Source organism: Carboxylicivirga longa, assembly GCF_050589825.1.
Taxonomy (GTDB): Bacteria; Bacteroidota; Bacteroidia; order Bacteroidales; family Marinilabiliaceae; genus Carboxylicivirga; species Carboxylicivirga longa.
Genome location: NZ_JBNGOZ010000021.1, coordinates 205 through 57,875, shown reverse-complemented (window position 1 = coordinate 57,875; position 57,671 = coordinate 205). Strand labels below are relative to the sequence as shown.

General features: G+C 45.6%; 33 protein-coding genes (1 of these 33 running past the window's edge). 14 read left to right on the top strand and 19 right to left on the bottom strand.

Going from position 1 to position 57,671, the window contains the following annotated elements; genetic code table 11:
• Positions 1 to 202, top strand: the 3' portion of a protein-coding gene (locus tag ACRD7A_RS15660) for a tetratricopeptide repeat protein (RefSeq protein WP_430812077.1). Its footprint begins 1,706 nt before the window's first position; 202 of the gene's 1,908 nt are visible here — the last part of the coding sequence; its start codon lies beyond the left edge, outside the window; it ends in the stop codon at positions 200 to 202.
• Positions 202 to 714, top strand: a complete 513-nt coding sequence (locus tag ACRD7A_RS15655; RefSeq protein ID WP_430812076.1) for a GNAT family N-acetyltransferase — start codon at positions 202 to 204, stop codon at positions 712 to 714. Before ACRD7A_RS15660 ends, ACRD7A_RS15655 begins: the two co-directional genes overlap by 1 nt.
• Here ACRD7A_RS15655 and ACRD7A_RS15650 read toward each other — a convergent pair.
• Entirely contained in the window at positions 680 to 1,171 is a 492-nt protein-coding gene (locus tag ACRD7A_RS15650) for a type I restriction enzyme HsdR N-terminal domain-containing protein (RefSeq protein ID WP_430812075.1), read from the bottom strand. The genes ACRD7A_RS15655 and ACRD7A_RS15650 overlap by 35 nt on opposite strands.
• Positions 1,172 to 1,308: 137 nt before the next feature.
• Here ACRD7A_RS15650 and ACRD7A_RS15645 point away from each other — a divergent pair, with 137 nt between their 5' ends.
• From ACRD7A_RS15645 to ACRD7A_RS15625, 5 genes are all read left to right on the top strand, one after another.
• Positions 1,309 to 2,085: an AMP nucleosidase gene (locus ACRD7A_RS15645; RefSeq protein ID WP_430812074.1), complete on the top strand. Its 777-nt coding sequence runs from the start codon at positions 1,309 to 1,311 to the stop codon at positions 2,083 to 2,085.
• A gap of 106 nt (positions 2,086 to 2,191) precedes the next feature.
• Positions 2,192 to 3,193 carry a DNA polymerase III subunit delta gene (holA, locus tag ACRD7A_RS15640; protein WP_430812073.1) on the top strand — a complete coding sequence of 334 codons (1,002 nt, stop codon included), beginning with the start codon at positions 2,192 to 2,194 and terminating at the stop codon, positions 3,191 to 3,193.
• A gap of 121 nt (positions 3,194 to 3,314) precedes the next feature.
• Complete coding sequence (locus ACRD7A_RS15635) at positions 3,315 to 3,926, top strand: rhomboid family intramembrane serine protease (RefSeq protein ID WP_430812072.1); 612 nt, start codon at positions 3,315 to 3,317, stop codon at positions 3,924 to 3,926.
• 1 nt (position 3,927) lies between these two features.
• On the top strand, positions 3,928 to 4,428 hold the full coding sequence (locus ACRD7A_RS15630) for a D-glycero-alpha-D-manno-heptose-1,7-bisphosphate 7-phosphatase (protein ID WP_430812071.1): 501 nt from the start codon (positions 3,928 to 3,930) through the stop codon (positions 4,426 to 4,428).
• On the top strand, positions 4,421 to 5,314 hold the full coding sequence (locus ACRD7A_RS15625; RefSeq protein WP_430812070.1) for an aminotransferase class IV: 894 nt from the start codon (positions 4,421 to 4,423) through the stop codon (positions 5,312 to 5,314). The genes ACRD7A_RS15630 and ACRD7A_RS15625 overlap by 8 nt, the downstream gene beginning before the upstream one ends.
• Here ACRD7A_RS15625 and ACRD7A_RS15620 read toward each other — a convergent pair.
• A complete protein-coding gene (locus ACRD7A_RS15620) occupies positions 5,271 to 5,855 on the bottom strand; it encodes a YqgE/AlgH family protein (RefSeq protein WP_430812069.1) in 585 nt (194 codons plus the stop codon). The genes ACRD7A_RS15625 and ACRD7A_RS15620 overlap by 44 nt on opposite strands.
• Before the next feature lie 304 nt (positions 5,856 to 6,159).
• Between ACRD7A_RS15620 and ACRD7A_RS15615 the strand changes: the two genes are divergently transcribed.
• On the top strand, positions 6,160 to 8,085 hold the full coding sequence (locus ACRD7A_RS15615; RefSeq protein ID WP_430812068.1) for a Na+/H+ antiporter NhaC family protein: 1,926 nt from the start codon (positions 6,160 to 6,162) through the stop codon (positions 8,083 to 8,085).
• 186 nt (positions 8,086 to 8,271) lie between these two features.
• Here the strand turns inward: ACRD7A_RS15615 and ACRD7A_RS15610 are convergent, their stop codons facing one another.
• Positions 8,272 to 10,695: an alpha-ketoacid dehydrogenase subunit alpha/beta gene (locus ACRD7A_RS15610; RefSeq protein ID WP_430812067.1), complete on the bottom strand. Its 2,424-nt coding sequence runs from the start codon at positions 10,693 to 10,695 to the stop codon at positions 8,272 to 8,274.
• 185 nt (positions 10,696 to 10,880) lie between these two features.
• On the opposite strand from ACRD7A_RS15610, the gene ACRD7A_RS15605 reads away from it, so the two are divergent.
• On the top strand, positions 10,881 to 11,090 hold the full coding sequence (locus ACRD7A_RS15605) for a hypothetical protein (protein WP_430817953.1): 210 nt from the start codon (positions 10,881 to 10,883) through the stop codon (positions 11,088 to 11,090).
• 119 nt (positions 11,091 to 11,209) lie between these two features.
• On the opposite strand, the gene ACRD7A_RS15600 is transcribed toward ACRD7A_RS15605, so the two are convergent.
• The 10 genes from ACRD7A_RS15600 to ACRD7A_RS15555 all read right to left on the bottom strand — a co-directional run bounded on the left by ACRD7A_RS15600 (position 11,210) and on the right by ACRD7A_RS15555 (position 24,413).
• Positions 11,210 to 12,217: an FAD:protein FMN transferase gene (locus ACRD7A_RS15600; protein ID WP_430812065.1), complete on the bottom strand. Its 1,008-nt coding sequence runs from the start codon at positions 12,215 to 12,217 to the stop codon at positions 11,210 to 11,212.
• A gap of 76 nt (positions 12,218 to 12,293) precedes the next feature.
• Positions 12,294 to 13,424, bottom strand: coding sequence for an efflux RND transporter periplasmic adaptor subunit (locus tag ACRD7A_RS15595; protein ID WP_430812064.1), 1,131 nt, complete (start codon positions 13,422 to 13,424; stop codon positions 12,294 to 12,296).
• Between the two features lie 30 nt (positions 13,425 to 13,454).
• Entirely contained in the window at positions 13,455 to 17,804 is a 4,350-nt protein-coding gene (locus ACRD7A_RS15590; RefSeq protein WP_430812063.1) for a CusA/CzcA family heavy metal efflux RND transporter, read from the bottom strand.
• Between the two features lie 120 nt (positions 17,805 to 17,924).
• Positions 17,925 to 18,293, bottom strand: coding sequence for a hypothetical protein (locus tag ACRD7A_RS15585; RefSeq protein ID WP_430812062.1), 369 nt, complete (start codon positions 18,291 to 18,293; stop codon positions 17,925 to 17,927).
• A 200-nt stretch (positions 18,294 to 18,493) separates the two neighbouring features.
• Positions 18,494 to 19,756, bottom strand: coding sequence for an NADH:ubiquinone reductase (Na(+)-transporting) subunit F (gene nqrF / locus ACRD7A_RS15580; protein ID WP_430812061.1), 1,263 nt, complete (start codon positions 19,754 to 19,756; stop codon positions 18,494 to 18,496).
• A gap of 19 nt (positions 19,757 to 19,775) precedes the next feature.
• The gene (gene nqrE / locus ACRD7A_RS15575) at positions 19,776 to 20,411 is read right to left on the bottom strand and encodes an NADH:ubiquinone reductase (Na(+)-transporting) subunit E (RefSeq protein ID WP_430812060.1); all 636 of its coding nucleotides are present in this window, start codon (positions 20,409 to 20,411) and stop codon (positions 19,776 to 19,778) included.
• Positions 20,412 to 20,429: 18 nt separating this feature from the next.
• Positions 20,430 to 21,089: an NADH:ubiquinone reductase (Na(+)-transporting) subunit D gene (locus ACRD7A_RS15570; protein ID WP_430812059.1), complete on the bottom strand. Its 660-nt coding sequence runs from the start codon at positions 21,087 to 21,089 to the stop codon at positions 20,430 to 20,432.
• A gap of 12 nt (positions 21,090 to 21,101) precedes the next feature.
• Positions 21,102 to 21,794: an NADH:ubiquinone reductase (Na(+)-transporting) subunit C gene (gene nqrC / locus ACRD7A_RS15565; RefSeq protein WP_430812058.1), complete on the bottom strand. Its 693-nt coding sequence runs from the start codon at positions 21,792 to 21,794 to the stop codon at positions 21,102 to 21,104.
• A gap of 12 nt (positions 21,795 to 21,806) precedes the next feature.
• On the bottom strand, positions 21,807 to 22,982 hold the full coding sequence (locus ACRD7A_RS15560; protein WP_430812057.1) for an NADH:ubiquinone reductase (Na(+)-transporting) subunit B: 1,176 nt from the start codon (positions 22,980 to 22,982) through the stop codon (positions 21,807 to 21,809).
• Between the two features lie 81 nt (positions 22,983 to 23,063).
• Complete coding sequence (locus ACRD7A_RS15555) at positions 23,064 to 24,413, bottom strand: Na(+)-translocating NADH-quinone reductase subunit A (RefSeq protein WP_430812056.1); 1,350 nt, start codon at positions 24,411 to 24,413, stop codon at positions 23,064 to 23,066.
• Between ACRD7A_RS15555 and ACRD7A_RS15550 the strand changes: the two genes are divergently transcribed.
• The 3 genes from ACRD7A_RS15550 to pruA all read left to right on the top strand — a co-directional run bounded on the left by ACRD7A_RS15550 (position 24,412) and on the right by pruA (position 29,860).
• On the top strand, positions 24,412 to 25,845 hold the full coding sequence (locus ACRD7A_RS15550; protein ID WP_430812055.1) for a type IX secretion system plug protein: 1,434 nt from the start codon (positions 24,412 to 24,414) through the stop codon (positions 25,843 to 25,845). The genes ACRD7A_RS15555 and ACRD7A_RS15550 overlap by 2 nt on opposite strands.
• Positions 25,846 to 26,335: 490 nt before the next feature.
• Positions 26,336 to 27,499, top strand: coding sequence for a DUF4925 domain-containing protein (locus ACRD7A_RS15545; protein WP_430812054.1), 1,164 nt, complete (start codon positions 26,336 to 26,338; stop codon positions 27,497 to 27,499).
• A 732-nt stretch (positions 27,500 to 28,231) separates the two neighbouring features.
• Positions 28,232 to 29,860 (top strand): L-glutamate gamma-semialdehyde dehydrogenase, encoded by a 1,629-nt coding sequence (gene pruA, locus ACRD7A_RS15540; protein WP_430812053.1) that lies wholly within the window; start codon positions 28,232 to 28,234, stop codon positions 29,858 to 29,860.
• Positions 29,861 to 29,940: 80 nt separating this feature from the next.
• On the opposite strand, the gene ACRD7A_RS15535 is transcribed toward pruA, so the two are convergent.
• Complete coding sequence (locus ACRD7A_RS15535) at positions 29,941 to 30,717, bottom strand: lipopolysaccharide kinase InaA family protein (protein ID WP_430812052.1); 777 nt, start codon at positions 30,715 to 30,717, stop codon at positions 29,941 to 29,943.
• A 186-nt stretch (positions 30,718 to 30,903) separates the two neighbouring features.
• On the opposite strand from ACRD7A_RS15535, the gene ACRD7A_RS15530 reads away from it, so the two are divergent.
• Both ACRD7A_RS15530 and ACRD7A_RS15525 read left to right on the top strand, forming a co-directional pair.
• Positions 30,904 to 31,212: an FtsB family cell division protein gene (locus ACRD7A_RS15530; RefSeq protein WP_430812051.1), complete on the top strand. Its 309-nt coding sequence runs from the start codon at positions 30,904 to 30,906 to the stop codon at positions 31,210 to 31,212.
• 47 nt (positions 31,213 to 31,259) lie between these two features.
• Positions 31,260 to 31,583, top strand: a complete 324-nt coding sequence (locus tag ACRD7A_RS15525; RefSeq protein ID WP_430812050.1) for a hypothetical protein — start codon at positions 31,260 to 31,262, stop codon at positions 31,581 to 31,583.
• A gap of 5 nt (positions 31,584 to 31,588) precedes the next feature.
• Here the strand turns inward: ACRD7A_RS15525 and ACRD7A_RS15520 are convergent, their stop codons facing one another.
• The 5 genes from ACRD7A_RS15520 to ACRD7A_RS15500 form a co-directional block, all read right to left on the bottom strand.
• Complete coding sequence (locus ACRD7A_RS15520; RefSeq protein ID WP_430812049.1) at positions 31,589 to 32,842, bottom strand: glycosyltransferase family 2 protein; 1,254 nt, start codon at positions 32,840 to 32,842, stop codon at positions 31,589 to 31,591.
• Positions 32,843 to 32,900: 58 nt separating this feature from the next.
• Positions 32,901 to 33,503, bottom strand: coding sequence for an OmpH/Skp family outer membrane protein (locus ACRD7A_RS15515; RefSeq protein WP_430812048.1), 603 nt, complete (start codon positions 33,501 to 33,503; stop codon positions 32,901 to 32,903).
• Positions 33,504 to 33,920: 417 nt separating this feature from the next.
• The gene (locus tag ACRD7A_RS15510) at positions 33,921 to 35,000 is read right to left on the bottom strand and encodes a PorP/SprF family type IX secretion system membrane protein (protein ID WP_430812047.1); all 1,080 of its coding nucleotides are present in this window, start codon (positions 34,998 to 35,000) and stop codon (positions 33,921 to 33,923) included.
• Positions 35,001 to 35,007: 7 nt separating this feature from the next.
• A complete protein-coding gene (locus ACRD7A_RS15505) occupies positions 35,008 to 55,821 on the bottom strand; it encodes a PKD domain-containing protein (RefSeq protein WP_430812046.1) in 20,814 nt (6,937 codons plus the stop codon).
• Between the two features lie 199 nt (positions 55,822 to 56,020).
• Complete coding sequence (locus ACRD7A_RS15500; protein WP_430812045.1) at positions 56,021 to 57,178, bottom strand: DNA-processing protein DprA; 1,158 nt, start codon at positions 57,176 to 57,178, stop codon at positions 56,021 to 56,023.
• Positions 57,179 to 57,671 lie beyond the last annotated feature (493 nt).

Genomic DNA, 57,671 nt, shown 5'->3' with positions numbered 1-57,671 from the left:
TTCTTATGCGGTATTTAAAAACCTGGAGCAGGACCTCATCAAAGCCTATCAATGCAAAGACGGCTTCTACCGCTATGCCTATGGAACTTTTAAAGGCTACAAAGCAGCCCTCAAGGCTAAAGAGAAGGTGTTAAAAACAGGACTATGGCACGATAGCTTTGTGCGCGACATCAAACAATACGATTCATTGATTAAACAATAATGCAACAAGAGGAAATACTACTAAGAGCCCTTGAGCCGGAGGATATCGACCTCCTTTATCAATGGGAAAATAATATGGAAATATGGGAGGTGAGCAATACGCTCACCCCTTTTTCTAGGCACCAGCTAAAAACCTATATTGAGCAGGCACAACTGGATGTTTTTCAAACCAAACAACTGCGACTTATTATTGAGCTTGAGACATCTCACACAGCGGTTGGCATGATCGATCTCTTTGACTTTGATGCCTTTCATCAGCGGGGTGGCCTGGGCATTATTATACACCGCAACTACCGACAAAAGGGCTATGCACGTCAGGCACTGGAACTATTTACTACCTACTGCTTTAACAACCTGGCGCTTCGTCAGCTTTATGCCAACATTAGCATTAACAACACAGCCAGTCTTGCCCTTTTTGAACAAGCGGGCTTTGAGCGCGTGGGCATTAAGAAACAATGGCGAAAAACCAAGGATGGCTTCATCGATGAGTGTCTATACCAGCGTCTCCGTTAGGGAGGCCATAGACCTCGGCCGCATTAGGTATAGCCTTTAACAACTCATAATTACCCTGCGCATCCAACAGGCGGGCACAATAGTGCTGCAAGCCATTGGTCACCACTAGATAATCTACATCTAAGCGGGTATTATAGCGTGCCGCCTGGTTAAAAACAGCACGTGTAAGGGTCACGCCGGGTGCTTTACATTCAACAATAAGCGCCGGCTTTCCTTTCTTGTTATACAAAACAATATCGGCACGCTGACGCAGACCATTGACCTTCACCAACATTTCAACCGCTACTAAGCCCGGTGAGAACCCCAGGTGATTAACCAGATAATGGATAAAATGCTGACGCACCCATTCCTCGGGTGTGAGAGCCACATATTTCTTGCGCACCTCATCAAACACCTGAAGGCGTGAACCCGATTGTTTCGTTTTAAAAGCTACTGCCGGTAGATTAAGTTGCTGCATCGACCATTTTTTTCAACAAAATAAATCAAATTAAACAGAAAAAGTTACCTTAGCGTAAGAAATAAAACGCTGCACAGCGCGCTTTATGTGCGCATGCCGGACGTATTCATGACCGGGTTAACCTTAATAGTTTTTTCATGAAGACCAAAAAAGAAATTGTTGACAACTGGCTTCCCCGATACACAGGCCGGAAGCTTGAGGATTTCACACCCTACATACTGCTCACCAACTTCAACCATTATGTGGAGTTATTTTCAGAGTGGTACAATGCTCCCATTGTAGGCCGCAACGGCAATATGCCCAACTGTAGCGCCAATGGCATCACCATTATTAATTTTGGCATGGGAAGCCCCAATGCCGCCACCATGATGGATTTATTAAGTGCCATTGCCCCCAAGGCCGTGCTATTTTTAGGCAAATGTGGCGGACTAAAAAAGAAAAATGAACTGGGCGACTTTGTTTTACCCATCGCGGCCATACGCAGCGATGGTACATCGGATGATTACCTGCCACCCGAAATACCGGCACTACCCGCCTTTAGCCTTCAGCGCGCCGTATCCAGCGCCATCCGCGATAGTGAAATGGACTACTGGACCGGAACCGTTTTTACCACCAACAAACGCGTGTGGGAGTACGACGAGCGCTTTAAGAAATACCTGGAGAAAACACGTGCTATGGCCATTGACATGGAGACAGCCACCATTTTTACGGTCGGTTTTTACAACCACATACCCACCGGTGCACTATTACTCGTATCGGACCAACCCATGATATCAGCGGGTGTAAAAACATCGGCAAGTGATAAAATAGTGACCGAAAACTATGTTCATAAACACATTCAATTGGGTGTTAAGGCACTTACAACCATCAAAAACGGTGGCAAATCCGTAAAACATCTTCGCTTCGACAGCTAGTGAAAGAATAAAAAGGACAAAACCTACCGGATGACACCGCCTATTGATATCGTATGTTGTCATCCGGTAAGTTTTATGAAAGATAACAGACCTTTGAGGAAGTAAAATGACTTTTGAGCAGATAATACAGGAACTAAAGCAAAAGACGTATCGTCCCATCTATTTTTTAATGGGTGACGAAGGTTATTTTATCGATAAGATAACCAATTACATTGCCAATAATGTGCTAAGTGAAGAAGAGAAAGGTTTTAATCAAACCATTCTGTATGGGAAAGATGTGGACACCACAGATATTATACACGCAGCACGCCGGTATCCTATGATGTCGCAATATCAGGTAATTATTGTTAAGGAAGCTCAAAATATTCAGAAGATAGAGGATCTGGAAGTTTATGCCAACAATCCGCTGAAATCGACCATACTAGTCATTAATTACCGATATAAGACCCTGGATAAGCGTAAGAAGTTTTACAAGAGTGTTGCCAAAAACGGTCTACTATTCGAAGCCAAGAAGCTATATGATAATAAGGTGCCGGAATGGATCAACTCCTATCTGCGCAGCAAAGGCAAAAGTATTGAACCCAAAGCATCGGCACTGCTCACAGAATGCTTGGGTAATGACTTATCGAAGATTACCCATGAGCTGGATAAACTGGAGATTGCCATTGGTGCCTCGGTGAAGCAGATTACAGCCGACCATATTGAAAAAAACATTGGCGTAAGCAAAGACTACAATAATTTTGAGTTACAAAAGGCCGTGTTAAACAAAGACATTGCTAAGGCCAATAAAATCATCCTGGCCTTTGGCAAAAACCCGAAAGCCTACCCCATTCAAATGACCACCGTAACGCTTTTTGGCTACTTCCAAAAGTTATTGGCCTATTATTACCTGCCCGACAAATCGAAAAATGCCATCGCCTCAGCCCTTAAGATCAATCCTTTTTTTGTAGGGGATTATACTCAGGGAGCCCGCAATTATCCTGCACGAAAAGTGGTTGAAATCATCAGCCTCATCCGAGAGTACGACATGAAATCAAAAGGGTTTGGCAGCGCCACCACCGAATCGGGTGAACTATTGAAAGAACTGGTCTTTAAAATAATGCACTAAATAATTATTAATTGTGAAGGGTAATTGGTGGATGATTAATTATAATTAATCAATTAACCATTAACAACGAATCATTGAGAATTAACCATTAACAACTGACAATTAACCATTAAAACACAACATGGATATTTCAATTATCATCATCATAGCCATCAGCGCCATCAGCATTGCAGGCTTTAGTCAGCCCGAGCTGATTTACAAATATCAGTTTAACGCCTGGCAAATTAAGGAGCGTAAGGAATATATACGTTGGATCAGTCATGGCTTCTTTCATGGAGGATGGATGCACCTGTTGATTAATATGTTTGTGCTATGGTCCTTTGGCCGCTCGGTACAGATCTATTTCATGCAAAGCTTGCCCGGCAACAGCAAGCTCATTTTTCTATTGTTCTTTTTATCTGCCATTGTAGTATCAAGCATCTATTCTTTTCTAAAAGAGAAAAACAACTATAATTACAACGCCATTGGCGCATCCGGTGCGGTATCAGCAGTTGTATTTGCGAGCATCTTATACGACCCCTTCCGCATCATCTACTTGTACTTCATACCTGTTCCGGGCATTGTCCTGGGCATTGGCTACCTCGTCTATTCGCGGGTGATGTCCCAGCGCAATGTTGATAACATTGGACATGATGCACATTTTTGGGGTGCTGTTTATGGCTTTGTATTTCCAATACTACTTAACCCGGCTTTACTACTTCACTTTTTCAACGAACTAATAAGAATATTCTAATATGGGCAACAAAGCCGTTTTTATCGATCGCGATGGCGTTATCAACAATGATGAAGGCCACTATTACATCTACAAATTCAAAGATTTTAAACTGAATAAGGGCATTATAGAAGGTCTGAAACAACTTCAGGATGCCGGATATAAATTAATTGTCATCACCAATCAGGGGGGCATTGCCAAGGGCGAGTACAGCGAAGATGATGTGGAAATTTTACACGGGCACTTCCTGCAACTGATGTTCGATAACGATATTCGCATCACCGATATTTATTACTGTCCTCACCACGACAGCGTGGAGGATTGTGATTGCCGCAAGCCCAAGCCTGGCATGATTGTACAAGCACTTGAAGAGCACGGTATTGACAAGAGTCGTTCTTACCTGATAGGCGATGCCGACAGAGATGTGGAAGCCGGCCAAAAAGCAGGATTAAAGCAGTGCTTTAAGATAGAGAAGAACAGTTCCATACTACCCGTTTGCGCAGCCATTTTAAACGATGAATAATAGCGAAAGAAGCGTTCTACTCAACGGCATTATCAAATCTGCTGACGAGGCTATTCTAAGCAGTTCAAACCGGGCTTTCCGCTATGGGGATGCCCTGTTTGAAACTATGCGATGCGTGCAGTTGAAAGCACTGTGGTTTAACGATCATTATCAGCGTTTGCTTAACGGTATGGCGCTGTTAAAAATGGACATTAAATCACTACCAACTGCATATCTTCTTCAGAGAGAAATCAGTAAGCTGGTACGCCTAAATAAGATATATGGCGATGCACGTATTCGGCTAAGCGTATTTCGCGAGGACGGCGGGCTTTACACCCCACAAAGCAATCGTGTAAACTGGCTGATTGAAGCATCTCCGCTGGCAACGAGCGGCTACACCCTGAATACAAAAGGGCTGTTAACAACCATCTATCAAGATGAAACAAAAGCCATCAAACATTTGGGGCAATTCAAATCAGCCAACGCCTTATTTTTTGTACTGGCCGGTTTATATAAAGCAGAACAAGGGTTGGATGATGTGTTGATTATGAACGAGCATCACCAAATTATCGAAGGCTTGGCCTCCAACCTGTTTTGGGTGCATAACGATCAGATTTATACGCCACTGCGTTCATCGGGCTGTGTTGACGGTATTATGCGCAAACAAGTTATCCGGCTGCTGAGAGCCGATGGGTATACACTACATGAAGTGGCGGGAACCGATGAAGCTACTTTGATGAATGCCGATGAGATTTTTCTGAGCAATGCGATACAGGGTATTCAGTGGGTGGTGGGTCTAAATGAGAAACGTTACTTCTGTCGGGTAAGCAAAACGATCAGCCGCCTGCTCAACAAGGCCATGATTAATTATACGTTGGATTCTCCGGAAAATTCGTCCAGGCCTTAAATACGTCACCCAAATCTTCCATGGCCTGCTTCCATATGTGATCAATGTTATCGTCCATTACCATGGCATCCTTTGCTTCAGCAACAATCCATGAGTTTTCCTTGATCTCACCTTCCAGCTGTCCGGGCGACCAACCTGAATAACCGGCAAAAAACTTAACCTGAGTATAATCGGCCACGCCGGTATTTATCATGTCCTTAACCACATCAAAATCGCCACCCCAGTAGAGGGTATCGGTTATTTTAACGGCTCCCTGGATTTGATCGCCCAGGGTATGAATAAAATAGAGCGTATTGGAGGATACGGGTCCGCCCACATAAAGCTCCCCCTTGAAGTTAAACAAGTCCTCTATGACCTCATCAGGATAAAGCTCTGATGATTTATTAAGCACAAAACCCACCGCACCCTCTTCGCTATATTCGGTTAAGAATACGATGGAACGATTAAAATAAGGTCCCTGTAAAAAAGGCTCGGCAATGAGTATGCGCCCTTTGGCAGGCTTTAATCCGGGCTTTTGTACTTTGAATATGTCAAAATTCATGCTTTTCATCGACTCTATTAACTTCTACTTTATTTTAAATGTAACATTTTTAGACGAAGTTTGGACGTATCAGCCTGCTTTTTTTCTCTATCGATAACTTTAAATGACGGTTAATTCCTCTCCCTCATCTAAGATTTATGGCAAGGACTTCAGTAGCTAGTATTGTTAAATAAATTTAACACATCTTCAAATGCATTTCAAGCATTTAAGTGATTTTTAACACTTTCCGCACTCTATTACCTGGCCTTACACTTGACCTGATTGTTCAGATTCACTTATCTTCGCAGCAAAAAAATTAACTTCGATGATGCGCAGGCAATCCACTTTACGTTTTTCCTTTTTCATTACCTTTTTCCTACTCGTAAGTTTTGGCATTAGGGCCAATGATGCTGATGACTCCAATATTATCTTACCACCGGCCGTGATGAAAGATGTTGTAAGCACCTTACGCATACAGCAAACTACACCGGGCGAATTTGTAAGCCCCACCCTACTGATTGATGGGGTTAAGAGAAGCCTAAAGCAAGATGATGAAGGCTTTTACCTGGATTATACCTTCACCCAAGAAACAGAAATACAGCTAATACAGCAGAGCCGTATCGAAAGCAAAACCATCAAGCCTATTCCGCTCTGGTTGTCACTCCTACCCCCGCTTATTGCCATTATTATGGCATTAATCACCAAAGAGGTGTTTTCCTCCCTTTTTCTAGGCTTACTGATCGGCACCACCGTGATCTATAAATATGCCGGAGCCGGCGTTATCATGGCATTTTTTAAGGGTGCCTTTGCCATTATCGACACCTACCTGATGCAGGCCCTCTTAAGCCAGGAACACCTTTCTATCATCATCTTCAGCATGTTAATTGGCGGCATGGTCACCCTCATATCGCTCAACGGCGGAATGCGTGGGGTGGTCAATATTCTGTCGCGCTATGCCAATAATCGCCGCTCAGGACAATTCATCACCTACCTGATGGGCTTACTCATCTTTTTTGATGATTATGCCAATACCCTTGTGGTGGGTAACACCATGCGTCCGGTAACCGATAAACTGAAGATATCGCGCGAGAAACTAGCCTATCTGGTCGATTCCACCTCGGCACCCATTGCTGCCATTGCCTTTATTACCACCTGGATTGGTGCTGAGCTCAGCTACATACAACAGGGCGTGGCCGAAATTGGCCTTGAAACTTCGGCGTACGCTGTGTTTCTGCAATCCCTGAAATACTCCTTCTATCCTTTACTCACCCTACTGTTCATTGGACTACTAATATGGCAGAACCGTGACTTCGGCCCCATGCTGAAGGCAGAAAGACAAAGCGTGAACACCCCGCGTGAGGAAGCCAAAAAGAAAGGACGATCACCCCAGATTATGAAGGAGCTGGAGATGGCAGACGATGTAACACCCCGCTGGTTCAATGCGGTGATACCGGTACTGATTGTGGTGCTGGGCACCCTGGCCGGCTTAATATATACAGGGTGGGACGTAACAGTATGGGGCGATGCTTCGCTTAATTTTACCACCAAACTATCGAAAACAATCGGTGATGCCGACGTATTCAATGCCCTTATATGGTCTTCGCTAGCCGGTGTGTTTGCCGCTCTATTGCTCACCACAGCCCAGCGTATTCTTAGCCTAAAGGAAAGCATTGACGGCCTTATCAATGGTTTTAAAACAATGTTTCATGCCATCCTGATTCTCTCATTGGCCTGGTCGCTGGCGCTGCTTACCGAGCACCTTCACACGGCTGAATTTATCACCGGCATACTGAGTGCCATTAATATCAGTCCGGAATTTATCCCGGCGCTTACCTTTGTTTTCTCGGCCATCATTGCCTTTAGCACAGGCTCCAGCTGGGGTACCATGGCCATCATCTACCCGCTTATTCTGCCGGCTATCTGGAAGATTGGATTGGAAGCAGGGATGGATACAGACGCTATTCTGCCTCTTTTCTACAATGCCGTATCGTGTGTGTTGGCCGGTGCCGTACTGGGCGACCATTGCTCACCCATCTCAGACACCACTATACTTAGCTCACTGGCCTGTTCGTGCGATCACATACACCATGTGCGCACACAAATGCCCTATGCGCTACTGGTTGGATCCGTGGCCTTGCTCGCAGGCACACTGCCTGCCGCCTTTGGCATACCGGTTATCTACTCCTACCTATTGGCTATTGCCCTGTTGTTTGCCTTCATCCGGCTAAAAGGGAAGACCGTAGCGGGTTGATAGTGAGGTTTGAGTAACGAGAGGTGAGCAGGGAGTGCAAAGAAGAAAGTAATGAGTGGCAAGTACAGAGTAATGAGACTGGCTTACAAAGCACTAACAAACAAAAGACCTTAGCATCAAGCTAATATATTGCATTTTACTTGATGCTAAGGTCTATATTTTATCTTCCAGATTATCCCCTATCGTTTAATAGATGGATGGGAAACGTTTGGGATCAAACTCAGCCATGAGTGCATAGATGGTCTCATACACGTCTTCGGCACTGGGATTACTAAAATAATCACCATCGGTGCCATAGGCAGGCCGGTGATCCTTGGCCGTCACCGTTTTGGGCGATGCGTCGAGGTGATAGAAAGCGCCTTGCTCCTCCACAACCTTATGCATCATATAGGCGGTGGCACCGCCCGGCACATCCTCGTCGAAGAATACTACCCGATTGGTTTTCTTCACCGATTCCAGTATCACACCCTGCACATCGAAGGGCAACAAGGTTTGAACATCAATCAACTCCACCGAGATGCCGATATCAGCCAGCTGACTAACAGCATCCTGCGCAATTCTTACGCAAGAGCCATAGGTTACGAGCGTCACATCTTTACCTTCCTGCATAATTTCGGGCACGCCCAGCGGAATTTTAAACTCCCCAAGGTTATTAGGCAGTTTTTCGCGCAGGCGATAGCCATTGAGTGGCTCAATCACCAGGGCCGGATCATCGGCGGACAGCAGGGTGTTATAAAAGCCGGCGGCACGGGTCATATCGCGAGGCACACATACATACACGCCCCGTATGGAATTGATGACCATACTCAGGGGTGAACCACTGTGCCAGATACCTTCCAGACGGTGCCCCCGAGTACGCACAATCACCGGTGCCTTCTGTCCATTCTTGGTGCGGTAGCGTGTAGTGGCTAAGTCATCGCTCATGGTCTGCAAAGCATAGAGCAGATAGTCGAAATACTGTATCTCGGCAATGGGTCGTAACCCTCGTAACGCCAGACCAATGCCTTTGCCCAATATAGTGGTCTCACGAATACCTGTATCCCGCACACGCATATCACCATATTTCTCTTGCATACCCTCCATGGTTTGATTTACGCCCCCTAAAAAGCCGGTATCTTCACCAAAGGTGACCACTCTGGGATCGGCAGCGAAGAGTCGATCAAAGTTATCTCGTAGTATTTCACGGCCGGTCACAGACTTTGCCTCGTTATCGTAGGCAGGCGGTACCGACTTCACTGCAAGTGCTGCATGCTCATCCTCACAGTAGAGCCAGCGCGTGTAATTTTCACGTCCTTCTTCGTTGTATTTCTTCACCCAGTCTTTCAGACGCGATTTCATACTACCAGGTTTTTCACAGCCGGCACAATAATGGCGCAATACCTTACGGGCAGCACTCAGTATCTCCTTGCGATTGAGTGCCAGTGATGACTTAAGCTCCGTTACAATACCATCAATCTTATCCTGCTTAATATCACTACAGGCACACTCCTTCTGCGTGATAATGGCCAGCAAAGCATCCCGTTCGGCTTTAAACGCATCCATAAATTCCTTATAGGCGGCCTTCTGCGCCAACCTAACTTCTTCGAGCGCTGTTTCTTCAATGGCCGTCAAATCATCTTCGGTAGCCAGCTTGCTGTCCAGCATCCACAGGCGCATTTTGTGCAAGCCATCGTGTTCCTTTTCCCACTGCAGGCGCTCGGCTGATTTATAGCGTTCGTGCGAGCCACTGGTAGAGTGTCCCACAGGCTGGGTCAGCTCCTCCACATGAAACAAAACGGGTACATGTTCTTCACGGCAGCGTTTAATACCTTTTTCATACATCTGACACAGGCCGGCATAGTCCCAACCCTTGGCGGTATAAATAAGCATTCCATTTTTATCCTTGGAGCCTTTTTCAAACCCCCGCATGACTTTGCTGATACTCTCTTTTGTAGTCTGCACTTTTTTAGGCACCGATATACCGTAGCCATCATCCCAAACCGATACGGCCATGGGTATTTGCAATACACTGGCGGCATTAAGCGTCTCAAAGAAGTGCCCCTCTGAAGTACTGGCATCGCCAATGGTACCAAAGGCCACTTCGTTACCGTTGTTACTAAACTGATCGAAGGGCTTTAACGCCGGGTTATTGCGGTAGAGCTTTGACGCCATAGCCAGCCCCACGAGGCGAGGCATCTGGCCTGCCGTGGGAGAGATATCCGAAGAGCTACACTTCATTTCGCTCAAACGCTTCCAGTTGCCTGCATCGTCAATCAGGCGGGTGCCAAAATGATTATTAAAGGAACGTCCTCCGTTGTCTGGGTTCAGATCCGTTCGTGTTTCGCCATACAGCTGAGCAAAAAACTGCTTGGGTGTCATCATGCCGGCCGCCAGGATAAAAGTCTGATCGCGATAATATCCCGATCGCCAGTCACCCTTTTTAAACTGCTTGGCCATGGCAATCTGCGGTAATTCTTTCCCATCGCCAAAGATGCCGAACTTAGCCTTCCCCCCAAGCACTTCCTTGCGGGCCAAAAGACTCATATTACGGCTCATACAGGCTATTTTGTAGTCGTTATGCACTTCTTTTTTAAATTCAGCAAAGCTGAGCTCGCTTACTTCTACCGACATATTTATGATTTTTACTGTTTTTAGTTGCTAGGACACAAAATTACTAAGAATGTGTCATTATTTACGGGCAACTATCAAACATCTGAAGCACATCGTTTGTTTGCCTAACAGTAAATTTTAGTATTTTTGTGCCGAAATTAAAAGGAGAGATTATGTGGCCGGTTTTATTAGTAACAATTTTGTTGATGGGGATTGTCTTTATTCTGATGGCAATTCGTATTATACTTCAAAAAAACGGGAAGTTTCCCAATTCACACATTGGTGGCAATAAGGCGCTTAACGATAAGGGTATTTACTGTGCCACCACACAGGATAAGTTGGCTCGGAAAGAGGCCTTCAAGATTAAACCATTGAAACTGGATGGTGACTTTGAGAGTCAGACCACCAGCTGTTAATAAAAAAGTGCTGAGCTGAAATTAATATTTTCAGGCTAACGCTGCTAAGTAAAATACAAAGGCCGCAGGTGTTGCTATAACAATACCTGCGGCCTTTTTGGTTATTGATTATTAAACAGTTAGTTTGTATCAATGATGAATTTTGAAAAACCCTCGGTCATGGCCACTTCATAGGCCTCATCTTCCACGCCATCCAATATAAAGTAGGCCTCCAGACTGCTGTCTGCCTTCACTAAAGCCATGCTCTTTTCAAAGCCCAGCACCATAAAAGCAGTGGCGTAGGCATCGGCTGTCATACAATCGGGTGCCAGTACCGACACGCCCAGCAGACGATGATCAACGGGATAGCCGGTATAAGGGCTGATGGTATGGGCGTATTTTTTACCGCCTTTAATATAAAAGTTACGATAGTTACCGGAAGTAGCCAGCGCCACATCACTGATACCAATTATTTCCTGCAGCTGACGATTTAGCACCGCCGGATCATCAATGGGCTTGTCGATACCCACGCGCCAGCTTTTGCCCTCCGGGTTATGTCCTTTCACCCGCATTTCGCCGCCTATCTCCACCATATAGTTGCTAACGCCATAATCCTCCAGTAATTTGGCAATCACATCCACCGAAAAACCTTTGGCAATGGCACTGCCATCCAACATTATTTCAGGACGGTCTTTTACAAGGCGCGTTCCCTTCAAGTGCACCTTGTCCATGCCCACGAAATTCCGGATGGAATCGATGGCGGCCTCTGTGACACTGTCTTTTTTTGAGAAACCAAAGCCCCACAGATTAACCAATGGAGCAATCGTCATATCAAAAGCCCCATTGGTAGCCGCTGTTATTTCTTTAGCCGTGTTAAACACCGCCCGAAAATAAGCATCGGTCTCATCCGACTCATTCCGGTTGATCTTGCTGATCACCGACTCTTCTTTATAAGTGGACATGGACCAGTCAAAGGCATTTAAGGTGCTCTGAATGGTGTCGGATAAATCTTCTGAAGCCTCATAGCTCAGGTGATAAATTGTGCCAAAAATAAGACCCTCGTTGCGGATATATTCCTTTTTCGGCTGGCAGGCAAACAAGCCAAGCACGATCATGATTGTCAGCAATACATTAAGCGTTTCTCGCATCGTCATTTGTTTTAGCGAACAAATTTGGTAAAATACCTTCTTAAATCCCAAACCGGCCCACTCTTTTTCACACCTGTTAATCCACCTGCAGATTATATACTCCGCTGGTAATAACCTGTTCGTTAGGCAAGGCATTTTGTACTTCCACAAAGCCATTATAGCTATCGCCAACAATTGCCTTTTTCTTTTCAAGGAAATACAACTGACTCTCCTGTTTCTTTACAACAAAATAATAGCTGTCGTCTTCTTGCTTAACAAGCGCTTCTTCAGGCAGCCCCAAGGCTTCTTTCTGACGAGTGATGATTTGAGCCTTAACATAGGATTTATAAACAAACTCCTGCATATCTTCGGGTTTAATCGAAGCCCGGCACTCTATCGCTTTAGAATGCTCCTGCACACGCCTGGCAACAGCAGTGAGTTGTCCTGTAAACATCTCATTGTCCCTATTCACCACCTGAAATACAACCGGACTGCCGGTTTTAACAAGCGGCATATCCCTTTCATATACTGACAGACTCAGTTGCAGAGACTTCGCATCCACCACCTCGGCGATATTCTCCTGAACTTCAATACCGTCACCTATCATCAAATTCAACTGTGTTAATTCACCTTCGATGGGAGATGTAAGGAAGTAACTATCAACAATATTGCCTGCTCCAATGGACTCCAAATCGAGATTCAGGCGTTGGAGTTGCAGGCTAAGTGCATTATAATCGGCTACTACTAAACGGTACTCGCTCTCAACCATGAGAAACTCCTTTTCGCTGCCAATATTATAACCATAGAGCGCTTTACTACGATTATAATCGGCCGTAAGCTTCTTCTTTAATGCAATAGCTCTCAGATATTGTTGCTGCCAATCAATCAACTGAGCGGAAGATATTAACGCTAGTTTTTCGCCCTTCCTCACTTTTTGCCCAAGCGTTACATAGACGGCTTCCACCCGCCCCGGCAAAATCGTATTTATTTGTGCCACTCCATTGGGCTGCGCACAGATATACCCATTGGCACTTATGCCCGACTTAAAGAGCATCTGCGTAGGAGCAGCAATTTCCATCTTTTCCATTGCATACTGCTGCTTGGTGAGTTGAATAAACTCCGATTGATTCCCAGCTTCTTCATTGCTTTGTCCACCTGGGGAAGAGCATGCAAGAACAGTTAAGGTAAGGCTGGTGAATAAGGCTGATTTTATTATAATTCGTTTCATGTTGTATCGTCTGATTAAATAAAATTTATTTTACTGAAGGTAGTTAAGCTCCAGCACCAGGTTGTTATACTTATAAATATTCTCATAATAATCCTGCATTAATTGCAGGGCATTCTCCACAGTCATAATGAATTCCAGAACACTCATATCACCCAGCTCATAACTCATGTTGGCAGATTTTAGCAGTTCTTGACTCAAAGTCAGTCCAGTCTCTTCGAAGTAGCTTATCGCCCCTTGATATTTAAGCAGTTCGGACTGCAGGTTACGGTAGGTGCTGGTTAAGGAACGTCGGTAATGAGCCTGCATTTTCTGACTAATTTCAACACCTAGCTTACCCGCTTTAATTCGAGCGCGTTGTTCCCCAAAAAACAAAGGAATGGATACACCTGCGTAAACCCCGGAATAATTGTCGGCTCCTGCATGTGAGTTGGTACCGTTGTAATAGCCCAAGGAAATATCGGGCAGCAACTTGTGTTTCTCAACACGCAATAGCGCATTCTGGTGCTGCTCCTGCTGCATCAGCTTAGCCAGCTCAATGCTCTGCTCGGGTTGAAAAGCCTGAAGCGCTAACAAGCGAAGGGGCTGAGCCGGCACGGTTAACACACTATCGGTCTGCAACAATGTATTAAATTGCTCGCCGGCGATCTCGAGATCATAATTCAATTTTGTTACTACGGTTCGTATGCGCTGATGCTTGGCGAGTGCATTTAATTTCTCAACCTGACTGATGGCACCCATCGCAAAACGCTCTTCTGCATTTACAGAGAAATCGGCATACACGCTGTCCACCTGCGATAAAAGCTCTTTTCTGTTTTGCAGATAGACGATGGCATGGTAAACCTGCGACACCTCTTTCACCACTTGAAGCTTCTGTTTTTCGTAGTCCTTTTCCACCAACTGGGTGCGAATATTGTTCGCTTTTTTTTGTGTACCATAAACGGTTGGAAAGCTAAAACTTTGCTCTACTCCCAACACATTTAAAGGATGACCATTGGCAGCGATATTATTCGCATCCCGCTCATAGTAGAGCTGGGTTTTATCAATTGCATAAGCGGTAGCTGCCAGGTGCTCACTTTCTTCAATGCGCAACTGATAGGCGGCCAGCTCTTGATTATTTTCGAGGGCAATGGCCACCGCCTGCTCCAGACTAAGCTCGCCAGTTCGATTACTTTGGGCACAAACAACACTACCTGCCATAAAAAGCAGCGCTAACGATACGGCTTCTTTTCTGATAATGCGGAAAGGAAACAGACTAATGCGCTTCACGTTGTAGAATATTTCGAACAACAGTGGTAAAGCCACCATGGTTAGAATTGTGGACGTGAACAATCCGCCAATGACAACCGTTGCCAGTGGACGCTGCACTTCGGCTCCGGCCCCTGTTGAAATGGCCATTGGCAAGAAACCCATAGCGGCTGCGGAGGCCGTGAGCATAACGGGGCGCAACCTGTTTTTTGTTCCCAAAATAATTAAGGTACGTGTATCTTTAGTATTGCCATTGAGTTTTAACTCTTTGAGATGCTCTATTAATACAATACCGTTGAGCACCGCTATACCAAACAGGGCAATAAACCCAATACCTGCTGAAACACTAAAAGGCATATCTCTGAGCCATAGGGCCACCACCCCACCAACGGTGGACAAGGGAACAGCTGTGAAAATCAGGAAGGCATCGCGCAGGGAATTAAAAGCAAAGTGAAGAAAAATGAAGATCAGCGCCAAGGCTAAAGGCACGGCAAAAAGTAGCCTTCTAGTCGCATTTTTAAGGTTTTCGAACTGTCCGCCAATTTGAATATAATAGCCTGGAGGTAAGCTCACCTGTTCCTCAATCAATTGATCAATGTCAGCCACTACTGATTTCAAATCACGGTTGCGCACATTCACACTCACCACGACACGCCGGCTGGTATTCTCTCTGGATATTTTCGCCGGTCCCTGACCAATGGTAATGGTGGCCAACTCTTTCAATGGCACCTGATGGCCGCTATTCAATGGCACCAAAAGATCTTCAATATCACCCAGCTCTTTTCGGTTATGCTCAGGCAGGCGCACCACCATATCGAAACGTTTCTCCCCTTCGAATACAAGGCCCGTTGTTTCACCACCAAAAGCCATGGTGAGGTAACGGTTAAGGGTAGCAATGTCGGCTCCGTAATAGGCGATTTTACTGCGATTATAGGCCACACTCATTTGCGGTAAGCCCACTGTTTTTTCGAGAATAATATCAGCGGCTCCCGGCACACCCTCAATAAGCTGCTTTATTTCATTGGCTTTGGCATCCAAATAATTCAGATCTTCTCCAAATATTTTAATCGCTATATCTGCGCGCACGCCGGTTATCAACTCATTAAATCGCATTTCAATAGGTTGTGTAAACTCGTATTCAACGCCGGGAATAACAGAAAGGGCTTCCTTAAATAGCTCAGCCAGCTCTTCCTTGGAATCAGCCGAAGTCCATTCGCTTTTTGGGTGGAGCTTAATAATCATATCAATCTCCTCCATCGACATGGGGTCGGTGGGTACTTCTGCCGCACCAATGCGACAGACAATTTGATTCACTTCGGGAAACTTATTCTTTAAAATCTGTTCCATGCGGGTGGTCATCTCGATGGTTTTAGATAAAGACGTTCCCGTTTTTAAGACCGGCTGAATAACAAAATCTCCTTCATCCAGGGTTGGAACAAACTCGCCCCCCATGCGGGCAAACAGAATGCCTGTGCCAAGCAAGGCCACCAGTGAGAAACCCAGCACGGCTTTTTTGTGGCAACAAGCCCACCTGATGACCGGTTCGTAAGAACGATAGGCGGCCGACATTAGCAAACGGGTGAGTTTATTTTTTTTAGTGGTTTCTGGTTTAAGAAACAAAGAAGCAGCAACGGGTAACCAGGTCAAACCTAAAATCATGGCTCCTATAATGGCAAAGCTGAAAGACAGCGCCATGGGACGAAACATTTTCCCTTCCACACCGGTGAGTACCAAAATAGGAATAAACACAATAAGAATAATGACCTGACCAAAGATGGCGGAATTCATCATTTTAGAAGCCCCTGTAAAAGTCAAATCATCCATTAACGATTGCTTCTCATCAGGTGATCCTTTGGCCACTGCTCCTCTTTTTTGAGAGAGCTGAATAACAATAAACTCAACAATAATAACAGCTCCATCGATAATAATACCAAAATCGAGCGCCCCTAAACTCATCAGGTTGGCATCCACCCCAAACACATACATCATGGACAAGGTAAACAGTAAGGATAGCGGAATCATGGAACCAATTACTAAAGCCGAACGAAGATTCCCCAATATTAGAAAAACGATGAATATAACGATGATACACCCAAACACCAGGTTCTCAATCACGGTAAACGTTGTTTTTCCGATGAGCTCGCTCCGCTCCAGCACAGGATTGATGAAAACACCCTCGGGCAAACTCGCCTGCACTTCGTCAACACGCTGCTTAACCGCCTTAATCACCTCTTTAGAGTTAGCATCTTTCAGCATCATGATTTGGCCCAGCACTTTTTCTCCACTTCCATTGGCTGTGATGGCGCCATAGCGGTTGGCATGCCCCAGCTTGACATCTGCCACATGACTGATAAGCACCGGTACACCATTGCGGTTTTTAATCACAATTTGTCGAATGTCTTCAATGGATTTCACCAGGCCATCACCTCTGATAAAATAGCTCTGGTTGCTTTTCTCGATGTACGAAGCCCCCGATATACTATTATTGGCTTCAAGGGCGGTAAACACGTCCATCAAGCTAATATCCAGACTGGCTAACTGCTCCGGATTAACTGCAATTTCAAACTGTTTGAGATAGCCTCCCCAGCTATTGACTTCAACCACCCCATCGATGCCCGATAGTTGTCGTGCAACAATCCAGTCCTGGATGGTACGCAAATCCATTACCGAGTAGCGATCTTCATACCCGGGCTTTACATCCAATACATATTGGTAGATCTCCCCCAGTCCGGTAGTAATAGGACCCATCTCGGGCTCGCCAAAGCCAGCAGGAATATTGGCGGTTGCAGATTTAATTTTCTCTGCAATCAGCTGACGTGGTAAAAATGTGCCAATCTGATCGTTAAACACAACAGTCACCACCGACAATCCAAATTTTGAGACCGATCGTATTTCTTCAACACCCGGAAGGTTGGCCATCTCCAACTCTACCGGAGCCGTTATGAACTGCTCAATTTCCTGCGTGGAAAGGTTGGATGAAGTAGTGATGACCTGTACCTGGTTATTGGTAATATCGGGCACGGCACCAATGGGAATATTCACTATTGAATAGATCCCTGCCCCCACAATTGTTAAGGTAAATAATATAACGATCAGCTTATGCCGAACGCTATATCCAATAATTTTACTTAGCATATTTTTCGATTTACACCTTGCTACTTTGCAATTTACAACAAGGTTTGTATAGTAAACAAGATTTTAAACACTTATATAAATCTTCAACCTACAAAAGGTATAAAAGTTAATTATAAGCATTTAACAAGGCGAACCTCTTAAGCTGTAAACCGAATAAAAATGAAAGTCTGGACTAAAAGGAAATAGATAAAACGGATAAAAGACAGACTCCTCTATTAGCGGTGGCTCTTTGCGCACCGCATTGATAGCGAGTGCAGTTTCCAGCGCCGATGATGCTTTTAAAACAAAACGTTTTTGTCGATAGTCCTCTAAATGATAGTTGCCTGTATTGCTGTTAACAACTACATCTAAAAAATATAGAAATCCCGTTTTTTCAGGCAATTCAATCTGCTGCAGACTTTCACATTGCTCATGAGAATGTGCCAGTGAAGAATGCCCCAAAATAATTAGGAGCACCAAAGTGAACAATATTTGTCTTAACAGCTTCATCAAAAATGTATAACAGTAGCTATTTATTTTAAAAAAAGAAAACGAAGATAAATAATTTTAACTAATACGCATCTAAACGTATATTACTCTATTGCAATATGCGAGCTAAAAATCATATTTCCTATTAAAACAAAGCATTGGAACGTTTCACTCACTTAACTGCATAAAAAAGCCCCAATCAAGGGGCTTTTAAATATTATCTACGATCCGAAATCATCAAAGGCAACCATCTCATCGGGCACACCCAGATCGTACAGCATTTTGGTTACTGCGTCGTTCATCATCGGCGGTCCACATAAGTAGTATTCCACATCTTCGGGCTCTTCATGCTTGCTCAAGTACTCGTCATGAATCACCTGGTGGATAAAGCCTGTTGAACCTTCCCAGTTATCTTCCGGAAGCGGCTCAGACAGTGCAATGGTAAACTTAAAGTTCGGGAACTCTTTCTCGATGGCGCGGAAATGATCTTCATAGAATATCTCTTTCTTCGAGCGGGCACCATACCAGAATGTCACCTTACGACCGGTTTTCACGGTGTGGAAAAGGTGGAAGATATGCGAACGCATAGGTGCCATACCGGCACCACCACCAATAAACATCATCTCATTATCGGTCTCCTTAATAAAGAACTCACCATAAGGCCCTGAAACGGTCACTTTATCACCCGGCTTGCGCGAGAAGATAAAAGACGAACAAACCCCTGGATTCACCTTTTGGAAACCACCGGCCACACGGTCGAACGGAGGCGTTGCAATACGGATGTTCAGCATTACAATATTACCCTCGGCTGGGTGGTTGGCCATTGAGTAGGCACGGTAAGTAGGCTCCGGATTCTTCATCTTAAGGTCGAACAGGCCGAATTTCTCCCATTCGCCACGGTATTCATCCTCAATAATCATATCCTTGAAGTCCACATCAATCTTAGGCACGTCAATCTGGATGTAACCACCCGATTTAAAGTCCAAGGTTTCACCCTCGGGCAACTTCACTACAAACTCCTTAATAAAAGTAGCCTGCCCGTTGTTAGAAACCACTTCACACTCCCATTTTTTGATGCCCATCACTTCTTGTGGGATCTGCATGGTCATATCTTCTTTTACCTTCACCTGACAGGCCAAACGCCAGTTATTCGCTTGCTCCTTACGGGTGAAATAGCCTGTTTCGGTAGGCAGGATTGAACCGGCACCGCTATCCACCTGACAGCGACACATGGCACAAGTACCACCACCACCACAAGCCGATGGCAAGAAGATTTTATTACTACCCAAAGCCGAAAGCAAGGTTTGACCGGGCTCTACCACCAATTCTTTTTCGCCATCGTTGATATTGATGGTTACTTCGCCCGATGGCATTAGTTTTTTCTTAGCGTACAACAGGATGGATACCAGTGCCAATATCACCAAGAGGAATATTGCCACACTGGTTAGAATCACCATCGTACTATCAACTGCTAATAATGTCATTTTCTCTACGTTTTTCTTATTACAACTGAATTCCCATGAAACTCATAAATGCCACACCCATCAGTCCGGTTACAATAAACGTGATGCCCAGGCCACGTAAAGGAGCCGGAATATCCGAGTACTGAATCTTTTCGCGGATGGCAGCAATACCAACAATCGCCAGTAACCAACCAATACCCGAGCCTACGCCAAATACAGTGGCTTCGCCAAGGTTAGCATATTCGCGCTCTTGCATAAATAATGAACCACCCAGGATGGCACAGTTTACAGCAATCAACGGCAAGAAGATACCCAGTTGTGAGTATAGTGTAGGGGCGAATTTCTCAACCACCATCTCTACCAGCTGCACCATAGAGGCAATCACAGCAATAAACATGATGAAGCTTAAGAAGCTAAGGTCGAACTCAGCAAAAAGCGGTTCTTTCACACCCAGTAAATTATCTAACCATACCAAAGCGCCTTCGCTCAACACATAGTCGTTAAGCAAATAGTTAACAGGCACCGTGATACTTAGTACAAAGGTTACAGCCAATCCAAGACCGAAAGAGGTATTCACGGTTTTTGATACCGCCAGGTAGGAACACATACCAAAGAAGTAGGCGAATACCATGTTATCAATAAAGATTGACCGGATAAATATATTTATATAATCCATTTTTCTGCTTTTTTACAATTACGATTCTATCAAATCTTTATTACGTGAACGTTGTACCCAGATGATGATACCCACCACGATCAAAGCCATAGGAGGCAAAATCATGAAACCATTATTGGCATATCCCCACTGATAAAATACATCGGGAATCACCTGCATGGCTCCCAGTCCGGGCAATGTCAGGAAACCGGTTCCTAACAACTCACGGAAGAAAGCTACCACAATCAGGATAAAACCGTAACCGGCACCGTTACCAATACCGTCCAGCACGGCCGGCCAGGGCTTATTACCCAGGGCAAAGGCTTCTAGACGTCCCATGATGATACAGTTGGTAATAATCAGCCCTACGAATACCGAGAGCTGCAAGCTCACTTCATAGGCGAAGGCTTTCAGTACCTGGTCTACAATAATTACCAATGAGGCTACTACCACCAGCTGCACGATAATACGAATACGTGAAGGGATGGTGTTACGCAGCAATGATATAATCAGGTTAGAGAAAACCGTTACAAACATAACAGAGATGGACAATACAATTGCCGGCTCTAATTTAACTGTTACTGCCAGGGCAGAACAGATACCCAGCACCTGAATGGTAATGGGGTTTTGTGCTCCCAGAGGAGTTGTAATCAGCTTCAGATTCTTGGCTGAGAACAAAGGTTCTTTTTCACTACTCATCGTCACAATAATTTAGTTCTTTAAAAACTTTTCATAACCACTCAGGCAGTCTTCTAACATGGTACCCACACCCACACTGGTGATGGTACCACCCGAGATACCGTCCACTTTGTGCGGATCGCCCTGCGACTGACCCTTCTTAACCACTTCAATGGAGGCAAAATCACCGCCCTGATCAAACAGCTTCTTGCCGGTGAAAGGCTTTTGGAACATATCGGTGGTAATTTCAGCACCCAGTCCCGGTGTTTCACCTTTATGACCAAAGGTAGCACCGTAAACTGTGTTCTTATCCTCATCCAGCGACACATAGCCCCAGATGGGTCCCCACAGTCCCTTACCACGTAAAGGAATAATATATTTGGTCTGTCCGTTGTCGAGCTTACACTCGTAAATAGGGTAAGCACGCTCTGCATCACCCTTCTTTACTTCTTTGGCCATGTCCACGGTAAAAGCATCACCTTCCACCTTTTCGCCATTGGCATTAAGCACAAAAGCATTTTCGATGTACTTATTATATTTCTCCACAGCATTAGCGGCTGTGCTCTCGATCTGTACCGACTTCAGGATGTCCATCTTCTTGGCCACGGCCTCATTTTTATCCTGCATAGGCTTCAACGATTGTGCTAAAAAGGCCAGGATGGCCGCTACCACAATCACCATAACAGATGCGTACAGAAAGGTATATGTATTTCCTTGTCTATCCATTTTTCTAATTATTTAGGCAGCTACCTTAGCTCTTTTTAAACGTCGTTTGATATTTCCCTGTACCACATAGTGGTCGATTAAGGGTGCAAATGTGTTCATCAATAAGATGGCCAGCATCACTCCTTCGGGGTAAGCCGGGTTAAACACACGCACCATCACGGCCAGGAAGCCAATCAGGAAGCCGTAAATCCACTTACCTTTTTCAGTGCGGGTAGCCGATACCGGATCGGTAGCCATAAACACGGCACCAAAGGCAAAACCACCTAATAACAGGTGATGAAGCGCATCTACCTGCATCAACTCATTGGCACCCCACAGGTTAAACAACAGACCCATCACATAACCACCGGCAAATACCGAAGCCATAATCTTCCAGCTTCCAATACCTGTATAAATAAGAATGATGGCACCGATTAAGATGGCTAGAGTAGATGTTTCACCAATAGAGCCGGGGATCATACCCACAAAGCTATGCCATAAATCAAAGGCACCGCCTTCGGCAAATTTGGCCATGTTACCGCTTGCTGCATCACCAAGGGCAGTCGCTCCGGAGAAACCGTCAACAACGCCTTCGCCTTTCGCTAATCCTGATACCCAAACCTTATCGCCCGACATCATTGATGGGTAGGCAAAAAACAGGAAGGCACGTGCTACCAGCGCCGGGTTCCAGATATTCATACCGGTACCACCAAACACCTCTTTACCGATTACAACAGCAAAGGCAGTAGCTACTGCGACCATCCACAAGGGAATATCAACGGGCAACACCAAAGGAATTAGCATACCCGATACCAGGAATCCCTCCTGTACTTCGTGTCCGCGAATTTGGGCAAACATAAATTCAATACCCAGACCAACACCATAAGAAACGATGACGATGGGCAATACTTTCAGTGCTCCGTGGCCGATCATCTCCCAAAAAGAGGCATCCTGCCCCAAGGCCAGGAAATGCTGATAGCCTGTGTTCCAAATACCAAACAGCAATGCCGGCACTAATGCCATAACCACAATTGCCATGGTACGTTTCAAATCAACCGCGTCGCGCAGATGAACCCCGTTTTTGTTCGTTGTATTGGGAACAAAGAATAAGGTCTCCAGCGCATCGTAGGTCGAATGAAGCTTCTCAAACTTCGCGCCCTTTTGAACGTGAGGTTTGATGTTATCAAATAAATTTCTTAACGCTTTCAATGTTATATTTTTTAATTTGTATTGAGTACAAAGTAATGAGTATGGAGTACTAACATCTCACTACTGACTACTGACTACTTTTTAACTCAACTCTTTAATCATCAAATCAATACCTTTGCGTAGCGTGGCCTGAAGCGGCTGCTTCGAGGTACATACAAACTCACACAGGGCAACATCCTCTTCAGCCAGCTCATAAATACCCAGCTGCTCCATCTTATCAATGTCTTCAACCAGGATGGCACGGAAAAGGAACTCAGGCAGGATGTCCATTGGCAACACCTGATCGTACTGACCCGACACCACGAAAGAACGCAGCCCCCCATGCATATTGGCATCCAAACGGTATTCTTTCTTTTTACACATCCAGCTAAAGAACGAACGCGAGGCACTGAACTTACCCAATCCGGGCATAGCCCATCCCATAAATTCATAATAGTCGCCTTCAGGAATAACGGTTACCTGCGAATGGTAAGCACCCAGATAACCATCGGCATCTACCTGCGTACCTGTTAGCACATTACCACTTACATATCGAAGTTTATCGTCAGTTTTAACATTATCCTTCACCAGGGGAGCAATACTGGCACCCACCTTGGTGCGGTAATAACCTTTTTTCTCTACCTCGCTGCCGGCTAATACTACAATACGGTTGGCATCATACACGCCCTCGGAAAATAACTTACCAATGGCAATTAGCTCTTGCGGCTGTGTTACCCATACTACCTCACCTTTGTTAATGGGCAGGGTATGGTGTATTTGAACACCTACATTACCGGCAGGATGCGGCCCCTCGAAGGAATGCACGGTAACCCCCTGCAAGTTCCTAAACGCTTTTGAAGCAGCGCTATTCGGCACACCCACATGCACGTTATCACACAACCTTTTGATTACTTCAATACCGGCTTGCAATGCACTTTCCTGACCGGATAGGACAAAGTCCATATCGGGCGCAAGGGGAGCACTGTCGAAACCAGAGATGAAAAAGGCTTTAGGTGTTTCATTAGCATTGGCGATCACATCGTAAGGACGCTTGCGGATAAAAGGCCAAAGACCGGCGGCCTGAAGCTTTTCAACGATTTGTTCCTTTGACAGATCAGCAGGATTAGCAGCACCGAACTGCTCCTTATCATCTGAACCATCAGCTTTTACGACCACTTCAAGGATTTTGCGGCGTTCGCCCCGGTTAACCATGGCCAACTCTCCACTCACTGGTGACACAAATTTTATTTCCGGACGGTATTTGTCGAAAAATAAAACTGTACCCGCCTTCACCTTGTCCCCAACTTTTGCTGCCATCTTAGGCACCAAACCGTGAAAATCGGTTGGCTTAACAGCATAAAGATCGGGTAATTCGGCCTGTCCAAAAACGTTGTCGGCTTTACCGGCAAGCTGGATATCGAGACCTCTCTTGATTTTTATTACCTCTGACATGTTTGAAAAACGGTTTTTTTATTTTTACGCGCAAAAATACATAAATTTATCACTAATCCGCATATATTGCATTTGTAAAAACATTATTAGCATGGTTTATTTCAATCGATTTGATCTTCCTCATCCCTTATATAAGAGTTTTAAATCTTTTTTTTTAAATAAAAAAGGACTATTACTTGCAATACTAGTCTCCTTAAATATTACAACACAAGCCTCTACAAGTCAAATACCCACTCAAACCGCTAGTCATATACACACCGTACAGGTATATAAAAAAGGATGGAATATGTCCTACCCCATCATTAATCTTTACCCCCAGGAACAGCTTACCCTGGAATTCGATGACTTTGCCTACGACTCAAAAAACTATCAATACAGCATTGTGCATTGCACCTCCGATTGGGAACCCTCGGGGCTGATGCAAACCGAATACATAGACGGTTTTATGCCCAACGCCGTAGAGGACTATGCCTATTCGTTTAACACAACATTTGATTACATCCATTACACACTGGATTTTCCCAACGACGATATTAAGCTTAAAGTATCGGGCAACTACCTTATTAAAATCTTTGAACTGGGCTACGAAGACGAACCTATTCTGGTGCGTCCTTTTTATGTAAGCGAACAAGCTGTTAGCATTATTCCGCGCATCAAGTACACCGGCAATGCCAATTACCGTGCTTCCATGCAAGAGCTAAACTTCAGCATTCAACATCCTAACTTCCGCATCGACAACCCGCGCGATGAAGTAAAAGTGGTATTGCAGCAAAACGGCCGCTGGGATAATCGCATTGATGACTTAAAACCGCTGTTCATCCGCCATCAGGAGCTGGATTACTCGTATAACCATGAGAATCTATTCGACGGCGGCAACGAATACCGCTGGCTCGATATACGCAGCACGCGCTTTGCTCCGGAGCATGTTGCCAATATTGAATTTTTTGATCCCCACTATCATTTCACCCTCTTCCCCGACAACCTAAGGGGCAAGAAACCCTATTTCTACCGCGAGGACTTCAACGGTAAATATTACATTGAGGTGAAGGAATATCCGGATGCGACTATTGAAGCCGACTATGCTTACGTTCATTTTAAACTGCCGCTACAAGCTCCTCTTGTGGATGGAGATCTGTATGTTGTTGGCGGCCTCAGCAATTGGCTGCTTAATGATAATAACCGCATGCGCTACAACCTCAATACCCACACCTACGAGACAACACTGCTACTCAAGCAGGGGTTTTACAATTACCAGTACCTGTTTTTAGAAAACAATACTACTCGCGCTGAAGTAGAACGCTTTGAAGGTAACTATGGACAGACTGAAAATGACTATATCATCTATGTGTACTATAAAAGCTTCAGCGACAACTATGAGCGGCTGATCGGTGTTAATATTTCCAACTCACTAAAGCACAGTATCAAACAATAAATAATTACTGCAATATCTTGCAGCCAGCACTCAACCTTCTCCGTTTACTTTGAACTATGGCGCATCTGTTAATCTGAACTTGATTTCAAAGTTGAAATCAGCATTTCGTCTGCTCCCTTTTTTAATCATTTGTTGTTTACAAAGCCAACAAACATAAAACTCCGACGATCAGCGCTTTAACTTTAAAATTTTTTGTTAATTTTAACTAACCCAAACAACAACAATATGAACGCGCCAAAACTTTCTTCCTTTCTTCCGCTGCCAAATAATGTAATTACCCCGACCAATCTTATTTCTGAGGAAAAACATCTTTTGCAAACGTGGAATATATTTCCCTTTAGTTTTAAATACTACATGCCTTTAGAGAAGTTCTCACCTTAACCTTTGAATAATCGTTTCAAACAGCCAAAACGCCCTTTCATCCATTAAAAATAATTGCAGGAAGGAGAAGAATTTACTTTTGTACCTCAAATATAAATTTACAATTAAGATGAAAAAGAATTATTTATTGTATGCCTTGAGCTTTATGCTCACAGCCAGTGTTTTTACGGCTTGTAGCGATGATGATGATCCGGTTGTTAGTCCTGTTGAAGAGACGGTTTATACCGATGCCACAGGCTTACAGCTGACATACAACGATGCTGCCATGTTGGGTAAACAAATCACTTATACACCCAATGTAGCGGATGTAACTAAAGCCACCATTACATTAGCCGGTGAGCCCTTAAACCTGACTGCACAGACCAAAAGCACTGAAGGAATCGCCTCTCCGGGCATTATTCCTGGCGAAGCAAGCACAACACTTAATGTTGAAAACGTTGTGATTACCGGCGACAAAGTAACATTTACCGGCACTGATGAGGCCAACGGCCGAACAATCACCTACACAGGTGAGGCAAGTGCTGATGCCTTAACCTTAAACCTAAGCGTTGAATTACCCGCCACGCCTTTGGATGGCACTACATGGAATGTAATTACAGGAGAGAATAATGCTCCTATTCATATTCTTTGGGACGCTGATCCTTTCATGTTTATGGGAAATCCTGAAGGATGGGATATGCAAAGTGCTTTAAACTTGATCATGATGATGACCAAAATAGAAGAGCAAACAATACCGCAAATGTTATGCGGTGTACTTAAGTCTGTTTCCTTCTTACCCAACGGCAATATTCAGGCCGAATACAAAGACAGCCTGAAAGCAGCTGAATGGTTAACATCACCCCTGAACATTGCTATGTACACTGCCAATGAAAGTGATATTCGTTTGTACCTGAACCCCGGGCAAATCATTGCCAGTGCCACTAAAAGCACAAAAAGTACTGATCCTAATGCGGCAATTGCTGCCTTAATTCAGCAAATTGCACCCATGTTGGGCGAAGGCATTCCTTTGACTTACAAAACGGACGAACAAGGTGCTATGATCGCCTACCTGGACGAAACTACCTTGCTACCCTTGCTACAAACTGTAGCTCCTATGTTTGAGGACGAAGCATTTGTGAACATGATCGTTGAGTTACTTAAGGCTCAGGCACCTGCTGACATGGCAGGAACAATTGATTTATTTCTAAAACCTGTCCTTGTCGCCATACCTGAAGTCGTAGCTTCTACTCGCTCAATGGAAATTGGCTTAAAATTAACGCCAAACGCCAACTAACATTACACATAGTTTATACGTTCAAAAGGCTGTCTTGTAAGAGATGGCCTTTTTTTGTCTGCATATTTCGCCGATGAACACAGATGACTTTTAAGCAAAAAGTAAGTGTTATAGAGTTGATTACATAAGCTTTGACCAGATGAAAAATATTATCCCCCTTGGAAAAGGGGGATTAATTTATCAACAGCCCACAACCTAAACGCCTCAGGGGGATTGAATTTCTGTCCGCAGATTTCGCCGATGAACACAGATTACTTTCCTACGGAAAGTAGGTGTTATAACAGTAATAATGTGCCTTTTGACTGACTAAATAAAGTTTATCACCCTTGGAAATAGGGGATGGAATCATCAACAGCCCACAACTCAAACGCCTCAGGGGGATTGAATTTATCTCCACAGATTTCGCCGATGAACACAGATGACTTCCCTGTGGAAGTCAGTGTTATGATGTTGATTATATGTCATGCAACTAGCTGAATTGGATTATCCCCCTTGGAAAAGGGGGGATTAATTTATACGCATTTGCCAAGTTAAAAAGTACAGGGGGATTGAGTTCCATCTGACCCTTAAAAAAATAAAATTGAACAAATGAAAAACCAACCAAACCCTGACATAATTCATGTACATCGATTTTAGAATTTCATAGATTTGTTATCATCCTGATACATTGGGATATTAAGCCTGGTTCATCCGTTATTGTATTAACTAGTTACTAACAGAAAAAATAAATCTATGCCAAAAGGAATTTTTCAAGTACCGCCGGCCGTTAATGAGCCAATTAAAAGCTATGCTCCCGGAACACCCGAGAGAGCCGAGCTGAAAGAAATGCTGCAAAAACTTCGTTCCGAAGAACTGGACATCCCCATGTTCATAGGCGGCGAAGAGGTGCGAACAGGTAATAAAAAGCGCATTCACCCACCCCATGAGATCGCCCACACCCTTGGTTATTATCATCAGGGCGATGAAACGCACGTGCACAAGGCCATTGATGCTGCTTTAAAGGCTCGACAAAAATGGGCCAACCTGAGCTGGGAGCATCGCGCCTCTATCTTCCTGAAGGCCGCTGACCTGCTGGCAGGCCCCTACCGCCAGCTGATTAATGCCGCTACCATGCTGGGGCAGTCCAAAAACGCCTTTCAGGCCGAGATAGACTCAGCCTGTGAGCTGGCCGACTTTTTCCGCTTCAACGTGCAATACATGACAGAGATTTACGCCGGTCAGCCCGAGTCGGCACCCGGCATATGGGATCGCGTTGAATACCGACCGCTGGAAGGTTTTGTTTTCGCCCTCACCCCATTTAACTTTACATCCATAGCAGGTAACCTGCAAAGCGCACCGGCCATGATGGGTAATGTTACCGTGTGGAAACCATCAAAAACTGCTGTTTACTCGGCCTATTTCCTCATGAAGCTATTCCGCGAAGCCGGTGTTCCCGACGGCGTTATTAACCTGGTATATGCCTCGGGTCCGGTAGCTGCTAAAGAGATATTTTCACACCCTGACTTTGCCGGTTTCCATTTCACAGGCTCAACAGGTGTATTCCAAAGCACCTGGAAGGCCATAGGTGATAACATTGCAAAATACAAGACCTACCCACGCATCGTTGGTGAAACGGGTGGTAAAGACTACATACTGGCGCATAAATCGTGTGATGCCAAAGGGGTAGCTACAGCCATTGTGCGGGGCGCCTTTGAGTATCAGGGACAGAAATGCTCGGCCGCCTCACGTGCCTATATGCCGGCCAGCCGCTGGAAAGAGATTTTAGGCCTGGTGAAAGAGCAGATGAAAGAGGTGAAGATGGGGCCTCCCGAGGACTTCAGTAATTTTGTGAATGCAGTGATTGATGAGACCTCGTTCGACCTACTGGCCAGTGCCATTGATGAAGCCAAAGCCAGCCCCGAGGCTGAAGTAGTAATTGGTGGTGGCCACGATAAGTCGGTGGGTTATTTTATTGAGCCAACCATTATTGTAACCAGCAATCCTCGCTACAGAACCATGCAAGAAGAGCTTTTTGGGCCGGTGTTAACCATCTATGTATATGAGGATAATCAATTTGAGGAAACCATGGACATATTGGATACCACCTCTATCTATGCCTTAACGGGATGTATCTTTGCTCAAGATCGATATGTGATTGAGAAAGCCACTAAACGCCTGGTAGATACAGCCGGTAACTTCTACATCAATGATAAGCCCACGGGTGCCGTTGTGGGACAGCAGCCCTTTGGCGGGTCACGCGGATCGGGCACTAATGACAAAGCCGGATCGGCCATTAACCTGATGCGCTGGGTAAGCCCCCGCACCATCAAAGAGAATTTTGTTCCGCCTCACGACTTTAAATATCCTTTTCTTGCAGAATAAGCATTGTTATTGATTTTGATAAGGTATAAAGGCTCCACATTTGGAGCCTTTATTGTTGGGAATCATAGAAACCCACCCACTTAATGTGCCAGCTGCACCACTGACTTGAGAGCGTGCAAAAATCGTTTCGTATAACGTCTTTTAAGGCGAAGGTAGGACTTCAGAAACATCACCTCGTAGATGGTATCATCTTCGTCGATCTTTTTAATATGCGCGTAATATTTTGCCAGCACGGTTAAATACTCGGGATTGGAGCTTATCTGCTGCAGATTACGCAGGCCTTCGTGGTAATTAATTCGCCTTTTAAAACGTACCCTATTCAAATCAATCAGCAGATACTGATAGCGATTATGACCCATGTTTTTAACCAATACATTGGTGCCGTTAAAATCCTTATGAAACACTCCGGCGGCATGCAATCCATTAATCATATAATTAACAAACCCACTAACAATCGGATGCTTATCAGGGGAGTTACTATCTAAAACTTCGGCAAAGCTGAATTCCACCTCTTCGAAGCGGCAGATAAAATAGGAATGCGTAAGATAATGGCACGCATTATATACTTCTACATAAGCTATGGGCTCCGGCGTATCAATACCTAAAACTGCCATACGACGCGCGTAATTATAGGAACGTTGAGCTTTGGACTTTCGAATATAGGAATACATGACCCGATTAAATAGTGTGGGCTTACCATAAGCTTTGACACATAAATCTGTGTCTTGAATCTTTATTCGCTTAATTTTATTGCGCTCATCCCAAATCAATTCTCCATCCTGCTCAAAGCAAGTATGAATATTCTCAATATAAGAACGGAGATGTGAATACGCTTTTGCTATTACTATTTTCCTCATAACAAAAATCAACAGCTAATTATATAACAAACTTAAAGCACTCACCTTGATTATTTTAAAATTAGTGCATGAAGCTGCCCTATCCTGGATTAAACGGACGGAAAGCGCATAGTGCGCACGTGTATTTTAGGCATAGCTATGCTTTATTAGCACATAAAAGATTACCTTTGTATAAACCTTTAGCCAATGCAACGATCAAAATTTAAAACATACATCAGGCCACTCATCAGTAATAAATTTTTTCTGGCTGCTGTGGCATTTATTGTTTACATAGGCTTGTTTGATCAGAACAGCCTCATTGATCGTTATCAACTATCGCGGCGTATCAAACAGCTGGAGAAGGAAAAGCAACATTACATTGATGAAATTACTCAAAACAACCGTAAGATGGAGGAGTTGCAAAGTAGCCGTGATAACCTGGAGAAATTTGCCCGTGAAGAGTACCTGATGAAGAAAAAAGGCGAGGTGATTTTTGTAGTCGAAGAGACTGACTAAAAGAAGTTGTACCTCTTCATCTCCTAATTGAATAACAAACCATTACAATGAATATTTATAAATTTTTCAGTGTCGTCTATTACCTGGGGATGGCACTTGTTTTTTTAGGTGTGCTAATGCACATAAGCGACATTTATTACGGCGCCTGGGTTTTTGCCGGAGGCTCACTGATTATGCTGGGCATAAGAGCATACAACAGAGCAGTATGTCACGACATCAATAAACGTGTTAATACCATTTTACTATACAGCGCCGCCATGCTGCTGCCCGCAAGCTGGGCCATGCTAACTGGGCGCCGCTATTGGATACTTTTCATCCTCCTTACGGCCGTGCTGGACAGTTATGCCAGTTTTCGGCGCATTAAAAAGTAAAGGGCTTAACACTCCTTTTTTTCCAGTTGCCGGTATGCCTGCAAAAGGGCACCGGCATCAAACACATCCAGCATTATGCCACGCTGCTGTTCATAGAGGCTTAGCGCAGCATCAAACACCGGCATTTTATCAACAAAATGCCGGTGTACATAATTGAGGTAGCGAACCACCCGAAAAGCGTTAAAAACCTCATAAAAACGCTTCTTAAAGACCGCTAATGAAGCACAGTTCTCCTTCACTGGCTTTAAAGCCCTAAAAAAATCGGAATTCAGTAGGTAACTGCGAATACGACCGCTCAGTTGGTAAGTGAAAGCCTCGTACTGATCTTCATCAAGGGTGTAAAGCTCATCTTTAATCTGTAAGAAATCCTTTAAATCCAAAAAAGCCTGTAGATTATAAGTAGCATATTCCTCCCCTGACCTTACAATGCCTTTGACCGAGGGTCCTGTGCCAAAGGGAACACGGTCCGATGGGCGTGATGAAGGATATACCGTAGTGGTATTTAAATCACAGAAACCACCTTGCTGAATCACTTTTTGCAAAAAATAAAAATCTTCACCGGCTTGTTTACGAGGCATCCCTCCTGCCCTTACATAAGCATTGCTACGTACGGCAAAACATGAGCCTACAGTGTGATAAGCCAAGGGAAAACCGGCATTGCGCAATGCCTGCACATAATAACGCAGATGCAACTCATACTCGGCGATGGCGGCATACACAGCAGCACCGCAACTTCCCTCCAACGGATGCTCAAAGTAAATACTACAGGCATTCATACTTGTGTCCTGAAAAGCTGATGTGAGCGCGCTAAAATAATTCGGTTCCACATGGCAATCGGCATCCAGTGATGCAATAATTCCTTTGCCCTTACCCTGCTGGTAGAAAGACCAGGCAGCATAATCCATTCCCACTTTACGGGCGTATCCCACACCTGCATGCTTTTTAGGTATGTCAAAGGCGGTAAGGCAACGGATATTCAGATGACCACTCGCTGGTGAAAAATACCCCTGCACTTCGGCCATCAGGCGATGCTGCCGTTCCTTAACAAGGGCATCGGCCAGGGTGGCATAATTAAAAACAAGGATGAGTTCAACCGGCTGAGCGTAATGCTTGGCCGCCGCCTGCAGACTTTGCAAAAGATCGGGTAAGGCATCCTCTTCGAGGTAAACCGGCACCACCACTTTTAGCTCTCCTTCAACAGGGGCATCTGCGAAGTTAAGTCCGTGCTTATTAAAGTATTTTGTAAACAGTTTATCCATCAATAAAAAAAGGGCAGAAGTCCACCGACCTCTGCCCCCTTATAGTTTTTATACTGTATTATTTTGTTGCTGCTTTGTGGCGTGCATTTAAAGCGTCCACAATCTCACCTGTGATATCAACACCATCAGCGCCATAAAGCACATTATCACCCAGTGTATTACTTAAAATCACCTTATAGGGCTTGGTTTGCGTGTAAATCTCCAGGTAGTTAATAAGGGTATCGCGTAACTGGCGATTCAACTTATCCTGCTCTTGCATCAGCTCATTGGTAAGTTGTTGATTCAACTGCGCCAAATCCTGCTCGGCTTTGGCCAAGCGCTGTTGTTCTTTTTGTGCGCGTTCCATGCTTAAAAAACCGTTATTCTGAAGTTTACGCTGAAACTCAACTGCATCCTGACGAAAAACCTTGGCTTTGCCATTGAAATCCGCACGAGAGGCTTCTTCCTTACTCATCAATTGTTCATTCACCTCTTTAGCATAGCTATAGTTAAGCAGCAATGAGTCAGTATTTATATAAGCTACCGAATACGCATCTCCGCCCGTTTCATTACCTGCGACTACCTGGGGCTGCTTTGATCCAGAACCGGTAAAATGTAATACAAATAATATAATAACCGCAATTAGCAATACGCCGTTCAACACTGTTGATAATTGTTTCATACTTTACTTGTGATATATTTAACTAAGATTTTACGGACAACAAATATAGGTGATTACCCTACATATAAAAATATTTGCAACTTTTTTTTACTTAAGCCATCACGCCTGCATCAGGCTTTATCAAAACTTGTCTAAGGTTAATCAAATCGGCATGCTCTAACAAAAAACAGACAGTATTTATTAGTCAGCGATATAGCCGAAGAAATGAGCGTGGTTTAGTTTCCGATAGTCAAAAATATGTGTCCTAACAATAATCAAGCACGGTATTAACAAATATTTTTTATAGCATCCTTCGAACAGCGCGTTAAGCCTTCACTTCAATCCTAATGTGAACCAGCCTGAAATGAGCTAAACATGATGACTACAGGCTGCCCTTACAACATTTTCTGCCAAAAAACACGAGCATTAGTTAAGACACTAAAAGAAAGAACGCGTACGTCGTCGATACTTCGATCCTGAACCACCAATGCCAGGCGCACTGCAAGGAATTGCTCCTCTTGAGCTACGCTTTTTAAAACCTTTATTGAAACGAAAGATTAATGAAAGCTCATTGGCCCCATTGCTGTAACCACTTAATTCGGATAATGTCCAGTCGTAACTATAGGCAATTCGGGCAGGCCCCACATTGATACCCATAATAAAGATCAAGCCATCGTGATTAACGAGGCCACCACTGGAGGCGAAAGGAAGTCCCCGATACCACAGTCCTAATTCAATGGGATTGATGTACCAGTATGTACCAATATCGAGCTGATTGAAATTTTGCTGCATACGGTAATTAAAGGCCAGGGTAAGACTCTGATCGTTATTACGTCGAGATCGTTGATTATAGTGAAATTTATATCCCCCGTACAATGATGTTTTAATGGGGTGATGCGTTTCCAGGTCAGTAGTGCTAATATCGCTCTTCACCAGGTTATGCACGGCTGCGCCCAACCAGAAATTGCTACTGTAGATCATGGCGGATGCGGCGGCATCAAATTGTTTGTGATTATACTCTCCATTGCCAGAGCTCCCGCCCGGTGTGCTGCCGCCATTAGCATCCTGATCGGAAGGAAAAATGGCATTGATAAGATCCAGATTACGCTCCCGATAGGCAAACTCAATTCCCGGACGCACAAAAATATCACGTGCTACCTCAATTTCATAGGCGTATAAAGCACTGATACTTTGCTGCACAATGGCACCCTGTCCGCTGTCGTCGCGCAGCAACATGATGCCCACTCCACTGTTGTAATCGTCAAAAAAATGATCGGCCGATATGGCATAAGAGCGGAAGGCACGTGAAAGACCGGGCCACTGATCGCGATAGGTCATACTGGCACGGGTTCCGTCACTCAGCCCCGTGAACGAAGGACTAAGATACAGGGGAGTAGCATACATCTGTGAGAAGGATACATCCTGTGCCGCAGCTTTGCCTGCAAGCAAGCAAGCCACGACTACAAGGCATCCCTTAATAAACTTATATATCCGATTGGTATTAACGCTCTTTATCATACTGGATTTATCTCACTAATAATATACTTCCTGCTTTGTTAAACTCACGACCGTTGGTGAAAGTACCCGCTGCCTTATAAACATATACAGCTTGTGGTGCCAACTTACCCTTGAAGTTACCGTTCCATCCCTCATCAATGTTGTGAGACTCAAAAATCATCTGTCCCCAACGGTTAAATACCTGAATATGGAAGGTAGCTACATCGCGGTGCTGTGGTTTGAATATAGCATCGCTACGATCGCCCAAATTACCCGTATTGCCACTGCCACCGGGTCGAGGTCGGAAGGCTGTTGGAAAGGCTACAAAACCGCTTAATTCTGCCGTCACCGCCTCTTCTTTTGTCAGGCTACTCTCACAGCCCAAGGCATTCTCCACTCTAAGCGTAATGTCATAAACGCCACCATCGCTATAAGTATGCGAAGGATTGCGCTCCTCGGAGCTATTACCGTCGCCAAAGTCCCAGAACCAGCGGATGGCATCGATGGACATATCATGACAGCGAATTTCATCCTCAGGGATATAGACAACTTCAGGCCCCACCGTGAAATCGGCTACCGGATGGTCATGCACAATGATACGCTGCGTAAACACGGCATCCTGCCCATCAGGGCCGGCGACGGTTAATGCCGCGGTGTAAATACCGGCCTGCTCATAAGTATGACTTGGGCTGCGAACGGTAGATGAAACACCATCACCAAAGTCCCAGGTAAAATCATCACCTCCTACGGAATAATTGGTAAACTTGACCTTATGCGGGAAACACCCTTCTTCTTTATCCACTATAAATCCGGCGTCAGGTACTTCTTTATAATCAATGGTTACTTCGTCGTATACCTCACAGTCACCTGTGGTAATGCTCCATCGGAAGGTATTTTTACCGGGTGCCAAATCGCGTACAGTAGTATTAAAGAAGGTAGCATCGTCGAAGGTACCACTACCGGCTATTACAGTCCATAGCGCATCTTGCGAGCCCGCATTGGCAGCTTGAAGCAAATACTCAGGCTCATAAGTAACATCATCTTCGCCGGCATAGGCTGTAGCTTTGGCACTGCTGATCGTCACCATATCCTCGGTGGTACAATCGCCATAAGCAATGGTCCATTTATACACATTCTCACCCAGTCCCATACCGGTCACCATGGTATTATGCTTGTGCTCATCTTCAAAGACACCCTTACCACTCACCACTGACCAGGTACCGCTACCATCCACCGGATCGTTGGCATTCAGCACTATATAATCCTCACAGGTGGCTCTATTATCGCCTGCCTCAGCCTGATCCGGTACTTTGTTAAACACGATAAGCTGATCGGAAGTGAAGCAGTTACCTTTAATAATGCTCCACATGAGAATATTTTCGCCAAAGCCCAGGTTACGTATTACCGACTTAGGATCAGCGGCATTATCAAAATCTCCCTTACCCGATACCAGCGACCATTGTCCTTCTCCCAAACCATCCTTAGGAATATTGGCATCCAGCTCGGCCCAATCCTTACAATCGGTAATATCCGGACCAGCCTGCGCCTGATCGGCAGCATTGTTGGTAATGGTTACGCTATGGCTTAAATCACATTGTCCTTTTGTTAAAGTCCACTTGAAGATGTTCACGCCAGGACTCATATTACGAATGCTTGCAGTGGGACTTGTTGGATCGGTAAAATTACCACCGCCCTGCTCAATAGTCCATAAGCCCTGTCCGTGGAGAGGTTGCTCGGCTTTTAACTGATAATCGTTGTAACACGACTCATCATCGGCACCGGCATAGGGCACTGATGGTGCATTATTCACAACACGCACTTCATCCACCGATTCGCAGATGCCATTGCTCACTACCCAACGGAATACGTTCTCCCCTTTCGACAAGCCAGAAACCGCTGTTTTGGCATTGGTCTCATCCTGCAAGGTACCCGATCCCATCAATACTTCCCATCGTCCGGTACCCGGCGATGGAACGGTAGCATCCAGCAATGTATGGTCTTCGCACCCCTCCTGCAAATTACCGGCATAGGACTCGCTGGGTGCATTATTGGTAATACGCACCTCCGAGGTGGTCTCACAACCTCTGTAATCGATATGCCACTTGAGTACATTCACTCCTTTGGCCAGGTTAGATACCCTGGTGGTTGGACTGTTGATATCTTCGAAGATTGCCTGTCCGCTGCCACCAGCTACACTCCAGGTACCCACACCCGGATGTGCCGTATTGGCCGACAACTGATAGTAATCTTCACAGATCGGTTCATCGCTTCCGGCATTGGCTTCGATGCGGTTATAGCTGACCCGAACATCCGATACCGACTCACATTCATTATTGGTGATGGTCCATCGGAAGTAATTATCGCCAAAGGCCAGGTCTGAGATTTGTGACATCGGATCTGTATCATTGCTAATCACTGCCGAACCATTAAGTACTGACCACACACCCTTACCCACTGAGGGATGATTACCTCTTAGGGTTGTGCTGTTTTTCTCACACAAATTCTGGTTATCACCAGCAAAGGCTACGGTGGGCTTGTCATTGGTGATCACCACCTCACTAACAGCTGAACACCCGCCATAATTAATGGTCCAGATCAGTACATTATCGCCAAGCTCCAGGTTACGCACCTTGGTAAAAGGATTGTTCAAATCATCGAAGGTGGCGGTTCCGGCACCGGCCTTCACACTCCAGCTTCCTTTTCCGGGGAAGGTGGAAGTAGCTTTCAAAGTAGCAGTATCAGCACATAGTATCTGATCCACACCGGCATCCGTCTCCAGGTAATTATTGGCAATATTCACTTCATCCATCGACTTACAACCGCCATTATCAACGGTCCAACGGAAACGGTTAACTCCAACCCCAAGATTAATAACCTCCGACTTGGGATCATAAGGATCAACCACATCGCCCGAACCGGAGATGCGTTCCCACGATCCAATACCACGGCCTGATAGGGGTGCTGATGCATTTAAAAGGGTATGGTCAACGCATAAGCCATTTAGGATGTCCTCACCCGCATAAGCCACAGCCGGCTCATTATTGATGATACTTACCGAGTCAGTCAGCTCACAACCATTGTTATTGATGGTCCATACCAACACGTTTTCGCCCGGTGCGAGCTTCTTAGCCCAGTCCTTCTCCAGTGATGCCGGGTCGGCATGACCGCTCAGCACACTCCACTCTCCCTCACCAAAGGCCGGTGTATTGGGCAGTAAAAGAACTGAATCAGTACAAATTGTCAGATCATCACCGGCATCAGGTGCCGTTGGCGTATTATTGGTGATGGACACGTAGGCCTCGCTGTAACACTTATCGAGCGATATACGATATTTAAGCTCATTCACGCCCTGGCTCAAGCCCCGAACATAAGTCGAGGGCGAGTCAGCCTTATCGAATACTCCACTACCACTCACCACACTCCATTCAACGGTTCCACGACCCACTTCGGGCGCCACCGCACTAAGCTCAAACTCATCGGTATTACAGATGGTCTTATCCTGACCTGCCTTGGCCTGAGCCACCTCGTTATTGGTAATCACCACAATATCTTTCGATTGTGCACTACCGTTGTAAAGGGTCCACATAAATTTGTTTTCCCCTTTATCCAGGTCAATTACCATTGTGTTAAACTTGGTTTTGTCCTCGAATTTTCCTGCACCTTCAATCACGCTCCATTCTCCAAGAGCTGTAATCGGCTCGTTGGCTGCCAACTTAACAGTGCCATCACAAGTGAAATTATCACGTCCGGCATTGGCTTGCTCAATAGCACCATTGGTAATGGTTACGTCCGATGAGTAGGCACAAATACTGTTACTTACTGTCCAGCGGAAAACACTAACACCACTGCGCAGGTCGGTAATACGTGTACCTCCTTTATCGGGCGACTCAATAATACCACCACCCGATACCAGGGACCAAACACCGGATCCTACAGCCGGCTGATCGGCCACCATAACCACTTCGGTTCCTGTGATAAAGATAGGATCTCCGGCAGAAATCTCACGCTTATCGCCGTTGGCATCCACATAATACGGGTTGTTGTTATAAACATATACTTCATCAGAGGATTTACACCCATCGTGATCGATTGTCCACACAAAACCGTTCTTACCATAATCAAGACCGCCCATGAGTATTTGCGGATTGTTTATATCCTCGGGCTTAAAGGTACCCCCTCCAACACCTGACATCAGCGACCACTCACCCACATCTCCTTCTTGCGGAGGTGTAGCATTCAAACTCACGGTTTTGCGACAAATAATGGTGTCTTTACCGGCAAATACATCTACGTGCTTATTCAGTACAATAAGATCGGCTGAAGAGCTACAATTACCCCGGTTAATCGTCCAACGGAAGATATTTTCACCATGAGCAAGACCGCTTACACGGCTATCATGCGCTGTTACATCATCAAAAGTACCGGCTCCCTTAATCACCGACCAGAAGGCGGTCTCTCCTTCGTCTATTGCAGGACGATTTCCTGTGAGCACTGTTTCGTAGGCACACAACTCCTGATGTGCGCCAACAGTTGCTGTTGTAGCGGCATTATTGGTAATTACAACACGATCGCGACTTACACAACCCCTTTTGGTAACGGACCACTCAAGGGTGTTATCCCCTTTAGCCAGTCCACTAACGATAGCCTCGGGGCTGGTAGCATCATCAAAAACACCAGTTCCCATACCCAATGGGATGGACCACTGTCCGCTGGCATCGGCAGGTACCTCACTTGCTTTCAATGTGTAGGTGTCGCCACATTGTGTGAAGGCATCCCCGGCATCCACATCCAGCTGATTATTATATACGGTGATGGTTGCTGACTTGGAACAACCATTATTTTCCACTGTGTACTTAAATTGATTGGCGCCTTTCTGCAACTTGCTTATTTGTGTTACCGGCTGATCAGGCGAAGCAATCACACCCGAACCACTCACCAGGCTCCAGCGTCCCTTACCCACAAGCGGCTCAACAGCACTTAGCTCCACTTCGCTGTCGCATACATCAAGGCTCAGGCCATTGTTGATAATGGCATCAGATCCCTCGTTGTTGATCACTTCCACTTCGGCAAAACTCTCGCATCCGTTCTGCATCAATGTCCAGCGGAAACGATTCAATCCGGCAGGTAAGTTAGTTACCGTGGTATTGGCCTGTGTAGCATCGCTAAACACGGCGGATGAACCCACTGGATGAACCGCTACCCAGCCACCGGTAACCGAGGGATTGCTCAGGCTTGTACCGCTCAAACGAAGGGTACCATCACAAACATTGTTGGCCTCAGGATTTATCGATACCGACAAGGTATTGTTACGGATGGTTACTTCATCAGCTGCGCTACAGTTATTCAAACCACCGGCCACATTATTGGTCACGGTCCAGCGTAGCACCACATCGCCACGGCTCATATTGCTTAGTGTGGCATTGTGGGCAGTAGCATCACTGATCGTCGCCTGTCCGGCAATTACCTCCCAGCGCCCCGACCAGTTGCCGTTGATGGTTGCCGGATCGGTAGCCTTCAAGATGTAGCTATTGCCACAAATATGATCGTCCATACCGGCGTTGGCCGATGGCAGCGGATAAACCTCTACCCCCAGAACGGCAGCATTGGGTCCTTCGCCACAGGCATTGATGGGCGTTACTTTAACATCAGCACTTATACGATCCAGCATTGGATCCAAATCCACAATAATAGAGGCTGCATCGGCAGTACCCCGTATAATGAATCCGGCGGGCAGCTCCCAGCGATAAGAAGTGGCGTCGGCCACGGGGCTCACGCTAAAGGTAATCCCTGCTGTTCCCTGACAGAATTCTGTGGCAGAGGCCGTGATAGGTCCAACAGCATCGGGCAGATGCTTGGCAGGAATCCAGCGCTGTGTTATATCGCCATTGCCACAGGCATTGGTGGCATATACTTCCAGGTATCCGCCGGCAAAGTCAGGATCAAAATCGAGCACCACAGAAGTGGTTCCATTACCCGATACGATTGAACTACCGGCCGGTGCTGTCCATACATAACCGCCATTGGCATCACTTACAGCATCAATTGTATAAACAACGCCTGTTTGCGACTGACAAACTCCATCGGAATCATCCGTGCTGTTGATGACATTTATAGTACCCGGCAAATTATTAACCGTAACCACCGCCGAAATGGTAGAACCCATATTCATTGTACAACCATTGACATCTGTTACGCCTGTGATCTTATATGTTGTTGTTTCGCGTGGTGAAACCATCCAATTATATGTTGTGCCGACACTTGGCGAAACCACCATTGTATTTGGGTTACCGTTAGCCTCGTAACTTATTGTGTAAGGATAGGCCGTATTGGTAAATTCTATATCTAAGGTAGCTGAACCACCCTTACAAATATCCGTACTTCCGGTTAAAGTTACACCTGGCTTAGCATTCACAGTCACTTCAACCACACCATCGCCACCATTTGAACAAGTGTTGGCATCGGCTACCGAAAGCACACGGTAACGAGCATCAACTACAGGCATATCAGTTATGATCATTGGCGAAATATCCACCGTATCGGTATCTGAAGTACCATTATTTTCATCGATCCAGGTAACGATCCATGGTGCCACACCAGTCAGACTTACGCTCAACTGAACGGTACCCTCCTCACAAACTTCAGAAGGCCCGGATATGTTGGCTGTTGGCAAGGGGTTAACCACCAGTTGCACCTGTCCGTTTCCGGTTCCTTTCAAACAATTCGCATCGGCCGGATCGACCACTTTGGTAATCCGGTAGGTACGGCTCATCGAAGGTGTAACCGTTACCGGATATGGTGTTTTATTAACCGTTTCTACCCAATAGGTAGTACCATCATAAAGAGTAACGCCCAGGCTTCCGTCAACAGCGAAATCCCAATTACTGGTGGTCAACACCATATTGAAATCTTCACCCATACAGATCTTTGACGATCCGTCGGCAGAACTAAATACCACTTCTGCTTCAGGTTGTATAATGACTTGCTGATCCAAAGCATTACAATTACCACGTGTAGGTGATTGCGTATCAAAATTACCGGCATAATCATATGCTGTTATGGTATAATTGCCAGCCGGCAGATTGTTAAAGGTAAAGGTACCCGGCGTCTGAGCCACGTTCTGGGAATCAAAGTAGCCTTTTTCATTAATTATTTCAACTCGGTAGTTACCTGCATCATTAACCTTTCCTCCGCTTACTGTTCCTTCAATCACACCCGTTGAAGTACCGTAGCAGTCAACCTGACTGGCAACAGTAGTTGAAATCGTTAAGCCGGGATATTGTGTAATTTCGATGTCTTCCTGCACCGTAGTACCAACATCATCGGTGATGATAACGCGGTAATTACCGGCGGCCAGATTTGTCAGGTGCAGCGAAGTAGCATTTACATCCTGTGCCACACCCGGGCCTGTTACCTGTATGCGATAATGACTACCGGCAATTGGGAATCCGCCATACACACGATTGATGTGTAACTCACCATTATCGGCCCCATTACATGGACTAACCTGATGCACCGTCTTTTCGAATCCAAGATGCTCACCCGGCTCAACCACCTTAATACCTGTATATTCAAAGCTACAGTTATTATCGTCGGTTACTACCACCCGGTAGGTTCCTGAACTAAGCCCGGCAGCCGGATTCGTTGTACTAACCTGTGTATCGGCTGCATCGTACCATGCAAATTCGTAAGGTGCCACACCACCCGTCACATCCATCTGTACCTGGCCGTTGTTGCCACCCGTTACCGAGACATCGGTAATCTGCGGATTAGAAACGCTTACGTGCGATGCCGGTTGTTCAATCACAATATTACCCGAAGGCAATGTACAGCCTTTGGCATCTTGTATGGTTACCGAATAAGTACCCGCTGCTAATCCGGAAGGATTATTGCCCGAAGGATTACCCGGACCTGTCCATATATAATTATATGGAGCTGTGCCGCCGGAAACCTGTATATCTATTTCTCCCGTTAGCTCTCCATGACACAGTACATCTGTAATATTAACAGCATCAATTCTAATTTCCTGTAGAGGCTCTTTTATAGTATAAGAACCTACATAAGTACAACCTAGTATATTATCATTTACCACCAAGGTGTAAACCCCGGCCGACAAAGCTGATATTTCATTTGTGGTATAAGCACCTTCATTCCAGCTGAAGCTATAATCGCCACTTCCCCCTGTTACCACAGCAGTTAAAGCACCTGCTTCTTCTCCATGGCAATCAATATCCACAATAGCAACATTAACATTAAGTCCGGTTGATGCCTCAATAACAAAATCACGTGTGATAGCACAATTCACACCACCGGCTGTTCTGCCATCGGTAATGGTAACGGTGTAAGTACCCGGCGATAGGCCTTTCTGGTTGCGGGCACCCGGCGTAAGAGCCGTTGCATTGCCGTCGGCTGTTGACCACTGGTAAGTATAAGTACCATCGCCACCATTCACATCAAAAGATATGCTGCCATCGTCATTGCCACGGCACGAAACAGGCTGCACATCGATATTACTCATGGTAATGGCCTTGGTTAAAGTAGCAGACAGAGTAGTCTGACAACTTGACTTGGCCGGGTCGGCATCGGTAATCACCACATTGTAAGTACCCCCGGTAAGGTCGTTCTGATCTTTCTGACCCTTAACAATATTGGCCGGATTACCATCCACAGAACTCCAGCTATAGAGGTAGTTACCTGATCCACCGGAAGGTGTTAAGGCAAGGGCTCCGTTGCTTCCATCGCAATTTGTATCTGTAAGCTTGATAACACCATCCAATGGTGCATCTTCATTGATGATAATATCTTTTTGAGCCGTACAGCCATTGGCACCCACCACTGTAATAGTGTAAGTACCCCCTACAAGGCCACTCTGATTCTTCTGCCCTTGCACGATACCGCCGGAAACAGGCGACCAGCTATAGGTATATGGCGCAACGCCTCCCTGGATATCCAGGTTGATATAGCCATCGGCATCGCCATTACAAGTCACATGCCCCTTATCATCATCGCTGATCATTATTGGCAGTGGCTCCTTCACCTGGAAAGTATAAGTGCGGATGCAATTGGTTCCACCTTCATTCTCATCCAAATCAGTTACCTCAAGAACATACTCACCGGCAAACAGATTACTGATAGTCGGTGTTGAAGCGGTAAATGCTCCATCATCCGTCTTCGTCCAGCTATAAGCAAACTTACTACTTCCACCTGTCAGGTTAACCGAGATACCTCCCGTTTGACCGCCATTACATTTTACATCGGTAATAACCGGATTAATCGCAATTTCTTCAGGAATTGTTATGGTATGACTGGTTTCGCAATTGTTCTTATCAACAATTTTTACGGTATAAAGGCCACCCTTGGTCACCTTAAAGCGACGATAGTCAGTCACATCCTGGATGGCATTACCCGGTCCGGCCACATGATAGGTGAAATCGCCGAAGGCAGGATCAGGATTGCCGCTACCCCCTTTTATATTGCTCAACACCAGTGTGCGGATGTAAGGATCGCAAGCCGTAATCTCGTAATTAACATTAAAGCTAAGCGGAGCAGCAGGCTCTTTCACCGTGAAGGTGCGCGAGGCCGTACATGCCATACCGGTCGATGCGTCGGATACTAATACGGTATAGTCACCGGCTACCAGTCCTGCCTGATCTTTATTATTTTCATTGGCTGCTGTGATGCCGGGACCCGTCCAATAATAAACAGGATTGGCACCTACTCCGGCAACATCCAGTGTGATAGCACCGGAAGCATCACCATAGCACTCAACATCGTAGGTAGTACCCTCAATTACCAGCACTTTGTCATAGCCCACCACATAAGTCTCGGTTACGGAACATGCATTACGATTAGGATCCGCTATAGTAAGCTCATAAGTACCTACTGATAAGCCATCCTGATTAAGCGTGCTATTATCCAGTCCGAGGCCGCCATCGGGTGATGACCAATTATAAGTGTAGTCTTTGCTTGCACCACTAATAGTGATGTCAGTAATGCTACCATCGGACACTCCCTCACAGCTTGCATTACCCACATTTACGCTAACACTAATGGGCTCCAGTACAAAATCGTAGGACTGAACGCAATACGCTGGATCTGTGGAATTCTCATCATAAACCTTCAGTGTGTAACTGTCGGCAGACAAATTATCAAATGTTTCGGTATGCGTTGCGCCGTTTGGATTCACAATTCTTCGAACCACATCGCTATGATTAGCGGCTTCCAGCGTAATCAGGTAATTATGATCCATCGTAAGAATACGACCTCCACTGATTTCCACTACAAGCTCACCATCAGGCCATCCGGCACCGCCTTCAACACAACTGATTGATTCCTTAATTACATTTATCTGTAAGGCATTGGGCTGATTGATGAGTGTATTATTCACCGCTGTAACACAACCTTTGGCATCGGTAACCACCACATTATAGAAACCGGCCGTTAGTTTGGTAATCTCAGCACTTGACGTACCCACAGGTAGTGCAATATCGCCGGTACCATAGTTATAACGGTAAGGCTGCGTACCCCCTGTAATCGTAATTTGCAATTCACCGCTATCGTCGCCATTACAGCCGGTAATATTAACCGGTGTAACCTTAACGGCAAGGGCATCGGGCTGAGGAATCTTACACTCAAGCTCTCCCACACATCCCGTTGACGCTAAGATAGCTTCGACCTTGTATCGTCCGGCAGACTTGTCTGAAATCGATGTGCCGGTTTCGCTCAATGCTTCGAATGCTCCACTTCCTGCATTCCACTTGTACCACTGATAGCTAAAGTCGGCACCACCTGAAGCTGCAACAACTAGCGCCCCATCGCTACCGCCATGGCACGACACTTCTGTTACGCTCTCCAGAGTGATTTCAATATCCTCAGGTTCATTGACATACACCGATTCGCTGTGCGAGCAGGATCCGTTATAATTTACAGTAGCCTGATAAACACCTTGGCGTGCAAGGTCAGTAATTTGGGCATGCGTCTTTACGATTCCGCTGCGGCTATAGCCGGCAGGACCACTCCACGCAATTGAATAATTATCAACATTGTTAGCGCCGTGTGTAACAGTGGCTAAAACAGCACCATCCGCCTCACCGAAACAAGAGATATTGCTGGGTGACAGATTGATGATCAATTCATTGGGCTGTACCACGGTCAAAACCTGCGATACTTCGATACCCTTGTTATCACGTACGCGCACCGTATAATCGCCGGCATACAAATCACTTATCTCGAAATTAACATCGGGGGTGGTGGCCACATCACTCACTACCTGATTATCAAACTGAACACCCTCCCATGAAATTTGATAAGGTGCTTCACCTCCACTAATGAGTAAAGCAATTCGTCCGGTATTAGCTCCGTAACAATTAATTGCATTGGCCGTAGCAGAGAAATTAAGGGCACTTAGCTCATTGATTTCAATTACTTGTGTAAGCTCGCAATTAGATTGATCGGTAACAGTATAAGTATAAGTACCTTTAGCAAGGTTATCACGTGTCCATACATTATCAAAAGCAGCATCGTCTGCCCAGGTAATTGTATACCCCGGTGTGCCACCCGATGGTTTATTTACAACAATACGACCATCGGTACCGCCTACCACGGATATTTGCTTCACCGTATGCGTAACCTCAATCGGGGTAGGCTCAGCGATAACATAGGAATCAGATACATAGCATGAATTATTGTAATTAGCAGTTATCGTATAAGTACCCGGTAATGCTAAATCTTCCTGGTTGGTAATAGGATTAGCATCGGCAGGTGTACCGCTTGCCGAGAAGCCTCCCGGACCTATCCAGGTCAAGGTGTAATTATTCATATCGCCGGCATCATGTCCGGCCAGCTCCACCTGAATATGTCCATCCGCTTCGCCGGCACAAGAGATATCTTTTACCTGCAAGATATTAATAAGCAATTCATTGGGCTGCTTCACCTCCACAGGCTTCGACAAGGTAGCTCCGTTGGCATCGGTAATCGTGACCTGATACTTACCGGCTTGTAAATTCTTCAGCTCGTAGTTGCTCGTAATATTTGTATGACTGTCGCTGGCTGTTGAACCATCGTACAACACAGCATCCCACTGCACATCAAAAGGTGCCACACCTCCTTTAATAAGCAAGGCGATAATACCTTCCGCATCGCCAAAACAATTTATCGGTGTTGGAGTTGCTGTAAAGTCAAGGGCTTTCACACCAAGAATAGTAGCTGTATAGTTGTTTGTACATCCCGTAGCATCCTTGATGGTAAAGCTATAATCCTTTGGCGCTAAGCCGCTTCGCGTCCATTGTCCATCAAAGGCAGCTCCGTCTGCCCAGGTAATCGTATAAGGGCCTACACCACCGCTTGGTACATCCACTACAATCTTTCCATCGCTGGCACCCGCTGCAGAAATATGCGTTTCGGTATAGGTAGCCACAATTTCTGTTGGTGCATTGATAGTAAAAGTTTCACTTACAGCACAAGTGCTGTTATAGTTTACCGTTACGGTGTAGTCACCAGCCAGCGATAAATTATTTTGATTACTCACATCCTTAACAGCTCCGGCATCGGCATAACCACCGGGACCGCTCCAACTCATGTTGTAGTTGGGCATAGCAGCAGCATCGTGGCCGCTTAATGTAACGCTTATCTGTCCATTGGCCTGGCCATAGCAAGAAATATCGCTTTGTGCGTCCTTACTTATTGTTAACTCGGCAGGCTGTTTGATTTCAACTTTTGTTTTCGTCAGACTTACCCCTTTGGCATCCGTTACCGTAACAGAGTAAACACCGGCAAACAAATCTTTAATCTCCAGATTGTTGGCTGCTGTACTTTGCGTGCCCGAAACCACAGTATTATCATAAAGTGTTCCCGACCAATTTATCGTATAATCGGATGTTCCCCCCGAAATGGTCAGATCCAAAATACCGGTCTTCGCCCTAAAACAGTTAATGCTATTGGATACCACGGATAAGTCAAGTGCTTGATTGGCAAACACCTCCACATCTTGAGTAAATTCACAACCTTTTGCATCAGTAACTGTGAAGCGATAAGTATCGTCAGTTAGGTTATCCCTGGTCCACAGGGTATTACCATCATTCCAGGTGATTGTATAAGGGGCGGTGCCTCCAGTTGGAGGATTAGCCACCACAATCTGACCATCGGTTAAACCTACCACAGAGATATGACTTACTGTATAAGTGGCAGTTAATTCATTAGGCTGAGTAATCGTGTAAACAGGTGATGGTAAACTACATCCGCTATCATCGGTAATGGTCACCCGGTAATCGCCGGCCGGCAGATCAATGGCTTTGGCCCGATCGCCCTGATTGGCAGGCAGTACATCGATACCCGTTGACATATTTCGCCACTGATAAGTATAAACTCCACTACCTCCACTTACGCTTACCTCAACGGCACCGGTAGCTGAGCCGTGACAATCAACATCAGTAGTTATCACATTATCAATAACCAAGGCATTGCCCGGTTCACTAATAACGGCATCGGGCAAATTCTTCACACAAGTTGTGTTCACATCTCTTACCTGAATCTGGTAAACGCCGGCGGGCAAACCTTCTACAGGAGTCGTCTGCCATGCACCACCATTGATGGAATATTCATAAACGCCATTGGCCGGTAAAGTTGCAAAAGTCAACTGACCATCAGTGCCTCCCTTGCAAGTAACATCCTGAATAGTCACTGTAGTTGTAAACTCATCGGGCTCACTAACTACATAAGGACCCGTTAATACAGATTCACAAGTTTGCGTAATTTTATCACGCACCTTGAAATGATAAGTACCGGCTACCAAGCCACTGAAAGTCGGCGAAGTCTGCCACGTTCCGAACTCATTACAATAAAATTCATAATCGGTAATCGCTGCACGGCCGCTCGGGCTAATGGTAATACTTCCATCGGCTAAGCCATTACAGCTTACAGGAGTTACCGTAGCTGAGAGTGACAACTGCGAAGGCTGCGTAATATTCTGTTGAACAGTATTAACCCCAATACAACCCGCCACATTCATGTCTTCTACCATTATCACATGCATGCCTGCATCAACACCGGTAAAGGTATAGCTGGTTGCCGGGCCACCTTCCCAAGCACCACCATCGATTGAATAACGGTAAGCACCTGAACCTCCTGATGCACTGATGGTTATTGTACCATCGGCCGCATCGTAACATGTTACATCGGTGTAAGCATCCAGACTTACATTGATGGCCGTGTTCTCAGTTATGGTGTAAATCGGTGATGTTATATCACATTCGTTTGCATCGGTAATGGTAACTCGGTAATTACCAGCTACTAAGTTAATTGCATTGGCTGTCTCTCCGCCGTTTGCCGGAGACACCGGTGTGTTGGTATCAATGTTATGCCACTGGTAACTGTAATCAGGTGTACCCCCGTCAACCGTGATGGCAATAGCACCTGTGGCCGAACCATGACAAGTGGCAGGTGTCACCACTTCTGATGTGATGCTCAATCCGGCAGTCGGCTGCTGAATTACCACCGACAAAACATTTGTTTTCTCACAGAAGTCAGCCGATGTCGTTCCGCGATCACGCACCGACACTTGGTAAGTGCCAACACTTAAATTTTCGAAAACCGGATTTGGATCCCAACCTCTAATTTCGTTGGTACCGTCAGTCAAGTAGTACTCGATTATGCCCTCACCACCCGTGGTTGCTACGGTGAAACTTCCATCGTTACCACCAAAGCAGCTAACATCTTTATGTTCAGTAACAACTTCACTTGTTGTGAAATCACTTGGCTCAGTTAAAGTAACTGACAATATATCTAACTTATTGCATGTGTTTTGCTGGGCAGCTTCCGCGATGCTAAATGTGTAAGTCACTCCGGCACGCAGTCCCTTAAATGTATTACTAGCCTGCCACGGCGAAGCACCCGTTCCATCATTTATCGAGTAAACATAATTACCACTTCCTCCTGCGCCTGAAAGCACCACTTTCCCATCAGTATTATTGTAACACGAAGGATTAACAACAACCGGGGCATTAAAGCTTAAGGCAACAGCCTCAGTAACAGTTACTACAATAGTGGCCGGCGTACAAGTCTGTGCTTCAGGCTTAGCATCTCTTACCCACACCGAATAGCTTCCAACTGATAAGCCACTCACCACCAGTTCATTGGGAGCATTAGTAGCAGCCTGCCACTGTGAGTTATCTACAGCCGGATTCACCAACGAGAATTCATAAGTTCCATTTCCTCCGGCCGCTTGTACGGTGAAACTACCATCGGCACCACCACTACAACTCACCTGAACATTAGCTGTTTCGGTCAGACTCAGTGGAGCGGCTGGTTCTGTAATTGTTACCTGCGTTGCATTGTCAAATGTACATCGTGTATAATTTTTGTCCTGCACATAAATGGTATAGTCACCGGCTGCCAGGCCAGTGAACAGGTGCAGCGTTTGATCAGGCTGATTACTATTAACATAATTATCTCCATCCAGACTGAACATATACTCACCCGAACCACCTGTCGCCTTCACCATAAATTCTCCGGCGGCACCATCGTAACAATTATTGTCTATATGATTGGCTGCCACATCGTATTCGATAATATTCAGCGGATCATTATTTTCAATTATTATATTAATAGTTTCAACACAACCATTGGCATCTTCCACTGTCACGCCATAAGTTCCGGCAGCCAAACCATTAGCTGTCAAACCATTCTGACGATCGGGCCAGGTAATTTTATAAGCTGTTGGATAAGTACCCAGTTCATCGCCGGTAAACGGTGTTCCTCCACTCACCACAATAGTCGCACTTCCTTCGCAAGTTCCACCAGCAGAGCAAGGTACGCAGCCCACATTAATACGTTGCGCTTCGTCTTCCACCACCGTTAGGGCCGTGGCCGGCTCTTTAATCTCAACCGTGATGGCGTCTAATTTCTCACAGGCTGATGGTGCCAAGTCACGCACCGAGAATTCGTAAGTACCTGCTGCCAAACCGGTAAAGCTTGGGGTAGCGGTCCAGGTTGATGTTGCGGCAGATTCATTTCGGTACTCATAGTTACCGCTGCCACCCGATGCCTTTAAGGTAAGCGCACCTTCTTTATCGTCTTTACATACGTTGTGGGTAATGTTAGTGGCTTGCAAGATTAGTTCATACTGTTCAACAGTAACACTGCCCGTCATGATGGCATCGCAAGCGCCCACCTTGGCACGCACTGTGTAAGTGCCTTCAACAGATTGTCTACCAAACTCTATGGCACCACCGTCTCCTTGCACCTCAACAACCGGATCAAGCGGGGCGCCACCGAGTAATAACTCATAAGTTACATCGGTATTGGAACCATCCAAACCAATTATAACACCTTTATCTTTAGGATCATCGTCAATACAATATGATGCATCACCGCCAACTACTTCATTGACAGTAATATTGAAAATATCAGAAGGAGAATCGACAATAACAATTTCTTTTTCGTAATAGGTAAAACAGCTTCCCGGATCACTCAAATACTCGTAGCGGATAGTATAAGTTCCTGGTAACATAGCAGATGGATTAAGCACAGCCTTTCCATCATCTGCATTAATGGCATTGCCATTGGTATCGGAACCGGTATTGGTCAGACCTGTGATTTCTAAGAAGTTACCAACACCATCGGGTGTTCCATCACCATCGATATCCGGCATGGTACCCGTCAGATCAATGGGTGCTGAGGCACGGCAGATTTTCTGTCCATCAACCACTCCGGTAAAAGTTACCGGCTGCGCCAGGTGTACCCTTACATTTTGCTGAACCACTGCTGTACAACCATCACTCAACTGCTTATAAGTCATGGTAACCACATAGTTACCTTCTCCTACCGATGGATCAATAGTGGCCGTGTTATCCCCATTATCTTTTAGGAAATCTTTCACAAGATTTCCGTTCTTCTCAGCGGTAAACGTAGCTTTTACCTCGGCAATACCCTTATCTGCCTTGATGGTTTGAGGTACATCGTTGGTACAATAGTCTGTTAATAAATCAACAATAATTGTCTCTACCTTAGTAACGGTAATATTTCTCGTTCTATCAGTGACACAACCATGGTTATCAATAGTTAAGGTAATTGGGTTGCTAGCGGGCGCATAAACAATGTTGTCACTATTGGTTGAGAAAACTGCTTCAGCAGTGTCGATATGGGCTACGCCATTGCCCTTAAAACTAACGATGGCACCGGAGGGTATAGTACTGACCGGCTTGAGACTAACAGCACCATGCTCGTAACAGAAGTTGGTTTGTCCCGAACCGTTATCAATCAGTATCGATGGATCTAGCGATTCATAAATGCTAAAGTCCATAATCAGACGATTCACACAGCTACCCACGTTATAATTAAACACCAGCTGGTAATCACCAGCTCCATTGGCAAGGAAGAAGTCGGCGGGTACAAAATCGAAATCATCGTTGGGGTATGCCGGTGAAATAGCCTTATCGGCATCGTCCCAAATCTCAAAAGTTGTGGTGCCGGCCGGTGGCACGGCTCCTTCCACGAGACCTGCCAGGCGATACTTGGCATTATCACTACTACAGAAAGAAGTGGGGAAAGGGTTCACGAGCGACAGCGCCGTTCCTACTTGAACAGTCAGTGTAGTGAAACCCTCACAGTTGGTGGGTGCATCTACATAATCCAATCGTATTGTGTGGCTTCCCAGCCCGGCAGCAGCCGGTGAAAACGTAGCGGTGCCATCACCACCATCAGTGACTCCATTTCCGGAGAACACGGCTTCGTTGGTAATTATATCAGTACCCTTATAAACAGCTTTCAGTGTGATGACTGGCGAATCTTCGCAATAATCCAGATCCGGTACTGAGCCGTCAGGCAATAATATCTGTAAAGTAGTACCATCAATGGCGTTGGCGTGCACGGTAGCCTGCTCTATGATAGTATTAGAACAGCCATTGCCATCCACGTAGGTATAGGTGATATTGTAACTGGCGCCTGACATGCTTACTGCACCGGGATCGAAACTGGCCGTACCATCATTATTATCAGTGATACCCTGTCCTGCCCATGAGCCGCCATCATTACGTGGCCGTCCAAATAAAGTAATAGCCTCCTGATCTTCACAGAAATCATTGGGTAGGTTATCAATCTCAGGGGTGGGCAAGGCATTTTCGTTAATGGTAATATTATCGGCTAAAACCACAACACATGCACCGCCGGAGGATCGTGCTTCCACTGAATAGATACCTTCTTTAACATTGATAAAAGAACGGGCTGTGCCATCACCAGTTATGGCAGCTACATCGGCACCTGTATCGTCAATCAGCACATACTCAACACCGTTTTCGGTATTGGCTAAGTCTATTTCAACCCCCGGTTCATCAGCACAATACTCTGCATCGGGCACTGTTACGGTCTGCGTTTGCGGTGTGCGTTCCACTATCAGAGTGCGGCTCAGAAATCGGTCACAAATACCTGATTCAGCATACACGCGATATGTACCCGGCGCATTCAAGCCGTTAAATGAAACAGTTGTTCCATCACTTATGGGTGTTACAGGCGTATAGCTGGGATGTTGAATCTCTCCGGTGCCGTTATTAAAATATAAGGTATAGGTAACGCCGGCTTGCGCGTTGGGAATACTAATATCACCGCTGCCACACACTACGCCGCCAACAAATGGAAGGTCAGTGGGCTCAGGGCTGATGGTAATAACCCCAGTTACGAGTGCCTCACAAGCATTGGGAGCAGTGGCCAATACTGTATAAACACCGGCCGCCAACTGTGTTGGCGTGGCAAAGAAATTTTTGTCACCCGCAGTGCCATCACCAACTATAGTCTTTACCGGCGCACTTGTGTCGCCATCCAGAATAAGCTCATACGTCACCCCGGTCTGATTGGCACTGATACCAATGTTCTTAAGCTCATTAGAGCAGCCATCGCTACCTACCATAGTGATGCCTACCACATCAGGCGCCGCCTTTACTGCAAAGGATCCATCCATCAATCGTTCACAGGCTCCTCGTTTTGCATAGATCGTATAGGTACCCACATCACTTACGCCATCGAAGTTTATCGGATCGCTAGTACCGGCTATTTCCTGTCCAGCATTACCATCTCTATATAAAGTATAGCTAACACCTAGTTCAGAATCATCCAAGCCGAATACATGCGTAACATTGGAGCAGCCATCACCGGTAAGCTGTGTCATGGTTTGCTCAAGGGGTATTGTGCTAACCATCACCTGATCAGCCATTAACACAAGCGCTCCATCACAAGGATCAACAGCATATACGGTATAGGTACCCGGATCGCTCACGGTCCAGCTTAGATCCGTAGCACCGTCTCCTGTCTGTCGGCTTGCGGGTACTTCTACGTCATCTTTGGCCAGGTAATATACCACATCTTTCTCAGCAAGCGGACAAGTCACTGTTGTAGAAGCCGGTGCACACACATCAATACCGCTAATTGTTTTTACCACAGGAGCAAGGGAAGGTGTGAAATTGAAAACCGCCTCCAAGGGTAATCCTGATGCCATGCAACCATTGGCATCAGTCACATTCACCAATTGAATGGTGGTGGAAGCAGTGCGTGTGCCGCCTAGACTAGTTGTTTGTAATAAGTCATTATTTGCAGTCAGGTCGCGATCGCCTTGGCCTAATTCACGCAATGTATACACAAATGGAGCACCATTACCCCCGCTAAACTGTCGACTAATCTCAGGCGTGTACTCCGTCAGGCATAAGCCCGGTTGAATGGCATCAAAAACATTAACGACAGGACTTACTGCTTCTACAATGAACTCATTAGACAGTCGATAGCACTGATCATCGGTAGCAGAAACAAGCTTTAACTGGTATGAGCCAACTGCATTAGTCGTTGCCGTTCCTGCATTCCCCATAGTAGCATCCGAAACACCATTGCGCACCCATTCCATGGTATAAGTGCCTATATCGCCTCCTGAAACAGAACTGGTAAGCGTGGCATTTTGACCTTCAGGATTCTCGCAAATATGATTTCCATCAATCACCGCCTCGGGCAAAAGGTCCTCGGTTACCGTTACCACATTAGACACGATCTCGCGATCGCAACCTTCAACAACCACATGATAACTACCTTCTTCAGTGATCGGATAAGTACCACCTTCTTCTCCCGACAACTCTATACCATCTTTATACCACTGATACTCGTAGTTAACCGGATCAAAAGGAATTACCTCAAGTACCAGGTTCAAATCCACCACTGATGTCTGACACACCGATATACCGCCTTGCACACGCACTTCGGTGGCTGCAACACTGGATATTCTAATCTCATTCGTTTTAATCTGACATCCATCATGGTCATTTACGAGCGCCCATATCAAATCCTGATCATCATATTCGCTAGGCTTTATTGTACTTGCCTTACCAAACCAATTACCAGCATCTCCCCAAGCTTCCGAAGAACCGTCTGCATCATGCGTCACCCAAAACTCAACGGTTTCTGTCCACAAATCACCATCCCAGGGTACATAAAAATCATACTTCTCTTTTTCACATAAAACAACATCGTCCGTGTTATCATCTTCATTAAGCAACTTCCAATTATCAACATTAGCATCTTTAGACACAACAACGGTTAACTCATAATCTTTCCCCCCCTGATGATGCCAGATAATGCTATAGGTCACACCCCGAACAAAACCTGATACAATGGCATTGGGATCATTTGAATTTGAAAAAGTTAAGCTTGGACTAGCGGTCCAATAGCCTTTATCCCGATGGCCATTTACCGGCGGAGGCACCATTTCATCAAATGTATCACCCAGCTGCAGAACTCCACCTGCACAAGCCTCCACCTGCGCAAAGGTATTCTGTCCACCTACTCCTAACAACACAAGAATGCACAGTAAAACTGCCATCCTACCTTTAATGATATAATGAATTAACGCTCGGGTATTTACGCTCATGTCCCTATGTTAAGTTTTTTTACTCTTTTTTCTAGTCCAGTATGTTTGTACGCAGCTTCTAGCATTTTGTTTGCCCAATCATCGGATTTTTTACATAAAAGTTCATTTTTCTTACACAAAACATTCTGCCATAAGCACTAACTTTTATCACTCATGGTATAAACTTAAAGGCATTGCCGGGCAGGCATTTTACCAGCCCCGCAAACTCCAGGGCCAGCATGGAGGCACTTACTTTGCTCACGGGCAGGCCACTCTTCACACACAGCTCATTAGCCGTCAATTCTTTATGCTCACGCAAAATCATATATAATTTTTCTTCATCCTCATTTTTAAAGCTGGGAAATAAGGTCCTCTGCTGCGTAACTACCCCTGTAGTGCCTTCCCATCCCAGGGCATACTCCAAATCCTCCACATCCTCTATCAGGGCGGCAATATTCTTTTTTATGAGGTAATTACCTCCCTTGGCCAGCTCCTCATTAGCCTTCCCCGGGAAGGCCAGCACATCACGACTGTAAGACTGTGCGATGCGCGCCGTGATAATGGCACCTCCCTTGATGGGCGATTCCACCATTACCAAGGCATCCACCAGTCCGGCCACGATGCGGTTACGGCGCACAAAGTTGGGTCGATCGGGCTGTGTAACAGACATAAACTCAGTAATGAGCCCTCCATTCACAAGCATTTCTTTAGCAATATTGCGATGCAAGGGCGGATAGATGCGGTCAAGCCCGTGCGCCAGTACGCCCAATGTAGGCAGACCTTGCTTTAAGGCAGCACGGTGAGCACACACATCAACACCATAGGCCAAGCCACTCACCACCAAAGTATCAGGATGCCGTTGCGCCAGCCCTTCCACCAGGCGCTCGCAGTTGAGGCGCGCATCTTCAGAAGCCTTGCGCGTGCCCACGATACCAATCACTTTACGTTGATTTAAGTCGTGTGTACCCTTGGTGTAAAGAAGAATGGGGGCATCATCGCAGAAGCTGAGTCGTGTGGGATAATTATTATCGGTAAAATAGAGGGTGCTAATGTCGTGCTTACTAATAAAGTCGAGCTCGCGATCGGCTCGTGCCAGCACATCGGCCGACTTAATGGTGGAGGCAAGCCCTGCACCAATACCGGGTATCTTTGCCAAAGCCCGTGTACTTTGGGCAAATACATCCTGCTCGTTGCCCACATAGGCCACCAGGTTACGTGCCAACTTGGGACCAATGCCTTTAACAAGACTTATGGCTATTTGATATCTTAAGCGTTCTGACAATATTAGGTTTGGTATTATAAAAGACAGCTTCACATCACGTCTTGCCATCCTGGTCTACATAATCGATTTAAGCCAAGCTTCGAAAGCTCTTGAGCTCTTTAACGATCAAGCACTAAGGTAGAAATTATTTTGTTTTCAGCAAGCGCAGTACCTAATAAAAGGCAATGACATTAGTCATGAAATTGGGAGGTCGGAAGGGCGATGATTCAATCCCCCTGAGGCGTTTGAGCTGAGGGCTGTTGATAAAATTAATCCCCCTTTTCTAAGGGGGATAATCCTTTTTAGCTAGTTATGTGGCACATAATCAACGCTATAACAGTGACTTCCACAGGAAAGTAATCTGTGTTCATTCGCGTAATATGTGGACAAAGGTCAATCCCCCTGAAGCGTTTGAACTGAGGGTTGCTGATAAATTAATCCCCCGTTGCAAAGGGGGATAGTCCTTTTTAGCTAGCTATGTGGAACATAATCAACGCTATAACAGTGACTTCCACAGGAAAGTAATCTGTGTTCATTCGCGTAATATGTGGACAAAGGTCAA

Excerpts from the sequence above, each read along its gene's own strand:
- nqrE (WP_430812060.1), bottom strand. The coding sequence starts at position 20,411 with ATGGATTATATAAATATATTTATCCGGTCAATCTTTATTGATAACATG.
- ACRD7A_RS15570 (WP_430812059.1), bottom strand. The coding sequence starts at position 21,089 with ATGAGTAGTGAAAAAGAACCTTTGTTCTCAGCCAAGAATCTGAAGCTG.
- ACRD7A_RS15605 (WP_430817953.1), top strand. The coding sequence starts at position 10,881 with ATGGGGATTGTCTTTATTCTGATGGCAATTCGTATTATACTTCAAAAA.
- ACRD7A_RS15545 (WP_430812054.1), top strand. The coding sequence starts at position 26,336 with ATGAAAAAGAATTATTTATTGTATGCCTTGAGCTTTATGCTCACAGCC.
- ACRD7A_RS15595 (WP_430812064.1), bottom strand. The coding sequence starts at position 13,424 with ATGAAACGAATTATAATAAAATCAGCCTTATTCACCAGCCTTACCTTA.
- ACRD7A_RS15615 (WP_430812068.1), top strand. The coding sequence starts at position 6,160 with ATGATGCGCAGGCAATCCACTTTACGTTTTTCCTTTTTCATTACCTTT.
- ACRD7A_RS15645 (WP_430812074.1), top strand. The coding sequence starts at position 1,309 with ATGAAGACCAAAAAAGAAATTGTTGACAACTGGCTTCCCCGATACACA.
- ACRD7A_RS15585 (WP_430812062.1), bottom strand. The coding sequence starts at position 18,293 with ATGAAGCTGTTAAGACAAATATTGTTCACTTTGGTGCTCCTAATTATT.
- pruA (WP_430812053.1), top strand. The coding sequence starts at position 28,232 with ATGCCAAAAGGAATTTTTCAAGTACCGCCGGCCGTTAATGAGCCAATT.
- nqrC (WP_430812058.1), bottom strand. The coding sequence starts at position 21,794 with ATGGATAGACAAGGAAATACATATACCTTTCTGTACGCATCTGTTATG.
- ACRD7A_RS15550 (WP_430812055.1), top strand. The coding sequence starts at position 24,412 with ATGTTTGAAAAACGGTTTTTTTATTTTTACGCGCAAAAATACATAAAT.
- ACRD7A_RS15610 (WP_430812067.1), bottom strand. The coding sequence starts at position 10,695 with ATGTCGGTAGAAGTAAGCGAGCTCAGCTTTGCTGAATTTAAAAAAGAA.
- ACRD7A_RS15515 (WP_430812048.1), bottom strand. The coding sequence starts at position 33,503 with ATGAAACAATTATCAACAGTGTTGAACGGCGTATTGCTAATTGCGGTT.
- ACRD7A_RS15620 (WP_430812069.1), bottom strand. The coding sequence starts at position 5,855 with ATGAATTTTGACATATTCAAAGTACAAAAGCCCGGATTAAAGCCTGCC.
- ACRD7A_RS15510 (WP_430812047.1), bottom strand. The coding sequence starts at position 35,000 with ATGATAAAGAGCGTTAATACCAATCGGATATATAAGTTTATTAAGGGA.
- ACRD7A_RS15655 (WP_430812076.1), top strand. The coding sequence starts at position 202 with ATGCAACAAGAGGAAATACTACTAAGAGCCCTTGAGCCGGAGGATATC.
- ACRD7A_RS15625 (WP_430812070.1), top strand. The coding sequence starts at position 4,421 with ATGAATAATAGCGAAAGAAGCGTTCTACTCAACGGCATTATCAAATCT.
- ACRD7A_RS15525 (WP_430812050.1), top strand. The coding sequence starts at position 31,260 with ATGAATATTTATAAATTTTTCAGTGTCGTCTATTACCTGGGGATGGCA.
- nqrF (WP_430812061.1), bottom strand. The coding sequence starts at position 19,756 with ATGACATTATTAGCAGTTGATAGTACGATGGTGATTCTAACCAGTGTG.
- ACRD7A_RS15630 (WP_430812071.1), top strand. The coding sequence starts at position 3,928 with ATGGGCAACAAAGCCGTTTTTATCGATCGCGATGGCGTTATCAACAAT.
- ACRD7A_RS15635 (WP_430812072.1), top strand. The coding sequence starts at position 3,315 with ATGGATATTTCAATTATCATCATCATAGCCATCAGCGCCATCAGCATT.
- ACRD7A_RS15505 (WP_430812046.1), bottom strand. The coding sequence starts at position 55,821 with ATGGCAGTTTTACTGTGCATTCTTGTGTTGTTAGGAGTAGGTGGACAG.
- ACRD7A_RS15555 (WP_430812056.1), bottom strand. The coding sequence starts at position 24,413 with ATGTCAGAGGTAATAAAAATCAAGAGAGGTCTCGATATCCAGCTTGCC.
- ACRD7A_RS15650 (WP_430812075.1), bottom strand. The coding sequence starts at position 1,171 with ATGCAGCAACTTAATCTACCGGCAGTAGCTTTTAAAACGAAACAATCG.
- ACRD7A_RS15535 (WP_430812052.1), bottom strand. The coding sequence starts at position 30,717 with ATGAGGAAAATAGTAATAGCAAAAGCGTATTCACATCTCCGTTCTTAT.
- ACRD7A_RS15590 (WP_430812063.1), bottom strand. The coding sequence starts at position 17,804 with ATGCTAAGTAAAATTATTGGATATAGCGTTCGGCATAAGCTGATCGTT.
- ACRD7A_RS15600 (WP_430812065.1), bottom strand. The coding sequence starts at position 12,217 with ATGCGAGAAACGCTTAATGTATTGCTGACAATCATGATCGTGCTTGGC.
- ACRD7A_RS15520 (WP_430812049.1), bottom strand. The coding sequence starts at position 32,842 with ATGGATAAACTGTTTACAAAATACTTTAATAAGCACGGACTTAACTTC.
- ACRD7A_RS15530 (WP_430812051.1), top strand. The coding sequence starts at position 30,904 with ATGCAACGATCAAAATTTAAAACATACATCAGGCCACTCATCAGTAAT.
- holA (WP_430812073.1), top strand. The coding sequence starts at position 2,192 with ATGACTTTTGAGCAGATAATACAGGAACTAAAGCAAAAGACGTATCGT.
- ACRD7A_RS15500 (WP_430812045.1), bottom strand. The coding sequence starts at position 57,178 with ATGGCAAGACGTGATGTGAAGCTGTCTTTTATAATACCAAACCTAATA.